At 30.2% G+C, this 57,671-nt stretch carries 52 protein-coding genes and 1 tRNA gene; 39 read left to right on the top strand and 14 right to left on the bottom strand.

Features of this window, described 5'->3' with window-relative positions; translation table 11 throughout:
• Positions 1-141 precede the first annotated feature (141 nt).
• The 20 genes from Q0714_RS13540 (at position 142) to Q0714_RS13445 (ending at position 14,981) form a co-directional block, all read left to right on the top strand.
• A complete protein-coding gene (locus tag Q0714_RS13540) occupies positions 142-885 on the top strand; it encodes an HIRAN domain-containing protein (RefSeq protein WP_298265961.1) in 744 nt (247 codons plus the stop codon).
• A gap of 133 nt (positions 886-1,018) precedes the next feature.
• The gene (locus Q0714_RS13535) at positions 1,019-1,384 is read left to right on the top strand and encodes a hypothetical protein (RefSeq protein WP_298265959.1); all 366 of its coding nucleotides are present in this window, start codon (positions 1,019-1,021) and stop codon (positions 1,382-1,384) included.
• Between the two features lie 12 nt (positions 1,385-1,396).
• A complete protein-coding gene (locus Q0714_RS13530; protein WP_298265957.1) occupies positions 1,397-1,801 on the top strand; it encodes a hypothetical protein in 405 nt (134 codons plus the stop codon).
• Positions 1,802-1,972: 171 nt separating this feature from the next.
• Positions 1,973-2,398 carry a hypothetical protein gene (locus Q0714_RS13525; RefSeq protein WP_298265955.1) on the top strand — a complete coding sequence of 142 codons (426 nt, stop codon included), beginning with the start codon at positions 1,973-1,975 and terminating at the stop codon, positions 2,396-2,398.
• Positions 2,399-2,659: 261 nt separating this feature from the next.
• Positions 2,660-3,622: a hypothetical protein gene (locus Q0714_RS13520; protein WP_298265953.1), complete on the top strand. Its 963-nt coding sequence runs from the start codon at positions 2,660-2,662 to the stop codon at positions 3,620-3,622.
• Between the two features lie 192 nt (positions 3,623-3,814).
• Positions 3,815-4,474 (top strand): hypothetical protein, encoded by a 660-nt coding sequence (locus Q0714_RS13515; RefSeq protein ID WP_298265951.1) that lies wholly within the window; start codon positions 3,815-3,817, stop codon positions 4,472-4,474.
• A 5-nt stretch (positions 4,475-4,479) separates the two neighbouring features.
• A complete protein-coding gene (locus tag Q0714_RS13510; RefSeq protein ID WP_298265949.1) occupies positions 4,480-5,169 on the top strand; it encodes a tetratricopeptide repeat protein in 690 nt (229 codons plus the stop codon).
• A 175-nt stretch (positions 5,170-5,344) separates the two neighbouring features.
• The gene (locus Q0714_RS13505; RefSeq protein WP_298265947.1) at positions 5,345-5,713 is read left to right on the top strand and encodes a hypothetical protein; all 369 of its coding nucleotides are present in this window, start codon (positions 5,345-5,347) and stop codon (positions 5,711-5,713) included.
• 11 nt (positions 5,714-5,724) lie between these two features.
• Positions 5,725-6,741 carry a S1C family serine protease gene (locus Q0714_RS13500; protein ID WP_298265945.1) on the top strand — a complete coding sequence of 339 codons (1,017 nt, stop codon included), beginning with the start codon at positions 5,725-5,727 and terminating at the stop codon, positions 6,739-6,741.
• A gap of 204 nt (positions 6,742-6,945) precedes the next feature.
• Positions 6,946-7,167, top strand: a complete 222-nt coding sequence (locus tag Q0714_RS13495; protein ID WP_298265943.1) for a PLD nuclease N-terminal domain-containing protein — start codon at positions 6,946-6,948, stop codon at positions 7,165-7,167.
• Complete coding sequence (locus Q0714_RS13490) at positions 7,160-7,357, top strand: hypothetical protein (protein ID WP_298265941.1); 198 nt, start codon at positions 7,160-7,162, stop codon at positions 7,355-7,357. Before Q0714_RS13495 ends, Q0714_RS13490 begins: the two co-directional genes overlap by 8 nt.
• Positions 7,358-7,531: 174 nt before the next feature.
• Positions 7,532-9,343: a retropepsin-like aspartic protease gene (locus Q0714_RS13485; RefSeq protein WP_298265939.1), complete on the top strand. Its 1,812-nt coding sequence runs from the start codon at positions 7,532-7,534 to the stop codon at positions 9,341-9,343.
• Between the two features lie 186 nt (positions 9,344-9,529).
• Complete coding sequence (locus Q0714_RS13480) at positions 9,530-9,952, top strand: hypothetical protein (RefSeq protein ID WP_298265937.1); 423 nt, start codon at positions 9,530-9,532, stop codon at positions 9,950-9,952.
• A 6-nt stretch (positions 9,953-9,958) separates the two neighbouring features.
• Positions 9,959-10,561, top strand: coding sequence for a hypothetical protein (locus tag Q0714_RS13475; protein ID WP_298265935.1), 603 nt, complete (start codon positions 9,959-9,961; stop codon positions 10,559-10,561).
• 169 nt (positions 10,562-10,730) lie between these two features.
• Positions 10,731-11,180 (top strand): hypothetical protein, encoded by a 450-nt coding sequence (locus tag Q0714_RS13470; RefSeq protein WP_298265933.1) that lies wholly within the window; start codon positions 10,731-10,733, stop codon positions 11,178-11,180.
• 675 nt (positions 11,181-11,855) lie between these two features.
• Positions 11,856-12,197 carry a hypothetical protein gene (locus Q0714_RS13465; RefSeq protein WP_298265931.1) on the top strand — a complete coding sequence of 114 codons (342 nt, stop codon included), beginning with the start codon at positions 11,856-11,858 and terminating at the stop codon, positions 12,195-12,197.
• 109 nt (positions 12,198-12,306) lie between these two features.
• On the top strand, positions 12,307-13,218 hold the full coding sequence (locus Q0714_RS13460) for an AAA family ATPase (protein ID WP_298265929.1): 912 nt from the start codon (positions 12,307-12,309) through the stop codon (positions 13,216-13,218).
• Positions 13,211-14,173, top strand: coding sequence for a DUF3871 family protein (locus tag Q0714_RS13455; protein ID WP_298265927.1), 963 nt, complete (start codon positions 13,211-13,213; stop codon positions 14,171-14,173). The genes Q0714_RS13460 and Q0714_RS13455 overlap by 8 nt, the downstream gene beginning before the upstream one ends.
• 30 nt (positions 14,174-14,203) lie before the next feature.
• Entirely contained in the window at positions 14,204-14,455 is a 252-nt protein-coding gene (locus Q0714_RS13450) for a hypothetical protein (RefSeq protein ID WP_298265925.1), read from the top strand.
• Positions 14,456-14,543: 88 nt separating this feature from the next.
• Entirely contained in the window at positions 14,544-14,981 is a 438-nt protein-coding gene (locus Q0714_RS13445) for a JAB domain-containing protein (RefSeq protein WP_298265924.1), read from the top strand.
• A 70-nt stretch (positions 14,982-15,051) separates the two neighbouring features.
• Here the strand turns inward: Q0714_RS13445 and Q0714_RS13440 are convergent, their stop codons facing one another.
• The 4 genes from Q0714_RS13440 to Q0714_RS13425 form a co-directional block, all read right to left on the bottom strand.
• A complete protein-coding gene (locus tag Q0714_RS13440) occupies positions 15,052-15,387 on the bottom strand; it encodes a hypothetical protein (protein ID WP_298265922.1) in 336 nt (111 codons plus the stop codon).
• A 2-nt stretch (positions 15,388-15,389) separates the two neighbouring features.
• Positions 15,390-17,285 carry a DNA methyltransferase gene (locus Q0714_RS13435; protein ID WP_298265920.1) on the bottom strand — a complete coding sequence of 632 codons (1,896 nt, stop codon included), beginning with the start codon at positions 17,283-17,285 and terminating at the stop codon, positions 15,390-15,392.
• A gap of 8 nt (positions 17,286-17,293) precedes the next feature.
• On the bottom strand, positions 17,294-20,152 hold the full coding sequence (locus tag Q0714_RS13430; RefSeq protein WP_298265918.1) for a DEAD/DEAH box helicase family protein: 2,859 nt from the start codon (positions 20,150-20,152) through the stop codon (positions 17,294-17,296).
• Between the two features lie 336 nt (positions 20,153-20,488).
• Positions 20,489-20,573: transfer RNA gene (locus tag Q0714_RS13425), tRNA-Ser, on the bottom strand.
• Between the two features lie 114 nt (positions 20,574-20,687).
• On the opposite strand from Q0714_RS13425, the gene Q0714_RS13420 reads away from it, so the two are divergent.
• Complete coding sequence (locus Q0714_RS13420) at positions 20,688-21,440, top strand: sulfite exporter TauE/SafE family protein (protein WP_298265916.1); 753 nt, start codon at positions 20,688-20,690, stop codon at positions 21,438-21,440.
• Between the two features lie 69 nt (positions 21,441-21,509).
• Positions 21,510-22,559: a chorismate synthase gene (gene aroC / locus Q0714_RS13415; RefSeq protein WP_298265914.1), complete on the top strand. Its 1,050-nt coding sequence runs from the start codon at positions 21,510-21,512 to the stop codon at positions 22,557-22,559.
• A 41-nt stretch (positions 22,560-22,600) separates the two neighbouring features.
• Here aroC and Q0714_RS13410 read toward each other — a convergent pair whose 3' ends face one another.
• The 5 genes from Q0714_RS13410 to Q0714_RS13390 form a co-directional block, all read right to left on the bottom strand.
• On the bottom strand, positions 22,601-23,158 hold the full coding sequence (locus tag Q0714_RS13410; RefSeq protein ID WP_298265912.1) for a PepSY-associated TM helix domain-containing protein: 558 nt from the start codon (positions 23,156-23,158) through the stop codon (positions 22,601-22,603).
• Positions 23,159-23,172: 14 nt separating this feature from the next.
• Entirely contained in the window at positions 23,173-23,700 is a 528-nt protein-coding gene (locus Q0714_RS13405; RefSeq protein WP_298265910.1) for a hypothetical protein, read from the bottom strand.
• Positions 23,701-24,012: 312 nt separating this feature from the next.
• Complete coding sequence (locus Q0714_RS13400; RefSeq protein WP_298265908.1) at positions 24,013-25,473, bottom strand: glutamate synthase subunit beta; 1,461 nt, start codon at positions 25,471-25,473, stop codon at positions 24,013-24,015.
• 2 nt (positions 25,474-25,475) lie between these two features.
• On the bottom strand, positions 25,476-29,981 hold the full coding sequence (gene gltB, locus Q0714_RS13395; RefSeq protein WP_298265906.1) for a glutamate synthase large subunit: 4,506 nt from the start codon (positions 29,979-29,981) through the stop codon (positions 25,476-25,478).
• Between the two features lie 171 nt (positions 29,982-30,152).
• The gene (locus Q0714_RS13390; RefSeq protein WP_298265904.1) at positions 30,153-30,938 is read right to left on the bottom strand and encodes a sulfite exporter TauE/SafE family protein; all 786 of its coding nucleotides are present in this window, start codon (positions 30,936-30,938) and stop codon (positions 30,153-30,155) included.
• Between the two features lie 168 nt (positions 30,939-31,106).
• Between Q0714_RS13390 and Q0714_RS13385 the strand changes: the two genes are divergently transcribed.
• The 13 genes from Q0714_RS13385 (at position 31,107) to dsrP (ending at position 48,571) form a co-directional block, all read left to right on the top strand.
• On the top strand, positions 31,107-31,526 hold the full coding sequence (locus Q0714_RS13385) for a helix-turn-helix domain-containing protein (RefSeq protein ID WP_298265902.1): 420 nt from the start codon (positions 31,107-31,109) through the stop codon (positions 31,524-31,526).
• Positions 31,527-31,644: 118 nt separating this feature from the next.
• Entirely contained in the window at positions 31,645-32,823 is a 1,179-nt protein-coding gene (locus Q0714_RS13380) for a hypothetical protein (RefSeq protein WP_298265900.1), read from the top strand.
• Between the two features lie 11 nt (positions 32,824-32,834).
• Positions 32,835-33,089: a DUF4212 domain-containing protein gene (locus Q0714_RS13375; RefSeq protein WP_298265898.1), complete on the top strand. Its 255-nt coding sequence runs from the start codon at positions 32,835-32,837 to the stop codon at positions 33,087-33,089.
• 23 nt (positions 33,090-33,112) lie between these two features.
• Positions 33,113-34,819 (top strand): sodium:solute symporter family protein, encoded by a 1,707-nt coding sequence (locus Q0714_RS13370; protein ID WP_298265896.1) that lies wholly within the window; start codon positions 33,113-33,115, stop codon positions 34,817-34,819.
• A gap of 264 nt (positions 34,820-35,083) precedes the next feature.
• Complete coding sequence (locus Q0714_RS13360) at positions 35,084-37,714, top strand: sensor histidine kinase (RefSeq protein WP_298265893.1); 2,631 nt, start codon at positions 35,084-35,086, stop codon at positions 37,712-37,714.
• A gap of 1 nt (position 37,715) precedes the next feature.
• Complete coding sequence (locus tag Q0714_RS13355) at positions 37,716-38,084, top strand: response regulator (protein WP_298265891.1); 369 nt, start codon at positions 37,716-37,718, stop codon at positions 38,082-38,084.
• Positions 38,085-38,091: 7 nt separating this feature from the next.
• Entirely contained in the window at positions 38,092-41,964 is a 3,873-nt protein-coding gene (gene acs / locus Q0714_RS13350; protein ID WP_298265889.1) for an acetate--CoA ligase, read from the top strand.
• 257 nt (positions 41,965-42,221) lie between these two features.
• Entirely contained in the window at positions 42,222-42,452 is a 231-nt protein-coding gene (locus Q0714_RS13345) for a chaperone NapD (RefSeq protein ID WP_298265886.1), read from the top strand.
• 7 nt (positions 42,453-42,459) lie between these two features.
• A complete protein-coding gene (locus tag Q0714_RS13340) occupies positions 42,460-44,787 on the top strand; it encodes a molybdopterin-dependent oxidoreductase (RefSeq protein ID WP_298265884.1) in 2,328 nt (775 codons plus the stop codon).
• 2 nt (positions 44,788-44,789) lie between these two features.
• Positions 44,790-45,461, top strand: coding sequence for a cytochrome C (locus Q0714_RS13335; protein ID WP_298265882.1), 672 nt, complete (start codon positions 44,790-44,792; stop codon positions 45,459-45,461).
• 12 nt (positions 45,462-45,473) lie between these two features.
• On the top strand, positions 45,474-46,103 hold the full coding sequence (locus tag Q0714_RS13330; RefSeq protein WP_298265880.1) for a cytochrome c3 family protein: 630 nt from the start codon (positions 45,474-45,476) through the stop codon (positions 46,101-46,103).
• 32 nt (positions 46,104-46,135) lie between these two features.
• Positions 46,136-47,188 (top strand): 4Fe-4S dicluster domain-containing protein, encoded by a 1,053-nt coding sequence (locus tag Q0714_RS13325; RefSeq protein WP_298265878.1) that lies wholly within the window; start codon positions 46,136-46,138, stop codon positions 47,186-47,188.
• A 159-nt stretch (positions 47,189-47,347) separates the two neighbouring features.
• Entirely contained in the window at positions 47,348-48,571 is a 1,224-nt protein-coding gene (dsrP, locus tag Q0714_RS13320; protein WP_298265876.1) for a sulfate reduction electron transfer complex DsrMKJOP subunit DsrP, read from the top strand.
• Positions 48,572-48,625: 54 nt separating this feature from the next.
• Here the strand turns inward: dsrP and Q0714_RS13315 are convergent, their stop codons facing one another.
• The gene (locus Q0714_RS13315; RefSeq protein WP_298265874.1) at positions 48,626-49,288 is read right to left on the bottom strand and encodes a PolC-type DNA polymerase III; all 663 of its coding nucleotides are present in this window, start codon (positions 49,286-49,288) and stop codon (positions 48,626-48,628) included.
• Between the two features lie 26 nt (positions 49,289-49,314).
• Positions 49,315-50,571: an oligosaccharide flippase family protein gene (locus Q0714_RS13310; RefSeq protein WP_298265872.1), complete on the bottom strand. Its 1,257-nt coding sequence runs from the start codon at positions 50,569-50,571 to the stop codon at positions 49,315-49,317.
• A 65-nt stretch (positions 50,572-50,636) separates the two neighbouring features.
• On the opposite strand from Q0714_RS13310, the gene Q0714_RS13305 reads away from it, so the two are divergent.
• The 3 genes from Q0714_RS13305 to Q0714_RS13295 all read left to right on the top strand — a co-directional run bounded on the left by Q0714_RS13305 (position 50,637) and on the right by Q0714_RS13295 (position 52,518).
• Positions 50,637-51,641, top strand: coding sequence for a WYL domain-containing protein (locus Q0714_RS13305; RefSeq protein WP_298265870.1), 1,005 nt, complete (start codon positions 50,637-50,639; stop codon positions 51,639-51,641).
• A gap of 89 nt (positions 51,642-51,730) precedes the next feature.
• The gene (locus tag Q0714_RS13300; protein WP_298265868.1) at positions 51,731-51,940 is read left to right on the top strand and encodes a DUF6140 family protein; all 210 of its coding nucleotides are present in this window, start codon (positions 51,731-51,733) and stop codon (positions 51,938-51,940) included.
• Between the two features lie 47 nt (positions 51,941-51,987).
• On the top strand, positions 51,988-52,518 hold the full coding sequence (locus Q0714_RS13295) for a hypothetical protein (RefSeq protein WP_298265866.1): 531 nt from the start codon (positions 51,988-51,990) through the stop codon (positions 52,516-52,518).
• A gap of 204 nt (positions 52,519-52,722) precedes the next feature.
• On the opposite strand, the gene Q0714_RS13290 is transcribed toward Q0714_RS13295, so the two are convergent.
• From Q0714_RS13290 to Q0714_RS13280, 3 genes are all read right to left on the bottom strand, one after another.
• A complete protein-coding gene (locus tag Q0714_RS13290) occupies positions 52,723-54,642 on the bottom strand; it encodes a DUF294 nucleotidyltransferase-like domain-containing protein (protein ID WP_298265864.1) in 1,920 nt (639 codons plus the stop codon).
• Between the two features lie 119 nt (positions 54,643-54,761).
• On the bottom strand, positions 54,762-55,511 hold the full coding sequence (locus Q0714_RS13285; protein ID WP_298265862.1) for a 1-acyl-sn-glycerol-3-phosphate acyltransferase: 750 nt from the start codon (positions 55,509-55,511) through the stop codon (positions 54,762-54,764).
• Positions 55,512-56,597, bottom strand: coding sequence for a M42 family metallopeptidase (locus tag Q0714_RS13280; RefSeq protein WP_298265860.1), 1,086 nt, complete (start codon positions 56,595-56,597; stop codon positions 55,512-55,514). It lies immediately after the preceding gene.
• A 156-nt stretch (positions 56,598-56,753) separates the two neighbouring features.
• Between Q0714_RS13280 and Q0714_RS13275 the strand changes: the two genes are divergently transcribed.
• Positions 56,754-57,464, top strand: a complete 711-nt coding sequence (locus tag Q0714_RS13275) for a DUF4294 domain-containing protein (RefSeq protein ID WP_298265858.1) — start codon at positions 56,754-56,756, stop codon at positions 57,462-57,464.
• Positions 57,465-57,671 lie beyond the last annotated feature (207 nt).

Below are 57,671 nucleotides of genomic sequence, written 5' to 3'. Positions count from 1 at the left end.
CACCTCATATAATTTATGCTTAAATTTGAACTAACACAAACGACAAACATTCAACTAACGATTTGCTACGTCCGAAAAATCTCCGATTTTCCAGTCGCACAAATCATATAAAAACTCGTTGGGCGTCATTATGAAAAAGCTATGAGTATACAAGTAGAAATAAGTATTCCGAAACAAATTTTCAAAACTAAAGTTGCTGGAGTAACTTTTGAAAATTTAGATGGTTCAAAAAGACAAGAAATAATAAAACATTCGAGAATAAATGAAAAAATTTATCTTGAAAGAGATTATGAAAATGAATTTGACGTATTTGCTATAAAAGTTTTGAATAAAAACAGAAAACAATTAGGGTTTGTCCCTTCAGATTCAAGATTAAGCAGATATATTGATTCTGGAGGAAAAACAAAGTCTTTCATTTTTAGAAAATTTGGTGGAAAAACATTTTTTGACAAACTATTTTCAAAAAAAGGAAAACCATTTGGATGTATTATTGAAATCTGTAAAGAAGGAATTGATGAAGATAAATCCAAGAAATATGATGAGTTTTCCAAATTTGACAATGATTTAAAACAAAGATTGGAAGAGCTTTATCTAGCTGAAAAAGATGATTTGACAAAATCAATCGAACAATACAAAGATATTATTGAGATTATAAAAGAATCTGATAGAAAAGGGAACTTTGAAAAAGCTAATAGATATGTCAAAATTCCGATAAATCGATTGACTTTATTGTTAGAAAAAACTAAAGATTTTGAAATAGCAATTGAATATATCGAATGGTATAAGAATTATAAAGATACTAGAGAAATTACAAAATCAGATTTAGAATCAATTGAAAAAAGGTATAATAGACTGATTAAAAAACGAACGCCCAACAATGCATAACCAAAATTGTTTCATTTAGTAAAATAGAATGTTTCTTAATACTAATTTTATTAGTTTTATGAAACGAAAAATTGCAAAACCAAAACACAACTTTGGTTATTCTAAACCGTTGGCTTTCATACATAAGAACACTATGAAACAGGAAGAAACAATAATTTGGAGAGCAATATTTTTAGAGAAAATTGAGGATTTGTGTATAAAGCATTTTGGATGTCATTGGAGTAAAAATGAGAACTATGCATATAGTACCAACTTCTTTAATAATGATATTTCAGAAGCAAAAAGAAAAGGAGACAAAATGTTCCTCTTTAAAACAATAGTTGCTCAAGAACAAATTAATTTAGATGCAACAAAAAGAAGTAATATAGAATATCCAGATGAAGAAGAATGCGTTTTAAAACCAAATATATTCTTAAAAAAAGTAACCCTTGTAAACCGAGAAAATGAACCAACAGAATTCTCAGTTAATACAGGAAATCGCTATGACAGTTGGATATAAAATAATTTATTTATGAAAAAAATAATATTTCTAATAGCAATCTTAAGCTTCACTATAAGCTTAAATGCTCAATCAAAAAATCTTTCCGTTAGTAAACTCAATGAAATTGTTAAACTAATAGAGGACACTTACAAAGAACTTTACCCAGGAAATGAAAGAGTTAAAATGTCCTTATATTCAGAAACTTTAAATGTTAAAGTTTCTATTTATGATTTATCAAGTAGTTCTGGTATACCACTTTCAAAAGCTAAACAAATAATTAAAAACAATCCTCTTGGAATGGGTGAAAAACTTGCATCTATTGGACTTTTCCAAACAATTTATCGTAAGAATATTGGAATACGAAAGGTTAGAATTGACTTCGTTGCTTACGATGAGTCCTATTACGGAGGAACATATGACTTAGGTAAATTCTAAATAAAAAGTACGAAAAGCCAACAATGTATAAAAAAAATTGCTAGTTTTAGCTAACCCAAAGTTTGTTGCTCGTTTGCTAGCTTCTGATTTTCCTCCGGAAAATCCTCGCACACAAATACGCAACTTTCCTTATACAAACACGTTGGCAAATATTACGATTGAAAAAATTGAATGAAAAGACTTATTATTACAATATTGATTATTTTTAGTTTGTTTTCTTGTAAAAAGAAACCTACGTTTTGTGAGGATCCATATTCGATTAAGGAGATAAAACTTACTCCAGATAGATATAATGATTGCGGAAGAGAGATTGTTATTAAAAATGATAGTTTGATTAATTTTATAGCGGAACAATTATGCCTAATAGATGATGTTTCTTGGTCAACAGATACGAGAATGGACAGCAGAACTATAGAAATACAATTGACTCCGAAAAATTCAGACAAAAAATACTATATAACGAGACATACTGGATTTGAAAAAAACGTTTATAGAATAAGAGAAGGAACAACATATTTTAAAAATGATATATTATGTGAGTTGATTGTACAATTAACAGGAGTTGATTGCGAGAATCATATTAAACGTTTGAATTGAACAATATTTAATAAATATGATTAAAAAAACATTTGCCAACACCTCATAAAATTTATGCTTACATTTAAACTAAATATTAACGACAAACATTCTAACAAACCGATTTGCTACGTCCGAAAAATCTCCGATTTCTCAGTCGCACAAATCTTATAAAATACCGTTAGTGGCAATAAAATGAAAAAGATAGTAATCCTAACAATATTTTTATTTACGAGTATACTATATTCTCAACGCAATACAATAAATAGTTACGTCGTAAAATTGAGAAATGCAGAACATATTGATTGTGTCAATTCAATTTACATTAAAGAATACAACTATTCAAAGAGAAAAGAAAAAATTGATACTTCAAAATTTGTTAGTAAAGTTTTTTATGATAAAAATGATGAGATTATAAAACGTTTTGATTATTTCAGAGGGCTTGAAAAACCCTCTCAAATAATAACTTATGATAGTTTAAGTAGAATCTTAAATATAGAAAGAAATGATGGAAATCAAATAACAGAAGTTATAAGTCAATATTTTAGTAATAATTCTAAATATCCGGATTCTTTAAATATTTATTCAAATGGTTTAACTAAAAGGAAACAAATAATCAATCATTTTTCAGATACATTAGTTATAAAACAAGAATTATTTACAAATGATACTTTGAGAAATTATACCTTTTTTGAGTATGATAACAAAAAAAGATTAATAAAAGAACTTAATATAAATACTAAATATGGTTTTGGAATTATACTTGACAAAAGCTTCACAGGAACTGAAACTAAAAAAGATTTAAATCCAAATGATTCTACTTTTTATAAGTATGAGAATAAATTGGATACACTTATTATTTCTGAATATCAAGAAAATAAACTTGAAAGAGTCAAGAAAATATTAAAAAATGAGAATGTTGAAATAGATATTAAACAAGATTATTGGAAAGGTAAATTATCAAATACAGTTTCAACATTTAAGTGGAAGGATTCTTCAAAAACTGAATATCGAAGTTACAATGACAAACTTGAATTACGAAGTTATGGAAATACATTTTTCTATAGCGATAAAATTGTTTCGAAATGGAAACATAGTATGACAAATGATAGACCTGAAAATATTGTGATTACTAGAATAAAGATAATATATGATAGATATGGAAATTGGATAAATAAATCTTTTATTCTAAATGAGTTTAAAGAAAGAGAAATTAAGCGAAAAATAGAATATAACTGCCACTAACAATGTACATAAAAAATAGCTTCATTTAATAAAATAGAATGTTTCTAAATCTAAAAAATGTTAATTTTAAACATTGGAAAATAACGTTTTCAAAAACGCTACTTTTCATGTACTAAACCGTTGGCGGTCATTTAAAACAATGCGATAACCGAGAAACTATTTGACACAACTTGACTTTAAATTATAAAAATTATGGGAATCTTTGATAATCTATTTAACAAGAAAAATAACCACGAAAATGGTGTGTTTTATAGAGCAAATCTATTTCAAAAAAATGTTGCTTCACAAATTGAATCTGACTCTTTAGAAATAGCTATTAGCTTTCATCATTCACTCGTTAGTATCGATGAAAAAACATTTAAAGTCAAAACTCTAAACAGTAAAGATTTCAATTTTCCCATTAGATTTTCAGAAAAAGACTCTTTCACCACCACCAATATTGGAAAATTTGAAAATGGGAATGAATTCCGTCTTATTCAACCTATTGGCTTGTCTTTAGATATGGCAAAATCCAAAAATAACGCATTGGGAGGATTTACACTTGGTAGTCTTAACCCAAATGGTTGGGCAGTACATTTCTTTTTAACACACAAAGATGATATAAGACAAACTAATGTTTTGTCAAAAGGTAGTGATGAACAAATACAAAAATTAATACAAGGTTCAATGATGGGAATTAAGTTTGGTTTACCAAACAAATTTATTGAATTTTCAAAGCGACTTTTACCTATGATTGCAAACAATCCTTCACAATTATATGACTTTGATGAAAGCGAAGAATTTATTCATATAATGAAAAGCAACCTTGAAGTTTATGATTTGAATGAAAGAAATATTATTAATAAAATATAACAATTATGAATTTAAATTTTGTCTTCAATTCTGCTGACCATCTTCGTTATGAAAACGGTAGACACGTATCTGGTCCTCACGGTGGTGCACCACGTGCAGTCAAAGTTGAACCTAACATTACTGGAAATGTTGGATATACAGTGACGATGTTTAATACTGATGGACAATATGTTGTTCAAATGGCACCAAAACAAATGAAAATTATCCAACAAACAACTGACAAAATTATTTTAAGGGGTTACGGATATGATAATTTTGGTAGTTCGTTCGCAGATTATGGTCTATCAATTTATTATAAAAATGGGATTGTAGAAAAGTGCATTTTACATATGCACGACAGAAACATTGATATTGAATATTTGAAATCAGATTCCCAAACAATTGAAAAAGAATCTTCAAAAATAAGTGGAATTGAAGAAATTAAAATATTTCTAAACAAGTTTATACCACAACCAAGACACATTAAATTGGATTTAGCAGGCGAAACTGATAATTTAAATAATATTGGTGTTGATTATTATGAATCTGGAGATATTAATAGTGCAATATTATATTATAATAAGGCACTTGAAATTTATCCAATAAATGATGATGCTTTAAAAAATTTAATCGTTTGCTATAGAGAGACAGGTAATTTAGAAAAGATGTATGAAGCTCAAGAAAAGTTAGAATATCTTAAAAAGATAGGACTTTAAAGTCTAATAAAAAAACGAACCGCCAACAACGTACAAAATTAATTGCTTGGTTAGAGCCTACTTACGAAAATCCTATCGGATTTTTTTGGCTTGGTAATTATTTGCTAAATTTAAAGCTTAAAACACGCAACTAATCTTGTACAAACCCGTTGTGTAGCATTAAAACCAAAATCGTATGAAAAAAATATTATTAGCTATAACAGGAATAATTCTTCTGACTTCATTTACTGCCAAAACAGAATTAAGTGATGAATGTGACGTAGCTCAATTTTACAGAGCAGTTGAACCTGATAGTGACGTAAAAGTTTTAACAACTTCTGGAGATTTAGAAGAAGCTGAATTAATTTTAGTGCCAACTAAAATGGAAGAAGGCACTTTCAAAATTGAAGTTACTAGAAAAGGAAGCAACATCTATAAAGTTGAAGGAACTGATTATTATATAGAAACAAGATATTGCTATGAATACGCAACTTATGATGAAGCAATATTAAAAGTGGAAAGTAATTACGGCTACGATAAAGGAACAATAATATTTAACCCATAAATTAAAAATAGATGACAAAAAAATATCTGCTTCTAATCTTAACAATAATACCATTATTGACTTTCAGTCAATCTGCAAAAGAGATAGCAAAAAACTGTTTACCTTCAACTGTTTCCCTTGTAATGGAAGACAAAACAAAACAACCTATTTCTTTGGGTTCTGGTTTTGTATTAGAAAATGGAAAAGTCGTTACTAATTTACACGTCATCGAAGGAGCTAAATATGGTTATGTTCTTGAAAATGGAAGTTCTAAAAAGCATTCAATAAAAGGCTACTTTCAGATTGACAAAACAAATGATTTAGCAATACTTTCCGTTCCAACATTAACAGCTCAACCGTTGGCAATTTCAACTTTAGAAAAACCAGAAATCGGAGAAAAAGTATATGCAATTGGAAATCCTAAAGGCCTTTCTGGAACTATTTCGGAGGGAATTGTTAGTGGTATTAGGTCAATGGAAAATAAATCTTTAATACAAATCACTGCACCTATTTCACCAGGCAGTAGTGGTGGTCCTGTAATTAACAATAAAGGAGAAGTCATTGGTGTTGCTGTTGGCACATTAACTTCTGGGCAAAATTTAAACTTTGCAATACCTGTCAATTTATTAAAAGATTTAGCGAATAAAGATACTTCAACTATTTCGACATTAAATATATCAGAAGGAACAACTTCGCCAAAAACAAGCAAGGATGAAATAAACGTAAAAGATGGTGTTATTATTAGAAAAGTTGAATGTCATAACTTTTTTGGGGCTCAAGTTTCCTTTTCTATTAAAAATAATCTGCCTCATACAATTAGCGATGTTAGAATACTTTTTTTACTATATGATAATACAGGAACTGTAATAGATTATGTAGAACAAGTTTATTTGAAAACAATGAGATGGGAAAAAGATGGTATAAAACCTTTTTTAGCTAAATCATTTGGATATCAAAGTGGTTCAACAGGAACAGAATTCCAAGCTGAATACAAATCAGGCTATAGAATTAAACCTAGAATTTTGGATTTCAAAATACAAGATGAATAATAACGCTACACAACAACGTATATAAAAAATAGCGGTTTAGTCGCTTAAACAAAAGAAAATGAATAAAATAGAGGTCAGTTATAAACCGAAAAGATAGTGCTATAAAATCCGCTACTTTTCATATACAAGACCGTTGCAAGTAATTGTGGACGACACTCAAAACGAAAGATAAAAAAGATTGTAAATTAATAAAAACTGAAAAAGATGATAACAGCTGGAATGATTGGACCTTGGCAAATAATTTTAATTCTTTGCGGATTTTTGATTCCTATAATTGCACTGATAGATGTAATTAGAAACGATTTTACGAAAAACAATAAGATAGTTTGGATTTTAGTAATTCTATTTGCGAGTATACTCGGCGTATTACTATATTTAATTTTTGGAACTTCACAGAAAATTAAAAACTCAAACGAAAATGAATGATTTTCTAAAAAATGAGCATTGGAGTTTGAAAATTTTATATGCAATAGGATTGGTTTGTTTTCTGATACATTTAAATTATTTTTTCAAAGGAGAAGAAAATTCTTTCCTAAAAATAGTTACATACGGAATAATGACTACGTTCGGATTTAGAGCATATTTAAACTCTAAACGAAATGAACATAAAAAATGATGAAAAACAACGTACTTGCAACAATGGCTATATTACATTACGGCGGATTTTCTTTCCGAAAATCCTTTGTATATTTACAAAGGCAAGTTGCTAGCACGAAAAAATCTTACCGATTTTTCCGTAACGACAACATAGCCTAAACCGTTGTGCAACATATCCCGAAAACCGAACATTATGAAAAAAATCATCCTTTGTTTATTTATCTTTTTCACTACAAACAAAGTTCTCGCTCAAACAACTATAAGTTTAGATAAGACAAATGGAGTTTACACAGTTCCTTGTAAAGTCAATGGAATACCAATGGATTTTATTTTCGACACAGGTGCATCAAATGTTACTATATCTCTGACAGAAGCAACTTTTTTGATTAAACAAGGTCTTTTAGGAAAAAATGATATCAAAGAATCTGTTAAATATCAAATCGCAAACGGAGATATTAATGAAGGAACTAACATCATATTAAGGGAGATTGAAGTAGCTGGATTAAAAATCAAAAATGTAAAAGCAACAATTGTTCACGAACAAAATGCACCTTTATTACTTGGAATGTCTGCTTTAAGTCAATTAGGGAAAATAGAAATAGAGAATAATACACTAATAATAAATGACTTTTCATATAAAAGCAAAAAAGATAATGTTGATTTTGACAAAGAAATAAAAGGAACCATTGAATGGATAAACAGTGTTTTTGTAAAATATCAATATGAGGACACTGATTTAATACAAAAACAAAATATTCATAGTGTCGTAGAAATTGAAAATCAGTTTTATCTTTTTGGTGTTAGAACACAAGAAACAAGTAAACCTTGGGCATATAGCAAAGGATTTTTAATTCCGTTGTCAAAAATTAACAACATTGATTATTCTGAAAAAAAGTTTAATTATTGGCTTGAAGTGAAAATGAAGAACAATGAAGAAGCCATTGTAATGATTGATGGAAATGACAAAAAAGATTATATAGACAAGTTGGAATTTATGTTAGATAAGTCAATTGATAATGAGAGTTTAAGACCTAAATTAAAAAATGCACTTGAATACATCATTGAATTATATAAAGATAAATCATCAAACAAAAATTCTTCTTCAGTTTCACAAGGGAATAAAGAAATAAGAATTAATTATAAAAACGGTGTTGAAATATTTAATATCTATCTTGGAAGTGAACAACCTAATTACAAAGAAGATAAAGAATACTATTGGTACACAGAGTTTTCCAAAATAAAGTCTACAAAAGGTGGAAGTGGCGGAAACTTACTTAATGGGAATTATAAATTCTTCGACGAGAATGGAAATTTATTGATTAATGAGAACTATTCTATGGGTTTAAAAAATGGTGACAGCAAAAGATGGGATGAAAAAGGAGAGCTATCCGAAATTAATAAATATGAAGATGGAGTATCAATTTATTGGAAATATCATCCAGATGGTGATGATGGTTGGGTTGAACAAATTGGACAAATGTTAAAAGCAGGTTGGACTAAAAACTCTTACGATAAATATAATAATCTTATAGCAAGTCAAAAGACATTTATTGACGAAAAAAGTACAATCAAAAAAGAGAAGACAAAAACATCAATTTATTTTAGAAATTCTGACCAAAAGAAAGAGGAATACACGACATTAATGATGTTCAACAATTCTTATATCGGCGAATACGTACAATATTTTGAGAATGGAAATAAAAAAGTCTATGGAAAACTATTTGACCCATACGAGAATGGAATTGATAAATATATAGGTAATATAAGAGATGGTGAATGGAAATGGTATAAAGAAAATGGCGAATTAGACTCAACCGAAAAATACAAAGCTGTGGTTGAATACTGGGATAATGGAAACCTTAAATATATTTATGGTCAATATTTTGACGAAGTAGAAAATAAATGGCTAAAACACGGTCGCTTTTATAGTTATAATGAGGACGGAAAGGGTATTGGCGAAATTACTGAATATGAATGGGGAGAAGTAAAGGAAAAAAAAGATTAGAATAATAAAAAATACGTTGCACAACAATGGCTATAAACAATTGCTATTACAGGCTTATCCTGAAAATTCCTGCGGAATTTTCAGCTTGTCGTGTACTTGCAAAAGTCCGTGCTAACCCACGCAACTGTTCATAGCCGAGACCGTTGTGCTTAATGTTGACAAAAATATAATTTAAAGATTAATATAATGAGAACCATTTTATTCTTAGCAATTTCATTAATTGCAAATGTTTTGACTGCCCAAGTCAATATGTATGATAAGCCTATTCCAGCTAATCCACAATCAACTTTTGTTCCCTTAACAATGGAGCAAATGAAATTAATTGCAATAGGAAGAGCAATTGAAGAAGCTAATAGAAAAGAAAGATTTCATCAATATGTGAATAAATCAAATGAATATATAAAATCTAAAAAATGGGAATATGCTTTAGAATATATAAAGCGAGCAGAACAAACAAATTTTGTAAGTAACCTAATGTACTACAATAAAGGAATTGCCTATTTTAATTTAAAAAAGAAAGGAAAACTTAAAAAAGTAATAAAAAAAGCTAAAAAACACTATTATTTTGAAGTTGTTGATTTATTGACTGTTAAACTAAATAGCTTATAGAGCCATATGTTTAAACGCCAAAATGAGATTACCTCAAAACACAAATATAAATTCAACTCATATTTAGGTTATAACCGAGATTGGTGGAACTATTATGGTCAATACAAAAATGCAATTGACGAATTAGTCAACGGAATAGAGAATGGCATTCCGATAGACACAGTTTCTTTGCCTCTTTTATTTATGATTAGACATTCTATAGAAATTGGTTTAAAGGCAAATATTTTAAAACTTCAAAAAGTTCATTCAACAATTGAAAAAATAAAATTAGGTGGTACTAAATCGCATTCTATTGAAATTTTATATAATAAATTTGAAGAACATTTGACTTCAATAAATGAAAATTTTGAAGTGCGAAAATCTATCCAAGAAGAAATAAAAAAATATTTAGATTATTTTAAGCCACTTAAAAATAAATTACACAAACTAGACCAAGGCTCTTTTAATTTTAGATACCCTGTTGATATAAAAGGAAATTACAACTTTAATTGGGATAAAGAAGAAAACATTGCTGATATTATTAATTTATATTACAGAATACAACCTTTTCTTATTTTCACAGATAGGATTCTATATGAAGAAGGAGTTTTTGGGTTTAATGAAATTTAATTAAAAAAACACTAAGCACAACAACTCATATAATTTATGCTTAAATTTGAGTTAATAGATAAGACAAACATTCAACAAACGATTTGTTACGGCGGAAAATCTTGCAGATTTTCAGTCGCACAAATCATATAAAAGCCCGTTGTGCTTAATTTTGCAAAGAATATAGGATATGAACTTAAATCAAATTAAACAACTAAAGCAATTTGAACAAGTATTTGATTCTGAGTTGGAAATTCTTTATGAAGGTGTACTTGAAGGCTTTGCTTATTATTTTTCTCGATTAGATATTGAAGGAATGGATAAATTATTAAGTGAATATAATAATTATGATGGCGTTTCAAAAGACCATTATCTTAACCTAATTACAAACACAATTAATGATTTAAAATCTAAAGGAATAAATTCATTAATGGCTGTCCCAGGAATATGTAATGGTTGTATTAAAGGTTGTAATGGTTTTTCTTTTATTGATAACAAAACAGGTGTTTATGTTGATATAATTGTTGAAGTTAAGCATAAAGAGATCACTAATTTTATGGAATGCTATGAATTAAATAATGATAAACCGATAGAAAATAAAAAAGAAAGAATTGTTATTAAACAGACTAAAATTCCCTAAGGTGATATTGAAAAATCAATAAAATGAAATTTAATACTGATAATTATGTTTAAACTTATAGGTCGCATCATTGTGCTATTCATTGCAACTTGTGTTTTACTTGGGTTACCTTTAGCTATAGTATGGAGTTTACTTGAATGGGATTATACAAGCTTGTTTTGGATATGTTTGATAGTGGCTGTTATTATTTCATTATATGGTAAAGAAATGAATCTTTGAAGCATTCTAAAAGGAATAAATAGTAAGTAAAACTTACACACTATATTCTATTTGTACTGACTTAAATTTATATTGTCTCAGTCTCTCTATTTTCTGCAGTATATTAAACACGTACCACTGCCTCTAACACCAACCCCACCCTATATTCGTCAGGTGGGGTTGTTTTTAAAATTAAAAAGGCACCTTAACTTTGTATGTGATAAATAAGATGTCGACAATTAACACCATTTCTGTTCTTTTTCTGCAGTAAAATTATCTTGACCTCTATTAACATTTTATAGCATTCACTGTAGCACATAGCTCTGTTTAGGGCATCATTATAAAAATTTTTTTATTTTTTTTACACTTTATATGTTAAAAACGTGAACCTACTTCTACCTCCAACCCCACCTAATTTTCAGCAGGTGGGGGTGTTCCCCCTTTAATAAAACTGCCTTAATTTAAATCATTTTTATTATGGTAACAGTAAAAGAAATTAAAAAGGCTAAAAATTCAAATGGAGAAGATTTTTTTGGATTAATTGTCCAATCAGGAGCAATGACAGTTAAAAGTAAACAAACAGGTAGAGTTTATTTCACTGCAAAGACTGCATTTGTAGCAACCACCTTTGATGAAGAAACTGCAGCATCTTTAATTGGTGTTGAGTTTGAGGGGCACATCCGAAAAGTACCAGCAGAACCTTATGAATACACCATTGAGGAGACCGGAGAAATTATAACCCTTAGTCATAGATGGGAGTATGTTGATCCTGCTTTAGAAATGGAAGAACAAATAGTGGAGGAAATTGCTGTGATTTAGGTGTGTTTGCGTATTCACGCCTAAATAAAAGAGCTTACTGCTAGATAGTAAGCTCTTTTTTTATTCCTAAAAACAAAAAAATATATGTGTAAAACTAAAAACAAACATTATGCAATTACAACAAACACAAAGGCACAACGTAAAATTACGTTTAGGAATTTCTGGAGCTAGTGGTTTTGGAAAAACCTATTCTGCCTTACAATTAGCCTATGGAATGACACAAGATTGGTCTAAAATAGCTGTGATTGATACAGAGAACGCATCAGCTAGTCTGTATTCAGATTTAGGCAATTACAATGTCCTAAATTTATTTCCGCCATATACACCAGAGCGGTATATAGAAGCCATAGAAATCTGTGAAAAGGAGCAGATGGAAGTTATTATCATTGATTCTATTACTCACGAATGGCAGGGTGAAGGAGGCTGTTTACAAATTCACGAGCAGTTGGGTGGAAGGTTTCAGGATTGGGCTAGTGTAAAACCCAGACATCAAAAGTTTATTGATAAAATTCTCCAATCCAAATGCCACATTATCACAACCACCAGGAGAAAAACAGATTATACTTTAGATGTTGGTTCTACCGGCAAATCAAAAGTGGTTAAACACGGCACCAAAGAAATAACATCAGAAGGTTTTGAGTATGAATTATCGGTGAATTTTGAGCTTATTAACGAAAATCACTTATGTAAGGTCAGTAAAGACCGTACAAATTTATTCCAAGGAAAACCTGAGTTTATTATAAATGCAGAAGTAGGCAAACAATTGCAAGCTTGGTGCAATCAAGGTATCTCTTTAGATGATATAAAGCGGGAAATTAAGACCACAACTACATTAGAAGGACTCAGACATTTATATCAAAAATATAACAGCTTTAAACAGCAAATTTTACCTGTTATTATCACCAGAAAAGCTGAAATAGAGAACGCCATTCAAATTGTAGACAACAAACAAATTATTAACAAAAATACTATTCAAAATAATGGAATTGACAGCAGTAACAACACAACAAGTGGTGAGTAACCAAGAGATAGAATCTTCTATTTCTAATAACAACAGATTTATTGAAGCAAATACACAAGAGGTCAGCCTTTTACATCTTAAAAAAGACTGCATTATACCAGTATTTGCAAAAGATAATGAAAGTACGATACCACATTTTGAATTTATAGATGCTGTTAGAGATACAGCAAAGCAGCTATTTCCAGAAGGAACAATTATGATGCCTTCTATTAGAACCAGTCATATTATAAAAGGTCGTATTCCTTCTGCTATTGGTAAACCAGCAAAAGAGCTGTTAGAGCACGAGAAAACCATTTATTATGAACGGATGGCTTTTATAGTGGAGATACCACATATCAACACTAACATTAATAACCAAAAGCTTAATTTAACAGTTGGTGGAGTGCGTTCTTATTCAGAGCAAAACTTGTTTTCTAAAAAAAGCATCGAAAAGTTTAAAATTTTTATCGGTTTTAAAAATATGATTTGTTGTAACCTTTGTATAGCTACAGATGGATTGAAAGATGATTTAAGAGTAAGTAGTATAGAAGAACTTAAATCGAAAACCAGCGAATTGTTTTTAAATTATAAACAAAAGGAGCATATTCATAATATGAGGCAGTTACAAGATTTCACCATCAATCAAGAGCAGTTTGCTCATATGGTGGGTAAGATGAAATTGTATCAACATTTGGATAAACAGCAAAAGCAACAATTATTCGATCTAAAAACTACAGATTCTCAAATCAATGCTATTATTAAAAATTATGTGGATGATGCCCATTTTAGAGCAGATGATAAAGGATACATTAATCTATGGAATTTATACAATCTATTTACAGATAGCTCCAAGAGTAATTATATAGATAACTTTCTAAGCAGGAATTGCAACACCTATGAGTTTGTGAATCATCTTCGTAATTCAATTAAAAATCACGAACACAATTATTTTTTGCACAAATATAATGTTGCCTAAGAGCGTCTATATCTAATTATTTATTAAAATATGAGCAATGAAGAACTGATTGAGCTTTTGAAATATTGCTCACCACACATAATTTATGTGGTTAATGGTCAAAATAGAATTATTAAACTACACACTCCTTTCAAATTGAAGGTGTTACAGGATATAGGTGTTTTACGTAAAAACCAAATTGTATCTTGTACAGAATTAAAAATCACCTATCAAGGAAGAGTTGTATTTTATATAAATGGTAAAAATTACCACACCTATCATTTTGATATTTTAACGGATTAGTGATTTTTTAACTGCTTAAATTATAATTAAATAAATTAAAACAGAAGGCTTTATTCATTTGAATAGAGCCTTTTTAACTTTTAAAATTATGAAAAACATTATATCAGAAATAAAGTTAAAATACCAACCAACGAAGTTGGAAAAAAAGAAAATAAGAAAAAGCGATGATGCATATAATATAGCTTTAAAGCACTGGGATTTGGATACAATTGAACTTCAAGAAGAATTTAAAGTATTGCTTTTAAATAATTCAAATGAAGTGATTGGAATTTATGAAATGACCAAAGGTGGTATCAATTCAACATTAGTAGATTTAAAATTGATGTTTGCTGTTGTGTTAAAATCGTGTGCCTCTGGAATTATAACGGTGCATAATCACCCTTCAGGAAAATTAAAACCCAGCACCTGTGATATTTCAATTTATAACCGAATCAAAAAAGCTTGTAAGTTTTTGGAAATACATTATTTAGATAATTTAATTATCTCCAGAGAAGGAAAATATAGTTTTGCTGATGAGAATGTTTAAAAAGAGGTCAATTTTAGAACATAAATTACATCTTTTTTATAAATTTATAATACTAAAAATTGGTGTTTAGCTAATTAAATAAATGAAATATTAAAAAAGTATAGTTAAAAAAACTATACGTGCAAAGACATCTTTTTTTTGTGCTAAATGATGGTTGAAAATAAACGTTATGTGTATCTGTTAATACTTTTTGAGTTTCTTTAGGACTACCATACTCTGGTAAGTCTACACCATTTGGGAATAATTGTTTTGCATAGGCTTCTACCTTATAGCCCTCATTAATTAATTTCTCTGCAAATAATGAAAACTCACCTTTTGGATATACTTGTGGTTTATTTTTTAATAACCAAATAGATTCTGGACAATCTAAATAATACTTAAAGTCTGTTTTGGTGAGTTGATACATTACTATATACTTACTACCGATTCATCACCGCTAATGTTTCTTACTTTAATTCTTAATGGTTTTTCTTTTGATGTGATTTTTCCATTCCAAAAATCTTTTGATTTCTCACCATCATAAATCACATAACCTAATTTGTCTATTTTAATTTCTGTTGTGCTAAACCATTCTCCTTCTGAATTTTTACAGTCTAATGAGATTAATTCAATTAGTTCTAATCCTTCTTCGCTAATATTAATTGGGTCGAATTTCTTACCTTTATTTATGGCTTGCAAGTTTCCTTTTTCATTGAACTCATTTATTTTCTGCTGTAACCTGTCACTCGTAAATTTATCGATTGATACAGTATATTCTCCCTTACCTTCAGTAATTGAAAATTCTAATTCATCATTCACAACTGTTTCGTGTAATAGATTTTTTAAATCTCTTAACTCAACATCTGTTGTAGTTGCATTATTTTCTTTGATGAATTTTTTCAATTCTTTTTCATCATCAATATCAATGTAGTACACAATTACTTTTTTAGTAGTAATAGAGAGATTTTGTATTTCTTGATTGATAATGCGGTTAATGGTTGGTATATCTAATAACTTTTGTTGACTATCTATTAAGTCTGGAACATAAACAGGAACCGTACCTAATTTACTATCGTTTATAGCACCTAACCAGAAATTAGAAACACCTTCTACTTTTGTTTGCAAACCTGTAATAAGGGTTGCTAACTTATCCATTGTTTGTTGGGGATTTCTAAACAGGTTTACACCATCTTTAACTTCTTTTATAGTAAAGTTTGCTTTTTCTGATACCAAACGGTCCCTTACAGTTTGTATACTATTAATGCCGACATCACAATGAATAAACTTTCTACCTAACTCATTAGCTACTTTTGCAGTTACACCGCTGCCACCAAAGAAATCTGCTACTACCATTCCTTCATTGCTGCTTGTTTTAATTATTCTTTTTAAAAGAGCTTCTGGTTTTTGAGTAGCGTAGTCAACCCTTTCATTTGATACAGGATTTATAAAAGGTATCCGCCATACATCGCTTATTGGTTTGCCTTCCATTTTAGCATATACGACTTTATATTTTCCAGATTTAATCAACTCCTTTACTTTTGGTAAGGTTTCATCATAAACTACTAAACCATCACTGCCATAACCGCCGCCAAGAGAGTATCCATTTTTATATTTTTTTTCTAAATTTTTAGTTATTTCTTTTACTTCATTAAATAAGTATTCTTCATTCTTTGAATAGAAATATATGACATCGTGATTCTTTTGCAATGTGTTACTTTTCGCTGACCATTTGTCATAACTCCAAATAATTTCGTTTAAGAACTTATCCTGTCCGAAAACTTCATCAAGTAGGATTTTAACATAATGCCCAATATTCCAGTCAAGGTGAACATAGATACAAGCTGTATCACTCATTATACTTTTTATAGCTTGTAAGTTCTCATACATCCAATTAAGATAATCTTCTTTTTGCCAGATGTCGCCATACATTTTTTCTTCAAAAGTGCGTAGTTCCTCCATTTCCATTGTTTTTTCAGCTTCCTTTATTTTTGCTGCTAACTTTGGATTTCTACGGATATACACTTTTTTAGCATAATCTGCACCACTGGCAAAAGGTGGGTCTATATACACTAAATCAACTTTTATTCCTTGCTCTTTTAAATAGGCACAGTTAGAAATACACTCACCACGCATAATTAAATTATCAGAAGGTTCACCAACTTGTTCCACTGTTTCTACTTCGTAGTAGGGCATACCACGTTCTAAACGGTTATACACTTCATTGTTTTCACGATAACGTAATACACGTTTTGTGCGTGTAATATTGTCTAATACGGCTTGACCTTCTATGGTATTTGGTGTGTATGGTATATATTTAATTGGCATAATTGTAATTAGTTTTTGAAAAATTGATTGATACGTTGATTTACTTCTGCAATATTGTCTAATAGTTTATTGCTATCTTCTAAATAGAGAAAGTCGAATTTTTTGTACCCAAATTTGTCTTCGTTATGTTTTAAGAAGTCCGTTTCTATAAAGTTCTTTTTCTTAATAAAATCTTTATCATTAGCGTAGCCTTCTCCTTTGGTTTCAATAATTAATGCTTTGTGTATAGCATCTTTAGTATTGCGTTTAATGATTAAAAAGTCGGTTGTGTATTTACCTACTTTATTCCATCGTTTTCCTTTTTTAGCAAAACAGTTAATTACAAACTCTGTAATACCACGTTCTCCATTAAAATAGATTTCTAAATTATTTTCTTTAAAGTCTTTTAACTTAAGAATTTCATTTAAAAATTGACTTTCAAAACCACTATCGAAATTGTAAGGCAACAGATGAAATGATTTGTCTTTTTGTTCAATTAATGGATTTATGGTTTCTGCTGCAACTTTTGCAATTTCATCAAACTTACCCTGTTCTGTTAATTTTAAAATACGCTCTTGCTTTTGTTTATTAAAATCTTCTGTTGAAAGTGGGTTACTGTCAAATTGCAAAATTTGTTTTGTTACCTCTTCATTAGGATATAAGTTTTTATGCTTTGCAATAGATTTTAATTTGTCGACAATAAGTAAGTTGGCTTCTTTAGGAATTATTTCTTCTTCGGTTGTTAATTCTCTTTTAATGCTGAATGCTACTCTAATTTTAGATTCAATTTTATAAGTATCAAATTGTTCATTAAAAAATAGATTTCCTTCGTTGTTTATAGTAATTGCTTTAAAAATAGGTTTTAATTGTTCATCAAATTGATGCAATTCTTTTGTAGAGATTGTACTGAAACTATCTTTTGAAATATTAGCAATCCAATGATTGTAGTTAGCCAACTTGATACCAGAACTGTTTAAAAAAGATAATTCACCTTCGTCTAAAAAGTCTAATCCTTTAGTAGTTATTGCATAGTTAGCTTTGTAATCTTTTATGTTTTTTAGTAGCTCTTCTAATTTAATTTTGGTGTTTGGCTTATCTTCTTCCTCAATAGATTGATATTTTACTTTTAGCTGGTAATAGTCAATTTTTGGAAGTTTAAGAAATTCCATTCTTGAATGACGTTCAATTAAATCAGCACCTTTATTTTTGTCTAAATTGTTGAGTTCTTCAATAGACGTGTTTTGTTCTTTTTCTAATGCTTTATTAAGTATTGTTGCATTTTCTCTATTTAACCAAATTAAAGCTGATTCATCATTACCTTTTGTAACTTGTCTTAAACATCTACACGTTGTTTGAATGATAGCATTTTTGGAAGCGCTCTTACTTTTTTGTGGTAGTATTACAGAAGTTAAACTCTTACAATCCCAACCTTCTTTACCAATTGCTACTAACAGAATGTATTTCTTTTTTGAAATTGCTGTGTCTAATGATTTAAATTGTAATTCATTTTCCTTTGGCAAACTGTACGTTTTATTACCACCGTGAAATCTTAATATTTCGTCAGGATGGATTTTTAAATCACTTTGAAGAAATGGATAAACTTCTTCTTCTAACATTTCAATATTACTGCAATAAATAGCAACTTTTGGAATAGTACCATTAGCGTAAGTTAAATCTCCATACGTTTCATTAAAGTCGTTAATACCTTCTTTTATTATTTGTAAATGAGTAAGATTATCGGCTATTTTAACTGTTGGATTTTTTAAAAAATCTTCTATTGCATTTGTAAGCGGATAATAATAGACTGTATTTGTGATTTCTGAAATTCTTAAAGTATCATCTTCTGTAAGCTGAATTTTTTCTGCTGTTGATAAATAAGGCGTACCTGAAAAACCGAGTACAGTGGTTATACTACCTCTATCATTCCATCTATTAACTACTTGTCTTAATTTAATGTCTGATTTTGCTGCGTGATGCACTTCATCAATCAAAATAGATAAGTTTGGTATTTTACCTATTAGCGCTCTTAATTCGTTAGCCTTTTTGTCCTCATCATCTTCAAATAAGTTTGTTTGACCTGTTGTATCAACTCTGTTTAAGATTACCTTTTCTGCATTTACAATGAAAACTTGCCCAAAAGGATCTGGAAGTATTTCGTTTACTTTTTGAGCATTTGGATTTCGAGCTTTATTGCTTTTTTTAGCAGACTTGGCTTCATCTAATACATCAAACTTTAGTTGTTTTTTTAGATTAGTTGCTGCTGGTTCTGGAATAACCCAAGATGGGTCAAAATCTTCAATAGTTCTTAAACTTGGTCCAATTGATGTTTTTAAGCCAGAAGGAATTAAAACCAAAAAGTTATGAGCAAAATTTTTATTTTCAGGTTCATTTGAAGCAAAATATAAATCTAAATAGATAAATGCAGCCATTAAGTAAGTTTTACCAGAACCCATTGGTAAACTCATTAGATAGTCAGAATAGTTTACATTGTAAAATAACTTTTTAATTATTTCTTGATAATCTAACTCTTCTGGTGATTTTATGATTTCCTGTTCAAGGTTAGGTAGTTGCTTTTTGCCTTTTACTTTTTGTCTTGCAAAATCAAATAAAGAAAACGCCTCTTTGTTGTTTTCAAGAAATTCTCTTGCATTTTGGTTAATATCTAATTTTGACAAATCAGTACCATTTGTAAAAAAACCTTCTGCAAATAGCTGCCAAAGAGGTTTGTTTTGACCTTGAATTTTCAAAAACAAAAAAGTTTCTATTGCCTCAATTTGAGTATCTCTTAACTGACCTTTGTTTTTAATATATGTAATAAGTTCATTTACACTACAATCAGGTGATTGTAACCATTGAACTGTTTTATTTCGTATTATCTTATTTAGCATAAATTTAAAAACATAAAAATATAAATCTTTTTTGTGGTAGTTGGGAATATTTCCAAGTAATTTTATAAATTCAATAGCCCATTGGGTTTGGTGGGTTATAGTTAATGTTTTTCATATCTTTAATGAATATTATTATGATCTAAATAGTTATGAATTGCGTCATTAAATATAAACCATAAAAAATGGTCTGTAGAATTTGATTTTATTCACCAAATTCTTCTAAAGGTTTTTGAGTATAAAAATGTGTTAAATTTTTATTTTGGACTAAATATGGACTAAATTTAAAAGTAAAAAACCCTAACAAATTGATAAGCAATTGTTAAGGTTTTCCTTTTGCGGAGAAAGAGGGATTCGAACCCCCGGAGGTGTGACCCTCAACAGTTTTCAAGACTGCCGCATTCGACCACTCTGCCATTTCTCCCTTAGCGAGGGCAAATATAAAACCCTTTTTTGTTTTGCTCAAACTTTTTTTACTTTTTTTTATGAATTTTTCTAATAAATTTTCTTGTACTTTTGTTTCTTTTAAAATTAATGGATGAGCTCATTTGTTGAAGTTGCTGGTTTAGTGTTTGTTGGATTTGTAGCAGGAGCTATAAATACTTTAGCAGGTGGTGGGTCACTTTTAACATTACCGATACTAATTTTTTTGGGTTTGCCTCCAAATATTGCTAATGCAACCAATAGAATAGCCATTTTATTTCAAAACATTTTTACAACAGCTGGTTTCAAAAGTAAAGGAATTGTTACGTTTCCTTTTAGTATTTATTTAGGTGTTTCTGCGCTTTTGGGTTCAATTTTAGGAGCACAAATTGCTGTAGATATCAAAGGAGATATCTTTAATAAAATATTGGCAATTATTATGGTGTTAGTTGTGGGGTTAATGGTTTTTAAGCCAAACTCAAAGCAGTTTAATTTAATTGAAAGAACATCAGGAAAACATTTATGGATAAGTACCATCCTTTTCTTTTTTGTTGGAGTTTATGGAGGGTTTATCCAGGCAGGAGTAGGTTTTATAATGTTACTCATTTTATCTTCACTAAATAATATTTCATTGGTAAAAAGTAATGCTATTAAAGTAACTGTTGTGTTAATTTATACAATATCAGCGGTTATAGTTTTTGCTTATAATGATGTAATTAACTGGAAAATTGGTTTAATTTTGGCTCTAGGAAATGCATCAGGAGGTTGGTTAGCTAGTAGATGGTCTGTTAATAAAGGCGATGGTTTAATAAAGAAATTTTTAATAGTAATGGTTGTGTTAATGGCAATAAAACTATGGTTTTTTTAAATTTATTTCAATCGATAATTAAACCTACAATTAAATACTTTTTTTACATTTGTCTCTTAAATTATTACTATGTCTAATTCATTCGGAAATATATTTACAATAACTACTTTTGGAGAATCTCACGGAGAAGCAATTGGAGGGGTCATTGATGGTTGTCCTTCTGGAATTGAAATCGATATTGAAGCTGTTCAAAATGAGTTAAATAGAAGAAAACCAGGTCAATCTAAAATTGTAACACAACGAAAAGAACCAGACGAAGTCCAGTTTTTATCAGGTATTTTTGAAGGAAAAACTACGGGCGCTTCTATTGGTTTTATAATTAAAAATGTTCATCAAAGATCTAACGATTATTTTCATATAAAAGATTCGTTTAGACCTTCTCATGCCGATTATACGTATACCAAAAAATATGGACATAGAGATTATAGAGGAGGTGGAAGAACTTCAGCAAGAGAAACTGCCAATTGGGTTGTTGGTGGAGCAGTAGCAAAACAAGTAATTCCTTCAATTAAAATACATGCGTATACATCTTCTGTTGGAGATTTATTTTTAGAAAAACCCTATCAAGACTTAGATTTTAGCAAAATTGAAGATAATATTGTTCGTTGTCCAGATGATGCTATTGCTGAACAAATGATTTTAAAAATAGATAAAATTAGAAAACAAGGTGATACCATTGGAGGTACAGTTACCTGTGTTATTCAAAATGTTCCTGTAGGTTTAGGAGAGCCAATTTTTGATAAGTTACATGCGCAGTTAGGAAAAGCCATGCTTTCAATAAATGCAGTGAAAGGATTTGAATATGGAAGTGGATTTTGCGGAGCAAAAATGCGAGGTAGTGAGCATAATGATATGTTTAATGCAGATGGTTCTACCAAATCTAATCTTTCAGGAGGAATTCAAGGAGGAATTAGTAATGGAATGGATATTTATTTTAGAGTAGCATTTAAACCCGTAGCAACTATTATGCAAGCTCAACAAACCATTGATAAAGATGGAAATATGGTTGAAATGCATGGTAAAGGACGCCACGATCCTTGTGTGGTTCCAAGAGCTGTTCCAATAGTTGAAGCTATGGCTGCTTTGGTGTTAGCAGATTTTACATTGTTAAATAAATAAAATAAACAAAAGGCTGAAAATTTATTTTCAGCCTTTTGTTTTTAGAGGTAAAAAATCAAAAATAAAATAGGTAGTAATATGCCCAAAGCAGTGTAAATACCACCTCTTCCTGTTATTCCTTTTTTACCTTTTACCATAAATAATGAGGTTATGGCAAATAAAATTAATGCTGCAGCAAAAATGTCTGAAAACCAAGTCCAAATTCTATTTGGATTGTAGTGTAAAAAATTTGCTTCATAAAATAAAGGTCTTCTCTTTAAATATTCTGCATACCCTTTTCCGCTATTAACATTAACTATAATTGAAGAGCCTCCTTTTATAAATATCTTAAGTTTATTTTTATCAGGATAATAATGCTTTTTGTAGTTATCACGGTTGTCAATATTATCTAAAAGCGTTAAAATAGTTGTTTTTACTGATGGAGAATTTTCTAGATTTAAAGTTGTAGTGAAGTTTTTTATTTCTACTGAATAATTTGGATTCCAGTCACTAAGATGATTTAAAGCTATTCCCGAAATTCCATAAAGTATCGTAGTTCCTATAAAAAAGTACCCAATATCTCTATGAAGAATTCTACTCCATTTTCGTAACTTTTTCATATATGAAATTAAAATTAATCAACTATAGTGTGTGATACGTATTGTAACGAAAACTCTGAAATATAATCGATACCTTCAGTTTTCATTTTATCTCTATATTGTTGAATATGTTTCTTTTTATTTTCAAATTGTTCTTCATTAGAAGCTCCTTCAGAATGACTTTTAATATTGTCTTCTTCCATTTTTAAACAATATGCTTCATCAATTTTATTTTCTAAAACCACTCCAACTAAAGAAATTTCATTTCCTTTAAGTGTATCTTCAAATCTTACATCTGAAGTTACATGTACATCACCTTCATCAGTGACAACCAATAATTTTTTCCCACTATGTTTGCAAACATGGTCAACTATTCCTTGAATTTTAACCTCTTTACCAACAAAATCACCAGCTTTTATATCAAATTCACCTAAAGCTATGGATGGAGTTTCTATTACTTTTTCTTGACTAGCTTCTGGAGCGTTTTCAGTTTTTTTTGTTTCTGTTTTACAAGAAATTAAACTAGTAATAACTGTAAAAATAAATACCATTTTTTTCATCATTTTTGTTTTTAATTTTTGAATCACATTAAGTATTAATGGAACCACTAATTTATAATTGATGGTTGTTAAAAAGGATGATTATTGTCAGCTAAGAAGCTTTTTTGATGTGACTTAAGTAGCAATTTATAATGATTTTAAATAAGAAGCTTTTTCGAGTTTAACTAAATTATTACGTTAAATTTAATCGAAAAGAAATAGTTAATGATTTTGAAGTAAAATTAAGGAGTTAATTATATAATAAAACCCACCTTATATGTAACAAAGATGGGTTTTGAATAAATATAAAAATACCCTTTTTTATTTCCACATTTATTATACTCCTGGTAAATCACCTTTACCTTTGGTTGGCAAGTTGCTATACCCCATTAAATATTCATCTACGTTTCTTGCAGCTTCCCTCCCTTCAGAAATAGCCCAAACAATAAGCGATTGTCCTCTTCTCATATCTCCGGCGGTAAAAATGTGTGGAACATTAGTTTGATATGTTTTTGTAGAAGCTTTATAATTTGTTCTAAAGTCTGTTTCAATACCAAGCTGTTCGCTTAAAGTTTTTTCTGGACCAGTAAAACCTAGAGCTAATAAAACTAAATCGCAAGGCCAAATTTTTTCAGTATTGGGTAGTTCTTTTAATATTGGTTTTTCCCCAGATTTGTGTATCCATTCAACCTGTACAGTTTTTAAAGCAGTTAAGTTACCGTTTTTATCAGTGACAAATTCTTTAGTTGAAATTAACCAATTTCTATCACAGCCTTCTTGATGAGAAGTTGAAGTTTTAAGTTTTAACGGCCAATATGGCCAAGGTGTAGTTTCGCTTCTGTCAGCAGGTGGTTTTGGCATAATTTCAAAGTTTGTAACAGATTTTGCGCCTTGCCTATTAGAAGTTCCTATACAATCTGAACCTGTATCTCCACCACCAATTACAATAACATTTTTGTCGGTTGCAACAATTTGATCTTTAGTTTCTTCACCAAAAAGTACTTTAGTTTGTTGGGTTAAAAAATCCATTGCTTGTACAACCCCTTTAGCATCGCTTCCTTTAATTTGGAGTGACCTGCGTTGAGTTGCACCACCACATAAAACTATAGCATCAAAATTATTCAGCTCTTTTACAGAGTAGTTTACGCCAACATTTATATTAGTTTTAAAAGTGATACCTTCTTTTTTTAGAATAGTAATTCTTCGATCGATAATTTCTTTTTCTAATTTAAAGTTAGGAATGCCATAACGGAGTAGGCCACCTATTGCCTGATCTCTTTCAAATACAGTTACGTTATGACCTGCTCTGTTGAGTTGTTGTGCTGCGGCTAATCCAGCTGGACCAGATCCAACTATGGCAATTCTTTTTCCAGTACTTGCAGTTGGTTTTTTAGCGGTGATCCAACCTTCAGAAAAACCTTTTTCAACAATACTTTTTTCTAAATTTTCAATAGTAATTGAAGGTTTTATAATTCCTAGTACACAAGCTTGTTCGCAAGGCGCTGGACAAAGTCTCCCTGTAAATTCTGGGAAATTATTTGTTGCATGTAATATTTCCAATGCTTTTTTCCATTCCCCTTTATGAACCATATCATTAAAATCAGGAATTAAATTTCCTAAAGGACAAGCACTATGGCAAAAAGGAATACCACAGTCCATACAGCGTGATCCTTGTTTTTCAATGTCATTAGTTTTTAAAGGTATGGTAAATTCCTTATAATTTTGAATTCTTTCTTTAACAGCAACTAACGATTCATTTTTTCTTTCAAATTCTTTAAATCCAGTAACTTTTCCCATAATTAAATTGTTGTTTCTGCATTAATATTTTTTTCATTTTCTAATCTAATTAGAGCCTTTTTATAATCTGTAGGCATTACTTTTACAAAATGCTTTAGATGTTCATCCCAATCATTTAAAATTCTATAAGCCAATTCACTTTGAGTATATTTAAAGTGATTTTTAATGAATTGATGTAATTCTTTTTCATCTTCGTTTAAGATTGACTCTAATTCAACCATTTCCATATTACATAATTCGTTTTTAAACTTATGGTCTTTATCATATACATAAGCAATTCCTCCGCTCATACCAGCGGCAAAATTTCTACCTGTAGCACCTAAAACCACCACTTTTCCACCTGTCATATATTCACACCCGTGATCTCCAACGCCTTCAACTACAGCAGTTGCACCAGAATTTCTAACACAAAAGCGTTCACCGGCAATACCATTAATATAAGCTTCTCCATTAATAGCTCCATACAAGGATACATTTCCAACAATAATGTTTTCTTCAGAAGCAAATGTAGCTTCTTCAGGAGTTTTTATAATTAATTTGGCTCCAGACAAGCCTTTACCTAAATAATCATTTGTATTTCCATTGACAGTTAAGGTGAGCCCTTTGGTTGCAAATGCTCCAAAACTTTGTCCTGCAGAACCTTTAAAGTTTAGTTTTAAAGTGTCTTCTGGAAGGCCATTTTCACCATAAATTTTGGATAATTCATTACTTAAAATTGCACCAACAGTTCTGTCAGTATTTTTAATAGAAAAATCTAATTGCATTTTTTCTTTTCTATATATAGCAGGATGTGCAGATCTAATAATATCAAAATCTAATACATTGTCTAAGCCATGATCTTGAGTTTCTGTATTATAAAGAGGTTTTGTTGTTGTTGGCTTGTGCAAAATAGAGCTTAAATCTAATCCTTTTGCTTTGTAGTGCTCTATGGCTTTGTTGATGTCAATTTTTTGAGATTGACCAATCATTTCATTTAAGGTTCTAAAGCCCAATTGCGCCATAATTTCTCTTAACTCTTTAGCAATAAAGTACATAAAGTTAATTACATGCTCTGGGGTTCCTTTGAAATTTTTTCGAAGTTCGGGATCTTGTGTGGCTATCCCAACAGGGCAAGTATTTAAATGACAAGCACGCATCATAATACAACCCGAAGCTACTAATGGAGCAGTCGCAAAACCAAATTCTTCAGCACCAAGTAATGCCGCAATAGCAACATCTCTACCTGTTTTTAATTGGCCGTCACATTCTAATATAACTCTATTCCTAAGTCCGTTTAAAACCAATGTCTGTTGAGCTTCGGAAATTCCTAACTCCCAAGGAAGTCCACAATGTTTTAAAGAGGTTAAAGGTGAAGCTCCTGTGCCTCCGTCGTAGCCTGAAACTAATATAACATCAGCTTTGGCTTTTGCTACTCCAGCGGCAATGGTGCCAACTCCAACTTTTGAAACAAGTTTTACATTGATTCTAGCATCTCTATTGGCATTTTTTAAATCATAAATAAGTTGTGCTAAATCCTCAATGGAATAAATGTCGTGGTGTGGAGGAGGTGAAATTAAACCAACATAAGGCGTAGAGTTTCTACATTCTGCAATCCAAGGTAATACTTTTTCTCCAGGTAGCTGACCTCCTTCTCCAGGTTTAGCTCCTTGAGCCATTTTAATTTGAATTTCTTGAGCATTGGTTAAATAGTTAGTAGATACTCCAAATCTTCCCGAAGCAACTTGTTTAATTGCACTATTTTTGCTGTCTCCATTTAGATCTTTCCTAAAACGATTTTTGTTTTCGCCACCTTCACCTGAATTACTTTTACCACCAATTCTATTCATAGCAATAGCTAAATTTTCATGAGCTTCTTGACTGATAGAACCGTATGACATGGCTCCGGTTTTAAACCGTTTGACAATTTCTGTCCAAGGTTCAACTTCCTCTAAAGGAATTGGGTCGTAGTTGTTAAATTCAAACATCCCACGAAGGGTCATTAATTCTTTACTTTGTTCATTTACGGCGGTGGAATATGCTTCGTAACTTTTGTAGTTATTGGTTCTAACGGCTTGTTGTAATTTAGCAACAGTTGTTGGATTGAACATATGGCGTTCTGCATTTCTTCTCCAGCGATAATCACCTCCTATGTTTAAGCTTTGACTTCCAGAAATAGCTGTTTTAGGGAAAGCATTTCTGTGATGTAAATAAATTTCTTTTTCAATTTCATATAGCCCAATTCCTTCAATACGAGAGGGTGTATTTGGAAAATATTCATTAGTAAATTGGCTGTTAAGGCCTAAAATTTCAAAAATTTGTGAAGCTCTGTATGAATGTAAAGTTGAAATACCAATTTTATTCATAATTTTTAAAACTCCTTTTGCTATAGCTTTGTTGTAGTTTTCAATGGCTTTTTCTTCACTTAAATTGGTGATAATATTTTCTTGAATTTGTTGACGAATAATCTCGTTAATCATATAAGGGTTTATGGCGCTAGCACCATAACCAAATAAGGTGGCAAAATGATGAGGTTCTCGTGGTTCAGCAGATTCAATAACAATACCAAAACTAGAGCGTTTACCCAATTTATTTAATTGATTGTTAACATAAGAACAAGCCAATAGCATAGGAATAGGAGCGTTATTTTTATCTACACCTCTGTCTGACAAGATAACTATATTACAACCATCTGTCACAGCTTGATATGTTTGCTTAACAATATTTTTAAGTGCTGCTTCAATACCGTTTAATCCTTTGGTAATATCATACAAAACAGGTATAGAAATTGCTTTAAAATCAGGATGATCTATATTTTTTAATTTATCTATATCTTCATTTGAAATGACAGGGTTTTCAATTTTTAATTTTTTACAGTGTTCATCGGTGACTTTAAAAATATTTTTATCACCACCAATAGCCAAACTAAAATCTGTAACAATTTCTTCTCTAATTCCGTCTAAAGGAGGGTTGGTAACTTGAGCGAATAATTGTTTAAAATAACTGTAAAGTAATTGTGGTTGATCCGATAAAACAGCTAAAGGAGTGTCGTTTCCCATAGATCCAATAGCTTCTTTTCCTTGAATGGCCATTGGAGTAATTATTTTGTTAATTTCTTCTATGGTGTACCCAAATATTTTTTGACGAGCTAGTAAATTTGTTTTCTCTTGAGGAGTTTTATTGCCTGTATATGGAACATTAGCCAGAGGTAATAAATTTTTATTTAGCCAATCTCTATAAGGTTTTTCTGAAACTATTTTTTGTTTAATTTCATCATCATTAATAATCCGACCTGCATTCATGTCAACTAAAAACATTTTTCCAGGTTCTAAACGGCCATGTTTAACCACATTTTCAGGTTTGATGTCTAACACGCCTGTTTCTGAAGACATAATTACATTTCCATCTTTGGTTACAGTGTATCTGGATGGTCTTAATCCGTTTCTATCTAAAAGGGCTCCAATGTAGTTTCCATCAGTAAAAGGAATGGAAGCTGGACCATCCCAAGGTTCCATAACACATGAGTTGTATTCGTAAAAAGCTTTCTTTTCATCACTCATTGTAGTATCTTTTTCCCAAGCTTCAGGCACCATCATCATCATTACCTCAGGCAAACTTCTATTAGTCATTAATAAAAGTTCAACAACCATATCCATGGAAGCAGAATCTGATTTTCCTTCTAAAATGATCGGAAATAATTTTTTAATATCTTCACCAAAAATGTCGCTTTTCATCAATTCTTCTCGAGCTTTCATTCTGTTTACATTTCCACGGAGGGTGTTTATTTCACCGTTATGACACATGAATTTAAACGGTTGAGCTAAATCCCATGAAGGAAATGTGTTGGTAGAAAAACGTTGATGAACTAAAGCTAGGCGTGTAACCAATTCTGGGTTTGAAAGGTCGGTATAATAATTTCTAATGTCTTCTGGTATTAACAAACCTTTGTAAATAATGGTTGTTGATGATAGACTTGGAAAATAGAATTTATTTCTATCGGATAGCTTAGAATTTTCTATAGTATGTTCAGTTATTTTTCTAGCTGCAAATAATTTAGCATTGAATTGTTTCTCTGTTAAATTTTGATCGTTTTTACCAATAAAAACTTGCTCAATATATGGCTCACTTTTTGAGGCCATATATCCTAAATGTGCTTTGTTTACAGGAACTTTTCTCCATCCTAAAATAGATAAGTTTTGCTTTTGTATTTCAGTTTGAAAAATTTGTTTACAATAATTAAGTTGATTTTCATTTGGAGGTAAAAAAGTCATGCCTACAGCATATTCTCTAGGTTTAGGCAGGTTAAATGAGGTGTTTTTTACAAAAAAATCATGCGGAATGTCTATTAAAATACCTGCTCCGTCACCAGTTTTTCCATCAGAACTTACAGCTCCTCTATGTTCTAGCTTTATTAAAATTTCAAGGGCATCGTGAATTATTTCGTTAGACTTTTCACCTTTAAGATTGCAAATGAATCCTGCGCCACAGTTATCTCTTTCAAATTCTGGTAAGTAAAGTCCTTGTTTTATCATGTTTAAGTAATTTTTGAATTATCACAAAAATAGATAAATTATTAAATATAATTTTTAAAAACTACGAAAACGTTGTAATTATCTCAAATAAATAATTAAAGTATTGAAAATAATCAAATATGAAAAAATATAGATTTTTTTTATGATTTATTTAATTAGTAAAGTGATAGTTTACAGCAAATGTTTCCATAAAATTCTTAAAGCTACAAATGCAATTAAAATTGCAGTGGCTTTTTTAAGGAGTGTTGGAGATATTAATTTTACACTCAATCTAGATCCAATTTGACCCCCTACAAACACTGTAAACATTAAAATAATAGTAATTATTGGTTCTATAGAGAAATTGGGATTTAAATATTGACCAAATAATCCAGCAATAGAATTCACTAAAATAAAAAAACTTGAAGTTGCTGCAATGCGTTTTGGAGTATCCCACTTTGTAAGATGTAATAAGGGAGCTAAAAAAATACCACCTCCTATACCTACCATTCCTGAAATAAAACCAATACCACTGCCATAAGATATATCTTTACTAATTGATTTTTTAAAATGAAGATGGTTTCCTTTTTTGGTAATGTATTTAGATGTCCACATAAAAATTGCAGCAACTAATAATGTAATACCTAAAAGAATGAAAAAAAAAGTTTGACTAATTTTTAAGTACCCTCCAATAAAAGCCATAGGTATACTTGCAAGTACTAAAGGGATAATTTTTTTCCAATTGAAAAGTTTATTTTGTATATAAATATAGGTACTCCCTGTAACCACCACTATATTACATAGCAAAGCAATTGCTCTTAATTGTGTAAATGCTAATGATGATAATGCTAGTACGGCTAAATAACTTGAACCACCTCCAAAACCAACAGAGGAGTATAAAATAGCTATCAAAAAGAAGAGTGTTATTATTTCCCAGTTAAAGCTAATGGTTTCTATTACGGTTTGAAGAGTTATCATAAAATGATTTTTAAGTTAACAAAAATAGACAAAATACCTTTTGATAAAGTAATTGTGATTACATGCAAATTTTTAAAATGTTAGAAAAAATAGAAGACTTTAATTGTATTACTTGTTTTATTTTGAATTTTTATGCTAAAAAGGTATATTTATGCAAAATTTATATATATGAAAGTAGATTTTTGCCCAAACTGTGGCTCAAATGAGTATGTTAAAAGCGGTGTTGTAAAAAAAAGACAACGGTATAAGTGTAAAAAATGCAACTATTATTTTACAGTAAATAAAATGGGAAAGCAAATAGATTCCTATTATGTAAATAAGGCATTGCAGTTATATTTAGAAGGGTTAAGTTATCGTGAAATTGAACGCATACTAGGGGTTTCACATGTGAGTATCATAAACTGGGTAAAAAAGTACAATATCAAACGACCTTATAGTTTTGAATATCATTCTACGTATAAAATTTTAAACGCTCAAGAACTAGCCAAGTATTTTTCTGAGAATAAAAATTTAATTGGTGCAGGTGTTATTGTTACTGAGCTAGGAGACAAGTTTATGTTAATTCGGTGGGAGCGATTTAAAGAATAACTATACTAATTTACAAAAATCTATATTAAATTTAGCTTCAAGCATTATTATTTTCATATTGTAATGGTTAAAAATGAACATTTTAACAAAATATTTATTAACTAACCAACTTTATTTTATGAAAAACAAATTTTCAATTTTGTTAATTGCATTTATGGGATTAGCATCACTCAGCTATAGTCAATCTGGAAATGCTGATAAAAAAATCGGAATAAATTGGAGTGGCTTTGTAAAGGCAGATTTTATGTATGACACACGTCAGGTTGTAAATGCCCGAGAAGGTCACTTTAATATTTTACCTACTTCGGTAAATATGGTTAATGGAGAAGATATTAATAATCAAGCAAATTTTAATATTTTGGCGATTCAGTCCAGGTTAAAAGGAGCTATCACAGGTCCTGATTTCTTTGGGATGAAAACCTCAGGAGTTATAGAAGCAGCTTTTTTTGGAAACTCAGACGGATCAACGGGAGAATTTAGACTGAGACATGCATTTGTTAAACTATCAAATGAGAATCTTGAAATTTTAATGGGGCAATATTGGCATCCTATGTTTGTAACTGCAGTTTTTCCTGGGGTATATTCATTCAATACAGGAGTTCCTTTTCAACCTTTTTCTAGAAACCCACAATTAAGAATTACAACTAAAGGAACCGTTAAATTTATTGGAGTTTTATTTACTGAAAGAGATTTTAAAACTAGAGGAGCAAGTGTTAGTCAATCTGGAATTCCTCAAGTACACGCTCAATTACAATTTGGAAAAGCAACTGAAACTTTAGGAGGTGTCGGATTTAATTTGAAAAATTCAAGACCACAATTGGGGGAAGATAATTTAACAAGTACTGCTTTTATAGGGTATTTTAGAACAAAATTGGGAGATGCTACTTGGAAAGCCGAAGTTATTTATGGTCAAAATATGACAGATGTTTTACAAGTAGGAGGATTTGGTTTGGCAAATGGAGATTATGTAAATAATAACACATTATCCATATGGACAGAATTTCAAGGTGATTTTTCTGAAACCATGGAGTGGGGATTGTTTGGAGGTTATACTAAAAATGATGGATTTGGAGAAGCTATTAATTACGTTAATGGATTTTTAGGCAGTGGAGTTGAAAGTGCATTTAGAATTTCACCTAGAATTGGATGGAAGTCAGGCAATTTAAAAATAGGTGTTGAAGGAGAATTTACAAATGCTCAATACGGATCAATTGACGGAAACGGCGATATAAACACCACAGGTGTTGATGCCGTAAATAATTTTAGATTACTAACTACAGCAATATATAAATTTTAAAACTTACCACTATGTCAAAAAAAGATATGAAAGCATATTGGAAAGAAAACCTTGGTTATTTAGCAATTTTGTTAAGTATATGGTTTTTAGTTTCCTATGTGTTTGGAATTTTATTAGTAGATCAGTTAAATACCATTAAACTGGGAGGATTTAAACTTGGTTTTTGGTTTGCGCAACAAGGTTCAATGTACGTGTTTGTTATCTTAATATTCGTCTATGTAAAATTGATGAATAAACTAGATAAAAAATATGGAGTTGATGAATAATTAATCGTATAAAAAATTAAATCATGGGAATATTAACTTGGACTTGGATACTTGTTGGAATCACTTTTGCAATTTATATTGGAATTGCAATTTGGGCAAGAGCAGGGTCTTCAAAAGAATTTTATGTAGCAGGCGGAGGAGTTCCACCAATAATGAATGGTATGGCTACAGCTGCAGACTGGATGTCAGCAGCATCATTTATATCGCTAGCAGGAATCGTTTCATTTACAGGATATGACGGATCAGTTTATCTTATGGGATGGACAGGAGGTTATGTGTTATTAGCACTTTTATTAGCACCTTATTTAAGAAAATTTGGAAAATTTACGGTACCAGATTTTATAGGTGACAGATATTACTCAAATACAGCACGTATTGTAGCTGTTATAGCAGCTTTAATAGTTTCGTTTACATACGTAGCAGGACAAATGAGAGGTGTAGGTATTGTTTTTTCTCGTTATTTAGAAGTAGATATCAACACAGGAGTTTATATAGGTATGGCAATTGTACTTTTTTATGCAGTTTTGGGTGGAATGAAAGGAATTACTTATACCCAAGTTGCTCAATATTGTGTACTAATATTTGCATTTATGGTACCCGCAATTTTTATTTCTTTTCAAATGACAGGAAATCCAATTCCACAATTAGGGTTTGGAGGTTCAGGTGAAGATGGAATTTATTTACTAGATAAGTTAGATGGTTTACAGCGAGAGTTAGGCTTTAATGAATATACTTCTGGAAGCAAAAGTATGATAGATGTTTTTGCAATTACAGTAGCTTTAATGGTAGGTACAGCAGGATTACCACACGTAATTGTGCGTTTTTTTACGGTACCTAAGGTAAAAGATGCAAGAGTTTCAGCTGGTTGGGCATTATTATTTATTGCGATACTTTATACAACAGTACCTGCAGTAGCAGTTTTTGCAAGAACCAATTTAATTGAAACAGTAAGTAATACTAAATATGAAGAATTACCAGAATGGTTTGGAAATTGGGAAAAGACAGGCTTACTTAAGTTTGATGATAAAAATGGAGATGGAGTGGTTCAATATGTCGCAGACAATGAAGTAAATGAATTGGTGATTGATAGAGATATTATGGTGTTGGCAAATCCAGAAATAGCAAAATTACCTAACTGGGTAGTAGCATTAGTTGGAGCAGGAGGATTGGCTGCTGCATTATCAACAGCCGCGGGTTTATTATTGGTAATTGCTTCGTCAATCTCTCATGATTTATTTAAGAAAATTATCAAGCCAGACATCTCTGAAAAAGGAGAGTTAGTAGCAGCTCGTTTTAGTGCCTTTATAGCAGTTTGTATAGCAGGTTATTTTGGTATTAATCCACCTGGTTTTGTGGCCGCCGTTGTAGCTTTGGCATTTGGTTTAGCTGCAGCATCATTTTTTCCAGCAATTTTGTTAGGTATTTTTGATAAACGTATGAATAAAGAAGGAGCAATAACAGGGATGATTGTTGGGTTAGCGCTAATGTTATTTTATATGCTAAAGTTTAAATTTGGAATTTTTGATGGAGGAAAAGAAGCGGTTGCTGGGTTGAAAGAAAGCTGGTGGTTTGGAATTTCACCAGAAGGTTTTGGAACAGTGGCAATGATTGTAAACTTCATTGTATCTATTGTCGTTTCAAGAATTACAGTAGCTCCACCACAAAATGTACAAGACATTGTTGAGGATATTAGAATTCCATCTGGAGCAGGAGAAGCTAGTTCTCACTAATAAATAGTTAGTTAAAACAGCATTATTATTTTTAATAGTGCTGTTTTTGTTATATTTAAAGCTAATTTTTTAATCAATTGAAAAAAAGACACCAACAAAAATTAATTGTTTTAACGGTATTGTTAGTATGTTTATTTAACATACCTATACTTTTAATATTTAATAGTGGAGCTACCATATTAGGGTTTCCACTAATTTACTTTTACATTTTTATGGTATGGATTATAAGTATTATAATTTCCTATAGTATTTTAAAAAAGTATTATGAGTAGTCTTTTAGTTATTTTAATTATTGTTGTTTATTTAGCTGTCATATTTTATGTAGCATTTTGGGCTGAAAAAAACTCAAAAAGCAAATGGGTAAACAATCCTTATATTTACACGCTTTCTTTAGCTGTTTATTGTACAGCCTGGACCTACTTTGGAAGTGTAGGATTGGCTGCAACTTCGGGATTAACTTTTTTAACAATTTACTTAGGACCTGTTATTATTATTCCTGTTTGGATTATTTTAATGAGAAAGGTTATTAGGATTTCAAAAATCAATAAAATATCTTCAATAGCTGATTTTGTTTCTTTGCGTTATGGAAATAATCGCTTTTTAGGAGCGTTAATCACTTTTGTGTGCGTTTTAGCTATCGTACCTTATATTTCTTTACAATTAAAGGCTATTTCTGAAACATTTAATGTAATAACTAAGCACCATATTATAGGAAACTCTATTATTAATGATACCACTTTCTATATAGCCATTTTGTTGGCCATTTTTGCAGCATTTTTTGGTACACAACATACCGATGCAACGGAACGACATAAAGGAATTATTACTGCTGTAGCTTTAGAATCTATTATAAAATTGGTGTTCTTTTTAATAATAGGTTTGTATGTTACTTTTTATTTATTTAATGGTCCAACAGATATTTATAGTAAGGTTTCAAAATTGCCAAATTTTGAAATTCAGCAAACAATAAATGGTGTTGAAGGTGGGTTTAATTGGTTTTTGTTAAGCATTTTATCAATGATAGCCATTATGTTATTACCAAGACAATTTCAGGTTACAGTAGTTGAAAATGAACGCGAAAAATATTTAAAAAAAGTAACTTGGCTGTTTCCCTTGTACTTATTATTATTTAATGTTTTTGTAGTATTTATTGCTTGGGGAGGAAAAGTAGTTTTTGAGAACCAACAAGTAGATGCAGATTTATTTAGTTTATTACTGCCCTTAAATAATAATCACGAATTTTTAGCCTTATTAGTTTTTTTAGGAGGTTTTTCTGCGGCAATATCAATGGTAGTAGTTTCAACATTGGCACTTTCAACTATGTTAAGTAATAACTTGATAATTCCTTATGGTTTTTTAAGAAAATATAGTGAAGGTGAATCGGAAGAGAATACGGAATCTATTAAAACAATTAGACGTTTAGCTATTTTTTCATTAATTATTGTTGCGTACTTTTTTTATAAATTTTTTACGTTAGATAGGTCTCTGGTTTCTATTGGCTTAATCTCATTTGTGTTAATAGCACAGTTGGCACCCTCATTTTTTGGAGGTTTATTTTGGCGAAGAGGTTCTTCAAAAGGAGCCATTTATGGAATTATTGCAGGTGTTATAATTACTATTTACACTTTAGTAATTCCATTTACAATAGACTCTCAATTAATTTCAACATCATTAATTAATGAAGGTTTATTTGGTAGTAACATATTAAAACCGTATCAGCTTTTTGGATTGCAAATTTTTGATCCTGTACCTCATGCTTTTTTTTGGAGTCTATTTTTTAACTTTTTAATTTATGCAGCTATTTCAGTTGCAATAAAAGGAAGTTATAGAGAACGAAATTTTGCTGAAATGTTTGTTGATAGTAATAAATATGCTTCAATGCATGAAGATGCGTATGTATGGAAAGGAGAAGCGTATGTTAAAGATATTAAGAAGGTGTTAACTCGTTTTTTAGGTGATAAAAGAACCGAAAGAGCATTAAATTTATTTTATATGAAGCATAATTTGAATAAAAATATTCAATATGCAGATGCTAGGTTGGTAAATTTTTCTGAAAAATTATTGACAGGAAGTATTGGAAGTGCTTCTTCAAGAATTTTAATTTCATCAGTAGTAAAAGAAGAAGAAATTAGTTTGCCAGAAGTTTTAAATATTTTAGATGAAACTCAAAAAGCGAAAGCATCTAATAAAGAACTTAAAGAAAGAGACAAACAAAAAGACGAATTTTTAGATACAGTAGCACACGAATTAAAAACTCCAATAACTTCAATTAGAGCACTTTCTGAAATTTTGTTAGACGATGAAGAAATTGATACTACTACTAAAAATAAATTTTTAACAAGTATAGTAAGTGAAAGTGATCGTGTAAGTAGGTTGATTAATAATATTTTAGATTTAGAAAAGTTGGCAACTGGAAAACAAAAATTAAACTTAAATAAAAATTCAATTGAAACAACCATCCAAAAATCAATTGATGCTGTTCAACAATTAGCATTTAAAAAAGGAGTAAAAATTAATGAAGAAGGGGTAAAAAATACAACATTATTATATGATGAAGATCGAATACAACAAGTTATATTAAACCTCTTATCCAATGCTATCAAGTTCTCAAATGAAGAAAATGGAGCCGTAGCAATTTTTACATACATAAATGAAAATAAAATTGAAATTTCTGTTGAAGATAATGGAAAGGGAATACCTCAAGATGAGTTGGATTTGATATTTAATAAATTTTACCAATCAAAAAATCAAACTGTGGTTAAACCTGAGGGTACGGGATTGGGGTTGGCTATTAGTAAACAAATTATTGAAAGTCATAATGGTAAAATTTGGGCAGAAAATATCAAGCCTAACGGAGCAAGATTAACATTTACATTACCCTTAAATTCTAATTAACATGAGAAAAATATTAATAGTAGATGACGAACCCAACATAGTAATGTCATTAGAGTACATTTTTAAAAAAGAAAATTTTGAAGTTTTTATTGCACGTGATGGTGAAGAGGCAATTGAAATAGCTGAAACTACTATACCAGATATTATTTTGTTAGATATTATGATGCCTAATGTAGATGGTTATCAGGTACTAAATTATTTAAAATCCAATGAAAAACTAAAAGAAATAAAAGTAATTTTTCTTTCAGCCAAAAATAAAATATCAGATGTTGAATTAGGATTACAATTAGGGGCAGATAAATACCTGTCTAAACCTTTTTCAACAAAAAAACTAGTAAAAGAAGTAAAAACATTATTAACTAAAAAATAAATGCTTATTGCAATTAGAAAACAAGCAACTAAGTACACAATCAAAAATTAATAGTATGAGTTATCAAAAACATTACAACAGCAGTATTGAAAATCCTGAAAAATTCTGGAAAAAACAGGCAAGCAACTTAAAATGGTATAAAGACCCAACGACTATTTTATCAAAAGATGAAAATGGTTTTGATCGCTGGTTTGCCGATGGAAAATTGAATATGTGCTATTTAGCAGTTGACAAACATGTTGAAGATGGTTTTGGAGAACAACAAGCCATTATTTATGAATCTCCAGTTACTCAACAAAAAGTAACCTACACTTATAATGAAGTTAAAAGCAAAGTGGAGCGTTTGGCAGGCGGACTTCGCGATTTAGGTGTAGAAAAAGGAGATACCGTTATTATATATATGCCAATGATTCCTCATGCAGCATTTAGTATGTTAGCTTGTGCACGTATTGGTGCCATACATTCTGTTGTTTTTGGTGGTTTTGCTCCTCATGAATTGGCTATTAGAATAGACGATTGTAAACCAAAAGCAATTATAACAGCAACTTCTGGAATGGAAGTTGATCGGTTAATTGCGTATAAACCTATGGTGGATGAAGCTATTAAATTAGCTCAACACAAGCCAGAAAAAGTAATTGTATATCAACGTAATTTAGGAGCAGTAAACCCAAAAACAGAACGTTATATTAGTTATAAAAAACTTGTAAAAAAATCAAAACCTGTAGAATGTGTTGCAATGAATGCAACCGATCCATTATACATTTTATATACTTCAGGTACAACAGGAAAACCAAAAGGAATTTTACGAGATACAGGAGGTTATGCTACGGCATTAAAATACTCAATGAAAAATATTTATGGAGTAGATGAAGGAGATACTTTTTGGGCTGCTTCGGATGTAGGTTGGGTAGTTGGACATAGTTATATTGTTTATGGACCACTTTTAAACAGAAATACAACCATAGTTTTTGAAGGGAAACCTATAAAAACACCTGATGCAAGTACTTTTTGGAGAATTATTAGTGAAAATAAGGTGAAGGCTATGTTTACAGCTCCAACAGCAATTAGAGCAATTAAAAAGGAAGATCCTGATGGTGAATTGTTAAAAATGTATGATTTAAGTTGTTTAAAATATCAATTTTTAGCGGGTGAACGTTGTGATGCTGCTACCCTTAATTGGCTAGAAAATCAATTAAATATTCCTGTTATAGACCATTGGTGGCAAACGGAATCTGGATGGCCCATGCTATCCAATATGATGGGGGTTGAAGCCTTACCTGTTAAATCTGGTTCTGCTGGAAAAGCAGTTGGAGGTTATGATATCCAAATTTTAAACTCTGAAGGCAAACAATTAGAACCAAATCAAGAAGGTTTTGTTGCGGTAAAATTACCACTACCTCCTGGAACACTTTTAAACATTTGGGGAAATACTGAACGTTTTGTTGATGGCTATTTAAAAAGATTTGATGGGTATTATTTCTCTGGTGATGGAGGTTATAAAGACGAGGATGGTTATGTATATATTACTGGAAGAGTTGATGATGTAATAAATGTGGCCGGACATCGATTATCTACAGCTGAAATGGAAGAGGTGGTTTCATCAAATCCTTCTGTGGCTGAATGCGCTGTTTTTGGAATTCAGAATGAACTGAAAGGGCAAGTACCTTTGGCTTTAGTTGTTTTAAAATCTGGTGATTATGTTTCGAGTTTCGAGTTAGAATATAATATTGTACAAGAAGTAAGAAAACAAATAGGGCCGGTAGCTTCCTTAAAAAAAGTATTAATTGTTAAGCGTTTGCCTAAAACACGTTCAGGAAAAATTCTTCGAAAATTACTTAGAAATATAGCAGATGGTGTTGAATATACAATTCCTTCAACAATTGATGATCCAGAAATTGTTTCAGAAATAACTCATGAATTAAAATTACATAAAATTGGTATTTATGAACATGCTACTGAGGAAGAAAAACAAACGCTGGATGATTTACAGGTAGATTCTTTCATCAAATATTATAAATCTTACCAACATAGTGTAAATGATCCAGAAGGATTTTGGGCACAAATTGCTGAAACTTTTACCTGGCGTAAAAAATGGGATAAAATTGTTGAATATGATTGGGAAACACCTAAATTTGAATGGTTTAAAGGAGCAAAGTTAAACATTACAGAAAACTGCTTAGATAGACATTTGGATAAAAGAGGTGATGATTTGGCTATTATTTGGGAACCTAACGATCCTAATGAAGCCAATAGAACTTTCACGTATAGAGAATTGCATGCTGAAGTAAGTAAATTTTCTAACGTTTTAAAAAATAACGGAGTAGAAAAAGGGGATAGAGTTTGTGTGTATATGCCTATGGTCCCTGAGTTAGCAATTGCTGTATTAGCGTGTGCTAGAATTGGAGCAGTGCACTCTGTGGTATTTGCAGGATTCTCTTCAGTAGCATTATCAACAAGAATCAATGATGCGGAGTGTAAAGTAATTTTAACAACTGATGGAGTGTATAGAGGAAGTAAAGCAGTTGATTTAAAAGGGATTGTTGATGAAGCTTTAGAATCAACACCATCTATTGAAACCTCTATTGTGTTAAATAGAATTAATGCAAATATTACCATGAAAGCAGGACGAGATATTTGGTGGCATGAAGAGTTAGCAAAAGTATCAGATATTTGTCCAGCAGAAGAAATGGATGCCGAAGATATGTTGTTTATTTTATATACTTCAGGTTCTACAGGTAAACCAAAAGGAATGGTTCATACTTGTGCGGGTTATATGATCCATACAGCATATAGTTTTAAAAACGTTTTTCAATACAAACATGGAGATGTTTATTTCTGTACAGCTGATATTGGTTGGATTACCGGCCATTCTTACATCGTTTATGGACCTTTAGCTGCCGGAGCAACTACTTTAATGTTTGAAGGAATTCCATCTTATCCAGATTATGGACGTTTTTGGGAAATTGTCGAAAAACACCAAGTAAATCAATTTTATACTGCACCTACAGCTATTAGAGCATTAGCTGCGCAACCTAATGAGTTAATTGATAAACATGATATTAGTTCAATTAAAGTTTTAGGAACTGTTGGAGAACCTATTAATGAAGAAGCTTGGCACTGGTATGATGAAAAAATTGGGAAACAAAAATCTCCAATAGTAGATACTTGGTGGCAAACGGAAACAGGTGGAATTATGATTTCTCCTTTAGCTGGGGTTACACCAGCAAAACCAACATTTGCAACAAGACCTTTACCAGGTATTCAACCTTGTTTGGTTAATGAAAATGGAGAAGAATTAAATACGAATCCTGCAGAAGGAAGGCTGTGTGTTAAATACCCTTGGCCTTCTATGGCAAGAACTATTTATGGAGATCATAATCGTTATAAAGAAACCTACTTTACAGCTTTTTCTGGTAAATATTTTACCGGAGATGGATCGTTTAGAGATTTAGAAGGAAATTATAGAATTACAGGTAGAGTAGATGATGTAGTTATCGTTTCTGGTCATAATTTAGGTACAGCTCCAATTGAAAATGTAATAAATGAGCATAGTAATGTGGTGGAATCTGCTATTGTTGGGTATCCGCATGATATTAAAGGAAATGCTTTGTATGCTTATGTAATTGTTTATGAAACACCTGAGAATGATGACTTTTTACGTCATGAAATTAACGATTTAATTGCACGTACTATTGGACCAATAGCTAAATTAGATAAAATTCAATTTGTGCCTGGATTACCTAAAACACGTTCAGGAAAAATTATGCGACGTATTTTACGTAAAATTGCTGAAAACGAAACTTCTAATTTAGGAGATATTTCAACCTTACTAAACCCAGATGTAGTACAAGCAATTATGGATGGTTCATTGGTGAAATAAATTACAAACTTAAAGGTAATCTAAAGCGTTTTCATAATTTTTGAAAACGCTTTTTTTGTAAAATAAATTTCAATATTTTTTGGTAAATGAGAAAGTCTAAACTTTTAATCTGTAAATAATACTACTTTTAGTCGATTATTTTAAAACCTTATTTAGAGTAATTTCAAATTAGAAGATCTTAAACTCTTAAATGATAAATGTCATATTTTAAAATATTTAAATACATATTTTTGTAACTTAAGTTACAATAAAATACGATGCCAATAAAAAGTTATATTCTTCATTGTGAGGAGAATAGTAAAAAAGAATTACTAAAAGAACTTCATAAACTATCCGAATGTGAGATAATTCCTGCTCAAAATCATGAAATAATTATTGTTGTAACAGATACAGAATCAGAAGAATCAGATACAAAAATATATAATCAACTATTAGAAATGAAAGGCTTGAAACATTTGTCATTGGTTTCAGGATTTGATGCTAAATAAAATTAATATGGTACAAACAAACGTAGATCGTAGATCTTTTATTAAAAAAATGGCTGCTGCTGCAGCAATGACTGCTGCCGCAACAATGTTCCCAGGAATAATTTTTGCTTCTGAACAACTTGAAAATTTACCTAAAGGAGGAAATTTAGATTGGAAAAAAGGACCTTGTCGTTTTTGTGGTGTTGGTTGTGGTATTTTAGTTGGAGTTGAAAATGGGAAAGCAGTTGCGGTAAAAGGAGATCCAAATAGTTCTGTAAATAAAGGACTTCTTTGTGTAAAAGGATACCACCAAACAATGTGTATTCAGGCGAAAGATCGTTTAACATATGCGTTGGTTAAAAAAAATGGAACCTATGTAAAAACTCCGATTAATGAAGCTTTAGATATTGTTGCTAATAAAATGAAGCAAACAATTAAAGATCACGGAAAAGATTCGGTTGCAATGTATACATCTGGACAATCTACAATTCCAGAAGGTTATGTAGCTTCAAAACTAATGAAAGGAGCTATTGGAACTAATAATTTAGATTGTAATGCACGCTTATGTATGGCAAGTGCAGTTGCTGGATTTTTAACAACTTTTGGTGCTGATGAACCAATGGGGTGTTATGAAGATATTGATCATGCCGATTACTTTATAACTTGGGGTAATAATATGGCAGAAATGCATCCAGTTTTATTTTCAAGAATGTTAGAGCAAAAAAATAGTAGAGGAGCAAAAATTATTGATTTTGCTACCAGAACAACACGTTCTAGTATGGCTGCTAATAAATCTATTTTATTCGAGCCCCAAACAGACTTGGCTGTTGCAAATGCTATTTGTTATGAAATTATTAATAATGGTTGGGTAAATAAATCATTTGTAGAAAAACATTGTAACTTTAATAAGGGATTAACAAATATGGGATATGGGCTTGAAGATAATTTCAAATTTAATGATAAGCCTGAAGAAATTAATTTTGAAGAATACAAAAAATTTTTAGAAGATTATACGCCTGAAAAAGTTGCAAAATATTCAAAAGTATCTGTAAAAGATATTAAGTATTTAGCGAATATTTATGGTAACCCAAATAACAAAGTAGTGTCATACTGGTGTATGGGTATGAACCAACACACTAGAGGAACTTGGATAAACAATTTAGTTTATAATATTCATTTACTAACAGGTAAAATTTCACAACCTGGAAATGGGCCATTTTCTTTAACTGGACAGCCATCAGCTTGTGGAACCGCTCGTGAAGTAGGTACATTTACTCATAAATTACCACATGGAGTGGTGATAAATAAAAAAGATCGTGAAATGGCTGCTAGAATTTGGAAAGTACCAGTTGAAAGAATTCCATCAAAACCAACGTACCATGCAACCGAAATGTTTAGAGCTGTAGATCGTGGAGATATTAAATTTATTTGGACTCAAGTTACAAATCCATTAGTATCCTTGCCAAAAACAGGTCGTTATAGACCAGCAATGCAGAAAAATTCTTGTTTTGTAGTCGTTTCAGATGTTTTTCCAACACCAACTTCAGATGTTGCAGATGTAATTTTACCAGCAGCTTGGCACATTGAAAAATCTGGAATGTATGGAAACTCTGAAAGAAGAACACAGCAATGGGATAAAATGGTTGAAGGTCCAGGTGAAACTATGCCAGATGCTTGGATGACTATTGAAGTAGCTAAGAGAATGGGATACGGAGATTTATTTCCATACAGTGAAGAAAATCATGCAGAAGAAATTTATAATGAATATCGTCAATTCCACGAAGGAGCAAAACATGGAATGGCTCCATTAGAAGTATTAAAAAAGCAATCTGGTGTAATTTGGCCTTATGTAAATGGAAAATCTACACAATGGAGGTTTAATGCAAAATATGATCCAGCTTGTACAAACGGGGAAGATTTTCATTTTTATGGAAAAAAAGATGGAAAAGCAATTATTTGGCAACGTCCATATGAAAATGCACCTGAAATGCCAGATCAAGAATATCCATTCTGGTTAAATACAGGACGAGTTATTGAACATTGGCATACAGGTTCTATGACTAGAAGAATTCCAATTTTGCATAGAGCAATGCCCAATGCTTATGTAGAATTACATCCAGAAGATGCAATGAAACTTGGAATTAGAAATGGAGAGCAAGTGAAAGTAACTTCACGAAGAGGCTCATGCACATTGCCTGCATCAATCAATGAAAGAGGTTTACCAACAAAAGGACAAGTTTTTGTTCCTTTTTTTGATGAAAGTTTGCTAATTAATGATGTAACTCTTGATGCTTTTTGTCCTATTTCTAAAGAACCCGATTATAAGAAGTGTGCAGTAAAAATTGAAAAAGTATAATTATGAAACGATTATATTTTATAGGAATATTTGCTTTACTAACAATGACCACTATTTTTATTTGGTCAAAAAGTTATTATACTGAACAAGAAGAAGCTTATGTTATACTTCCTGTTGAAAAGGGTACTGCTTTAATTCCTTCTGAAAAAGGAGTTTTTGAACGCTCTGAATTTGCCAATGATTATGCTACAATGCGTGATGATTATAAAGGAGGAAGAAGTTTAGATACCTATTATGATAATAGAGCATATCACGGAGCACCCCCAAGCATTCCTCACCCAATTATAAATGAGCTAACTATGGGAGGTAAAAGCTGTTTAAAATGTCATGAAAACGGTGGTTATGTAGCAAAGTTCAAAGCATTTACACCTGTTGTTCCTCATCCTGAAAAAGTGAATTGTAGACAATGTCACGTTCCTCAAAAAACAACAGGATTGTTTAAAGCAATTCATTCAAGAGAATTTCCAACTCCAAGTATTAATAACGAAGCTTTTATAGGAGCTCCACCTGTAATTCCTCATCAAATTCAATTACACGAAAATTGTTTGGCTTGCCACGCAGGACCAGCAGCTCCAGTTGAAATAAGAGTATTGCATCCAGAACGTTCAAATTGTAGACAATGTCACGTATTAAACAATAAAGAAACAACGGATATTGGAGATTTTATTAGATAAAAGATGAAGGAAATGATACAAAAAATAGTAGTAAAAACATTAATAATAGTTATAGGTTTATTTGTAATCTCTTGTAAACATAGTCATGAAAATAACTATCATACAGTTACAGATAAAATTGAAGCAAAAACTGTTTCACCAGAAAATTTAACTATTACTTCTAAAACCTTTAATGAAAATATAAAGACAGTAAAGTTTGCAGAAGATGGTTATGAATTTTTAATTCCTGAAAGAAAAAGTCAAATCACATCATACAATTGTACAGAATGCCATACACAACCAATTGAAAAATTAAAACAAAATCAAGTTGGTGAAAAAGCAGCACATTGGAATATCAAACTAGCTCACGCTGGAGTTGAAATTATGAATTGTGCAACGTGTCATTCAAACGGTAATATGGATAATTTACATAGCTTAACCAATAGCGAAATAGATTTTAATTACAGTTATAAATTATGTAGCCAATGCCACCAAAAAGAGTTTAAAGACTGGAAAGGTGGCGCACACGGAAAACAACTAGGAGGTTGGGCACCACCTAGATTATCTAATACTTGTGTAAATTGTCATAACCCACATAAACCTGCATTTGAAAAACGTTGGCCAGTTAGGTTCAATACGCAGAAAGTTAAAGAGCGTCAATAATAGAACAATTGTTTTAATAAATAAACTAAACAATGAATAACGATAATAAAAAATGGTATTCTTTAAATTTAAAAAAATCTCCAAAAGTAGATTCTTGTGGATGCGGAAATGATTCAGGCTCTTGTTCAGGTGAAAAAACAAAAGATGGATACGATCAAGTTATGAATGTATCTATGGGTAGAAGAGCAGCATTTAAAAAAATAACTGCAGGTTTTTTAATTGGAGCTGGAGCGGTTAGTTCTTCTTGTAGTGTTGTGAGTGGTGATGAAAACAAAGAGAAATCAGGTATAGAATGGGAGGAGTACTTTAAAGGAAATTATAAGTTAATGACCGATAAAGAAAAAGAGGAAACTGTGAATCGCTTAACAAGATCCTATGAATTGCGTACTGGAGAAAAAATAAATATGACCTCTAAAGATGCTGAAAAAGATGTATTATTTGGTTATGCATTCAATATTTCTAAATGCCAAGGCTATATGGATTGCGTAAATGCTTGTGTTGAAGAAAATAACCAAGACAGAGCTACTGAAATGCAATACATTAGAATCCATGAGATGGAAGATGGAAAAGGATTTAATTTTGAGGAATCTGATGATAATTATTACCATGAGGTTCCAGCCGAAGGACATTTTTATATGGGAACACAGTGTTTTCACTGTGATAACCCACCCTGTGTTGAGGTTTGTCCAGTACAAGCAACTTGGAAAGAAAAAGATGGCATTGTTGTAATTGATTACGATTGGTGTGTTGGCTGTAGATATTGTATGGCAGCTTGTCCTTACGACGGAAGAAGATTTAACTGGAAAACACCTGAAGTTCCTGAACAAGAAGTAAACAAAAAACAACATTATTTAGGAAACAGACTTCGTAAAAAAGGTGTTATGGAAAAATGCACTTTCTGTATACAGCGCTCACGTGAGGGTCAAAATCCAGCTTGTGTTGAAGCTTGTCCAACTGGAGCAAGAACATTTGGAAACTTATTAGATCCTAAAAGTAATATTCGTTGGATTTTAGAAAACAAGAAAGTGTTTAGATTAAAAGAAGATTTAGGTACCGAACCAAAGTTTTGGTACTATATGGATTAATAAAATTAGAGTTGCTCTTATTTAAGATTGATCTAGTTACATTATTGCGTAAGGGATAGAGCGGTTTGTTTGAGCTCTTTTTATTAGAAAATAAAAAAGCGAGAAGCGAAAGCCCAACCTTTTAGAATTAAAAGGATACGCCCAAATAAAAAATAAAAAATGAAGACATTAAAAGTTTTTGGAAATTTAATTAAAGATGGTTTTTTAGAAGTTACTCACGGAAGTAAAGCTTATCATGTTTGGATGGCAGTTTTATCTTTTATAATGCTGGTTGGGATGTATAGTTATAGCATTCAGTTGGAAGAGGGTTTAAGTGCAACAGGTATGACAGATCGTGTGAGTTGGGGATTGTACATTTCTAATTTTACTTTTTTGGTAGGAGTGGCAGCAGCAGCAGTAATGTTAGTATTACCAGCTTATGTACTTAAAAACATAGATTTTAAACAAGCAGTATTAATAGGGGAAGGGTTGGCAGTTGCAGCTTTATGTATGTGTTTGGTATTTGTAATTGCAGATATGGGTGGTCCTGCTAGATTATGGCATATGATACCCGTTATTGGGGTGTTTAATTTTCCAAATTCAATGCTTACTTGGGATGTATTGGTGTTAAATGGATATTTATTTATCAATATTACCATTCCAATGTATATTTTAATTATGCGTTATCAAGGAAAAACTCCTAATCCTAAAATTTATATACCAGGAGTGTTTTTATCTGTTTTTTGGGCGGTTGGTATTCATATGGTTACAGCATTTTTATACCAAGGATTACAAGCTAGACCATTTTGGAATAATGCTTTATTAGGACCAAGATTCTTAGCATCTGCATTTGCAGCTGGACCTGCTTTAATTATAATTGTATTAGCCATAATTAGAAAATTTACAGCTTTTAAAATACCAGATACTACCATTAAAAAAATTAGTATGATAGTTACTGTAGCTGCTCAAATTAATTTAATTATGTTAGTTTCTGAATTATTTAAAGAGTTTTATGCTCCTACACACCATAGTATAAGTGCAGTATATTTGTTTTTTGGTTTAGAGGGAAAAACAGCTTTATTACCTTGGATTTGGACTTCTATTAGTTTAAATGTTGTAGCAACAATTGTTTTAACGTTTCATAAATTAAGAAGTAACTTAAATATTTTATATGTTGTTTGTGGAATGTTATTTATTGCAATATGGATAGAAAAAGGATTTGGATTAATTGTTCCTGGATTTATTCCTGGACCTTGGGGTAAAATTGCTGAATACACTCCAACTTTAGTTGAAATTTCAGTAACACTAGGTATTTGGGCAATGGGAGCATTTATATTTACAATTTTAGCAAAAACAGGTATCGCAGTTGAACTAGGTCAACTAGTTTATAAAAAGAAAAATTAACGACCAAATCAATCAACATCATAAAAAAGTCTATTCAAATTTGAATAGACTTTTTTATAATAGTCCTTTTTTCTGATTTCTTCTAAATAAATCAGAATAATGAATATTTCTTTCTTGTTTTAATTTAGCTATTATTTTTAAAAATAAAAGAGCGGTAATATAAGCATCTCCAGATGCGGTATGTCTATCGTGTTTAGGAATTTTAAACTCAGCGCATAAAGCATCTAAATTAAAATGATTGTCTTTTTTACCAGCTAATTTTTTATATAAAATTCCAGTATCAATGCTTTTATTTTTAAGTTTAGGTAAGTTAAATCGTTTTAAAGCGGTATTGATTATTTCAATATCAAAAGCTGCGTGATGCGCAACTAAAACGGAATTTCCAATATAATTTATAAAATGCTGAATCGCTTGTTTTTCTGAAGTTTTGGAAATGTTTCCTTCTTTTAAAATTCCGTGAATTTGGACAGTTTCAACTTTAAATTTATCTTGTTTTAAATACAATTCAAAATTGTTAGATACATCTATTATATTGTTTGTAATACTGACAGCTCCAATAGATAAAATTCTATCATTTTTAATATCTAAACCAGTAGTTTCTGTGTCGAAAACTACAAAGGTTGTAGTTTCAATTTTTTGAGACTGTTTTTGTTTGATTTTTTTTAAGTAATTTTTCCAAAAATCAGGATACGTTTTATGTTTTAAAAATGAGAGCATTGTTTAACATTAAAGATATGAAACATTTACTTAATAAAAAGAAATTTTAATTGTTTTCGACTTTTAGTATCAATAAAAATATATCCAATATTTGTGATAAAATGACTAATTAAAACGGCAATAATTGCTCCGGTAATTTCAAGTTTTGGAATTAAAATTAATGAAAGTACTATATTTGAAATACAACCAATAATAAAGCGGTAAACATTTTTTTCGATGTTGTTAGTAGTTATTAAGTGCTTTTCATAAATCATTCCTGTAAAAATAATCAAAGGTGCCCAGCTAAATAATTTTAAATCACTATGAATGTTAAGAAAATCGTTCCCAAAGAAATTATATAAAATAGAATAGCTAAATAGCTGGTAAATCACGACAATAATAAAACCTAAAACAAGCATATAGATTAAAAGTCTGCTTATTTTTTTGTAATAAATTCTAAGGTTTGAAGTGTATGATTCTGTTAATGAAGGAAACAACGCATTGATGATTGAGAAGCCAATATTCCAAGTGAGCGTGATAATTAAATAATAAATAGTGGCGTAAAGCCCATAAGTTTCATCTCCGTGATAATATTTTAAAAGAAAATCATCAATTACGATATAAAATAAAACTAAAAAGTTTGATAGCATTAAAGGGAATGAATTCTTTAATAAATAGAAAGCCATTGTTTTTGAAAAAACTAATGATTTTAAATCAAAGATATTTTTGAGTTTTACGATAAATAAGTAAAAAATGCTTTGTAATAAAAAATCTAAAATTAGTAAAGCAGCAAAATAATTTATTCCGAATTCGTTCTTTACTCCATAATATTGAAGAAATACTATGAAAAATAAACTAATAGACTTGCTTATAAAAACATATTTAGTTTGTTTTAAGGAGTGAAAATAATATTCGAACACATCAAAAATTCTGACTAAATAGCTTAAGCAAATAAAAAAGTATATGATAAAGAGTTCATTTTCTAAAAATAGAAATGAATAAACACCTATAATACTAGCGGTAAATATCCAGCTGAAAAGCCTTAAATAAAATGCTGTACCAATAATGAATTTTATTCGTTTTGGATAAAAAACAATTTCACGAATACAAATTTCTGATAACCCTAAAAATAATAGAGGTGTGAAAAAGCTAATAAAGGTTTCTGCAAACTTTAATTTACCAATATTTACAGTTCCTAAAGAATTAAAATTTTTTGGAATAATTATGATTGCAACCAATAAACTGGTAACTTTTTCTGCAATAAACCATTTTGTATTTAAAAAATCTTGTTTACTAAAAAGCACTAGGGTTTCTTTTTAAACTATAAAGATTAAACTTTTTTTGTAATCTTGTACCTTAAAGTAAAAAAATGTCACCAGAGTTTTTAAGACGCTATTATATTTTAAAAATTGTTTCAAATCCAGTTTCATTTGGAATTGACAATGATACGTATGTAAAACTTAAAGAACTTCAAAATAAGCTAGAAGATAAACAGCTAGAATTCAAGGACAATACCTTTTTGAAAAAACTAAGTTCTCATAACAAAAAGACGATAAAAAGAGATTTAAAAATAATTTATGACGAATTTGGTGTAGAAATTAAATTAAAAAGAAATTATGGTTACTATGTGAATCAAGGAGAGGTTTCGGAGGATGTAAAAAGTATTTTTTCGCGAGTCGAACTATTACTTATTAGTAGAAAATCTGCTGAAATTAACTCTTGTATTTCTTCTGAAGATTCATCATTAAATACAAATATTGATACGCTTGGATTAATAAATGCAATTGAAAAAAAGTATGTAATTCACGTTAGTTATAGCGGATGGTACGATGATAATGAATTTGAAGAAATTGAGAAAAAACCATTTCAACCGCTATACTTAAAAGAAAAGGATAAAGCATGGTACCTCTTAGCAAATAGTACAGAAACAAATGAAATTAAAACATTTTGTTCAGACGATAGAATAAAGGAGATTAAGATATTTAAAAAAGAAGTCGAAAATCCTATTTCATTTGATGGAGAAGCGTATTTTAAAAATAGTATCGGAATTTTAAATGAAGGTAAAGCTGTTGAAAAAATTAAAATTAAGGTGGTAAATCATCATTTGAAATATTTGTTGGTAAAGCCACTACATAAAAGCCAGAAGTTGATTGCTTTAGCAAAAGATATGGATTTGTTTGAATTTAAAGAACAAGGTGGACTTAGTTATGAAAACCCTGATGTTTGGGGAGAAATTGAAGTAACCTTAAAGCTAAATTATGAACTTATTATGGAGTTGCTTAAATACAATCAGTGGATTAAAATTGTATCTCCGCCTTCAGTTGTTAAAGACTTTAAAGAGCACCTTGATTTGATTGTCAATTATTATCAATAATTACTTTATTTAAAATAATTCTAATTATTTAAATGGACTTTGTTTGTCTATTTGAGGTAAGTAGGTTTGTATCAAACAAACCAAACCCTATGCCAACCTTTGAAGTAAAAACAAACCAAACTATTAATTTAGGTGGAGAATATATTGATAAAGGTTTATCCGTACAAATTAGCACGATGTTTTCAAATCCTTTTGATGACATTGAAAAAATTCACAAAGCATTTATAAGAGTTCACGGAATTGACTTTAAAAAAGAAGGTTATTTAAGTCTTGGGTATTTTGGGTATGAGAAGGTTTAGAACTAAGAATATTAAAAAGAGTTTTATAAATTAAAATTTTTGATGTAATGACAATTACGATAACAATAATAAGTTCAATTATTTCCTTGATAATAGGTTTGCTGATTTCAAGGTCATATTTTATACATAAGAATTATAAAAAAGGTAAAGAAGATGGAGCATATGAAAAAGAAAAGGAACTTTTTTTGAATTCAAATAATGAAAGCTATAAATCAAAGTTAGATGAGAAGGAAAGAGAGTTACAGTTTAATAAAGGGTTAGAGAAAGGGAGAGAAGAAGAGAGGAGTAAATTAAATGTACAGATTGTTCCTATTGTAGAGATAGATGATGGTTTTTTTCGCAAAACCTTATTTACGGGGTATAATATGCAAGTAGTATATGATGGTATGTATATTGGAGAACCAAAATACATTAGAGAAAGAAGAATTGAAAATTTTAAAGATGAAAATTTTAAGATGGTAATTAATACGTTAAAAGATTCAATAGAATTAGCAACAAAAGTTTATACCGAAAGAAATTTGAAAATAGATATATCAAAAATGCCTAAAAAACCAACCCAAAAAAGTGTTGAAAAATAATTTAAGATATGAAAGATGAAAGTTTGAAAGTAGACCCAGAAATTTGTATTGACTGTGGAGAGAATATTAGTGAATGTGAATGTTGGCATGGAGGAATAAGAGAATAGATTATACTAAAATAAGCAACAGTGAAAAAGAAAGAGTAAATTTAATCTTTGGGCTTGATTAAATTTAATTAAAAGCGTTGCATTTGTAACGCTTTTTTTACATTCCAATTTGAGCAAGTTGAAATCGTGTTTTAATCAATTCCTGAATATCTTTAATAGGTTTAAAGCACCCTTTGAGTTTTAATTTTTCAGATTTATTCAAAAGATTTAAGTCAACAAACCTACCAGAATCATTATGTTTTATACCCTGTTCAGTTTTATAACGGAGTAATATTTTAAAAGCATCAATACAAGATAAATACAACTCTTTATTTTGAGGTTCAATTTTTGCTAATTTTCTATATCTGTCAATAGTATTGTTTTTGTTCTTTATATTGTGTGAAAGTATAAGTAAGCGAGCGGCATCAATCAAAGGCATTAAAGCCCTGCTTTTTAAATCGAACTGATCTTTATGTTCTCCGTCATTCTCAACTAAAAATTGTCTAAAAAAGCCAAGTGGTGGAGGATTTACTAAAGCATTTCTCCCTAAAAAATTTAAAAAAATCTCATAAGATTTAATGGATTTAAAAATGCTTTTAGACATTTTTTTTACCAACTCTTTCTCTCCGTATACTAAATTATAGTCAAAAAATATGGTAGAAAGCATAATAGATTTTTCTGAAGGCTTTGTAATCCATGTATTAAATTGATGTTTCCATTCACTTAAAGATAAACACCATTTAGAATTACTTGCCATCATTTCTGCAGGGCAATATTCATATCCGATTATATGTAGCTTTTCAGTAATTTTTTTTGAAAGATTCATAAAATACTCTTGGGTAGATTTGTAAATCTCATCAGTTACATCTTCAAATACTAAAGCATTATCTTGATCGGTAATTAAAAGTTGCTCTTTTCTACCTTGACTGCCTAAAGCCAACCAGCTAAACTTTGCTGGGGGGCTAGTTTTCATTTCTTTTAATGATAGTTCTATAGATTTGATAGTTATGGCATCTGTTATTTCTGAAATAATTTTTGAAATAAATACAATTGGTATACGCTGTTCAATATAACCTTTTAATAAGCTTGACGCTTTTTCTCTAATATATTTTAAAGAATTGACATTTTTTGCACGTTTTATTTCTTTAATTAAAACAGAGGGATTGTTTCCATGAAGCACTACAATATCGTGTTCAGATAATATACCGATTAAAGCAGAATTTGAAGTCCCGTCTTCTGTAATGCATAAATGGGTTATTTGATGCTTTATCATAGCAATTTGAGCCTCTGCAATAGTAATTTTTTTAGGAAAAGTAATAACCGGAGAAGACATAATTACAGTTACTTTTTCTTCAATAGAAATTAAACCAGTTGCAATTTTAAGTCGAAGATCTTTGTCGGTAATTATTCCTATTGGTTTGTTGTCTTCAACAATTAAAATAGAGCCAACTCTTTTGGAACTCATGATTAAAGCAGCATCTTTAATAGTTGAAGTTTTTAAACAAGTAATGGGATTTTTACTAAATTGAGCAGTTTGAACTTCGGTAAATGCATTGTTTTTTTCTAACGAATCTACATTTGCAAACAAATGGCTGTTAGCTTTATTGGCATATGGAGTTTTAATATTAGAAACAAAGCTTGCGGTTATAAATTTAGTTGCTTTGTCATTGGTTTTAATAATCTCTTTTAAAATTTCTACTGAAATGGCATATAATAAAGATTCTTCATTTGCTTTGGCACTCATTAAATAATGATCGTTTTGAATAAGTGGACGCAATCCAAAAATATCGCCTTCATCACAAATATCTACTAAAATTTGATCTTCTCCCATGGTTCTGTATAATCCAATAGCGCCATCTTTTACAATGTAGAAATTTTCATGAGGGTTTTCTTCTTGTTTAAATATAAAGTTTCCTTTTTCTAAATAGGTAACCTTAACATTTGAAGCTATTTTATAAAGTTGATCTTTTTCTAACACATCAAAAGGAGGGAAGTTTTTTAAAAAATCAAAAATCCTTTCAGCAATGGTATTTTTCATAATAAATTGATGTGATGATAAACATTAAAAATACAAAATTAGTTGTAACCATTCTATCTAATTAAAAGAAAAGCCTATTCAAAATTTTGAATAGGCTTTTTGGTTTACAATTATTTATTTTAATTCCATTCTTTTCTAAACCTTAAAAGCTCATCATCAATTAGTTTTTTAGAGGTAAGAATTAATTCTTCAGGATTTTCAGATTTAACAGGTTTTAAATAACTTACCTTAATTTCAGTTCTCCATTTTCCAAAACATCTGATAAAGTGGGGTAAAAACGTATCATCTCCAATCCAAGCATCACCTAAATTTTTATAATCTACTGCAATTGGAAGTACAGGCACACCCAATTGAGCTGCTAAAATAAAAGCTCCAGGTTTAAAGTGAATAGTTGTAGGTTTTACATGGGTAGTTCCTTCAGGAGTATTTAAAATTGAAAAACCATTTTTTAAGGTTTTTAAAACTTTGTTTCTAGTTTTTGCTCTGTCTGTTTTATTTTCTCTATCAACAAAAATAACACCAGTTGTTTTACAAACATTTCCAATTAAAGGCCAAGATGCTACTTCTTTTTTAGCTATTGGATATCCTAAAATATTTTTTAAGATAACTATAGAATCAAAATAAGTTCTATGATTTGAAATTATTAAACCACTTTCTTTAGGTTCTTCTCCATAAACTTTAATTTTTGAACCTACAATATAATGTAGTAAACGTATGATGGAACGTCTATAAATAATACCTCGTTCCACTTTTTTAGTTTTACTTTTATAAAAAATATTGGTAATTAACAATAAACCATAAATAGTTATGGTAGTTAATGCAAATAAAATAAGTCTAATTATTGCTAAAAGGGTTCTTAACAGTATCATTTATTTGAAATAACTAAAATTTTCTCCTTCTTTTATGTTTAAAAGTGTTTCATAAATTAATTTAATTACATTCTCAACATCGTCTTTGTGAACCATCTCCACAGTTGTATGCATATAACGAAGTGCTAAAGAGATTAAAGCGGATGGTACTCCTCCATTGCTATAGGCAAAAGCATCGGTATCGGTTCCTGTTGATCTTGAAGATGCCATTCTTTGAAAAGGAATTTTTTTAGCAGTTGCAGTGTCAACAATTAAATCTCTTAAATTATTTTGAACCGCAGGAGCATAGCTAATTACAGGTCCATCTCCAGAAATGGTTTCTCCCTCTTTCTTTTTGTCAATCATTGGGGTGGTAGTATCATGACAAACATCAGTTACAATGGCAATATTTGGTTTAATAGTTTGTGTAATCATTTCTGCACCACGTAATCCAATTTCTTCTTGAACCGAGTTTGTAATATACAATCCAAACGGAAGTTTAATATTATTTTCTTTTAACAAGCGAGCCACTTCAGCAATCATAAAACCACCCATTCGGTTATCAAGTGCTCTACAAACAAAATTATTTTTATTTAAAATAAAAAATTCATCAGGATAAGTAATTACACACCCTACATGAATACCTAATTTTTCGACTTCTTCTTTCTTTTTACAGCCAACATCAATAAATATATTATCTAATTTAGGAGTTTCTTCTTTCCCACTAACTCTGGTATGTATAGCTGGCCAACCAAACACTCCTTTTACAATTCCTTTTTTGGTATGAATGTTAACTATTTTTGAAGGAGCTATTTGGTGATCGCTTCCTCCATTTCTAATTACATAAATCAATCCTTCGGGAGTTATATAGTTTACATACCATGAAATTTCGTCAGCGTGTCCTTCAATCACAACTTTAAATTTGGCATCTGGATTTATAACCCCAACAGCAGTTCCATAACTATCGGTAATAAAATTGTCAACATAAGGTTTCAAATACTCCATCCATATTTTTTGCCCTTCACTTTCATAACCTGTAGGAGATGCATTATTTAAATACTTTTCTAAAAATGCAATCGACTTTTTATTCAATATTTTTTTGCTCATTTGTATACATATATATTATTAAAGAAAACGAAGATAACAAAATGTTATATATGCTTACAATTTATTATGAGTATTTAAGTTTAAACTTTTGAAAATTTGTTCAAAACAGACTTTGTATTTTTGTATTTTTGGAATCTTTTTTGATGTAACTATGAAATGATGAAAATTAACTGGAAAAAACACACCTATATATTAATAGTACTTTTAAGTACTTCAATTTTTTCACAAGAAGAAAAAACTAAAGATTCAATACCATTATCTGAAAGGTATATAGTTTTTGAAGGAGATACTCTATTAATAGAATTAGATGAAGTTTTATTACTTAAAAAATTAAAGTTTGAAACTAATTATGACAGAAGATACTATTATTGGTATCGAAAAAAAACTTTAAAGGCATACCCATACGCAAAATTGGCAGCGGATAGAATTCAAGTTTTAAATGAAAGATTGGAGAATATTAAATCAAAAAGAAGAAAAAAAATCTATACCAAAAGAATTCAAAAGTACTTAGAAGGAGAATTTACAGACCAATTAAAGAAGTTAACTCGTACTGAAGGAGAAATTTTAATTAAGTTAATTCATAGACAAACAGGTCAAACAGCATTTGATTTAGTGAAAGATTATAGAAGTGGGTGGAAAGCTTTTTGGTACAACACTACCGCTAACTTGTTTAAATTGTCATTAAAAGATGAATACAATCCCGCAGAAAACAAATTTGACTATTTAATTGAAGACATTTTACAAAGAGCATTTGTGGATGGTGTACTCGAAGAACAACCTTCAAAATTAAATTTTAACTATATCGAACTCGGTTCAAGAGTAATTGACGTTCCAAAACCTAACTTAAAAGCATCAAAGAAAAGTTAAATTACTATTGCAAGTTTGCTTAATTTGAATTATATTAGCTGTCCTTTTAAAAGGAACGCACTCCAAAGTATTTTTTTAAATAATATAAATAGCTATTTATCAGTTGATTGTTTTTTTAAATAAAAAAACTTCAAAAAAAGGTTAAAAAAAGTTTGTATAGGAATAAAAAAGAGTGGTATATTTGCAGCCGCTAACAAGGGAATGGGT

Source organism: uncultured Lutibacter sp. (genome assembly GCF_947493565.1).
Taxonomy (GTDB): Bacteria; Bacteroidota; Bacteroidia; order Flavobacteriales; family Flavobacteriaceae; genus Lutibacter; species Lutibacter aestuarii.
This window is presented reverse-complemented; position numbering and strand designations above follow the sequence as displayed.

Coding starts and splice junctions, on each gene's coding strand:
- Q0714_RS13490 (WP_298265941.1), top strand. CDS start 7,160: ATGAATGATTTTCTAAAAAATGAGCATTGGAGTTTGAAAATTTTATAT.
- Q0714_RS13480 (WP_298265937.1), top strand. CDS start 9,530: ATGAGAACCATTTTATTCTTAGCAATTTCATTAATTGCAAATGTTTTG.
- Q0714_RS13525 (WP_298265955.1), top strand. CDS start 1,973: ATGAAAAGACTTATTATTACAATATTGATTATTTTTAGTTTGTTTTCT.
- Q0714_RS13445 (WP_298265924.1), top strand. CDS start 14,544: ATGAAAAACATTATATCAGAAATAAAGTTAAAATACCAACCAACGAAG.
- Q0714_RS13300 (WP_298265868.1), top strand. CDS start 51,731: ATGCCAACCTTTGAAGTAAAAACAAACCAAACTATTAATTTAGGTGGA.
- gltB (WP_298265906.1), bottom strand. CDS start 29,981: ATGATAAAACAAGGACTTTACTTACCAGAATTTGAAAGAGATAACTGT.
- Q0714_RS13435 (WP_298265920.1), bottom strand. CDS start 17,285: ATGCCAATTAAATATATACCATACACACCAAATACCATAGAAGGTCAA.
- Q0714_RS13360 (WP_298265893.1), top strand. CDS start 35,084: ATGAGTAGTCTTTTAGTTATTTTAATTATTGTTGTTTATTTAGCTGTC.
- Q0714_RS13440 (WP_298265922.1), bottom strand. CDS start 15,387: ATGTATCAACTCACCAAAACAGACTTTAAGTATTATTTAGATTGTCCA.
- Q0714_RS13475 (WP_298265935.1), top strand. CDS start 9,959: ATGTTTAAACGCCAAAATGAGATTACCTCAAAACACAAATATAAATTC.
- Q0714_RS13495 (WP_298265943.1), top strand. CDS start 6,946: ATGATAACAGCTGGAATGATTGGACCTTGGCAAATAATTTTAATTCTT.
- Q0714_RS13275 (WP_298265858.1), top strand. CDS start 56,754: ATGATGAAAATTAACTGGAAAAAACACACCTATATATTAATAGTACTT.
- Q0714_RS13485 (WP_298265939.1), top strand. CDS start 7,532: ATGAAAAAAATCATCCTTTGTTTATTTATCTTTTTCACTACAAACAAA.
- Q0714_RS13530 (WP_298265957.1), top strand. CDS start 1,397: ATGAAAAAAATAATATTTCTAATAGCAATCTTAAGCTTCACTATAAGC.
- Q0714_RS13280 (WP_298265860.1), bottom strand. CDS start 56,597: ATGAGCAAAAAAATATTGAATAAAAAGTCGATTGCATTTTTAGAAAAG.
- aroC (WP_298265914.1), top strand. CDS start 21,510: ATGTCTAATTCATTCGGAAATATATTTACAATAACTACTTTTGGAGAA.
- Q0714_RS13285 (WP_298265862.1), bottom strand. CDS start 55,511: ATGATACTGTTAAGAACCCTTTTAGCAATAATTAGACTTATTTTATTT.
- Q0714_RS13340 (WP_298265884.1), top strand. CDS start 42,460: ATGGTACAAACAAACGTAGATCGTAGATCTTTTATTAAAAAAATGGCT.
- Q0714_RS13465 (WP_298265931.1), top strand. CDS start 11,856: ATGGTAACAGTAAAAGAAATTAAAAAGGCTAAAAATTCAAATGGAGAA.
- Q0714_RS13510 (WP_298265949.1), top strand. CDS start 4,480: ATGAATTTAAATTTTGTCTTCAATTCTGCTGACCATCTTCGTTATGAA.
- Q0714_RS13470 (WP_298265933.1), top strand. CDS start 10,731: ATGAACTTAAATCAAATTAAACAACTAAAGCAATTTGAACAAGTATTT.
- Q0714_RS13330 (WP_298265880.1), top strand. CDS start 45,474: ATGATACAAAAAATAGTAGTAAAAACATTAATAATAGTTATAGGTTTA.
- Q0714_RS13390 (WP_298265904.1), bottom strand. CDS start 30,938: ATGATAACTCTTCAAACCGTAATAGAAACCATTAGCTTTAACTGGGAA.
- Q0714_RS13380 (WP_298265900.1), top strand. CDS start 31,645: ATGAAAAACAAATTTTCAATTTTGTTAATTGCATTTATGGGATTAGCA.
- Q0714_RS13420 (WP_298265916.1), top strand. CDS start 20,688: ATGAGCTCATTTGTTGAAGTTGCTGGTTTAGTGTTTGTTGGATTTGTA.
- Q0714_RS13500 (WP_298265945.1), top strand. CDS start 5,725: ATGACAAAAAAATATCTGCTTCTAATCTTAACAATAATACCATTATTG.
- Q0714_RS13290 (WP_298265864.1), bottom strand. CDS start 54,642: ATGAAAAATACCATTGCTGAAAGGATTTTTGATTTTTTAAAAAACTTC.
- Q0714_RS13345 (WP_298265886.1), top strand. CDS start 42,222: ATGCCAATAAAAAGTTATATTCTTCATTGTGAGGAGAATAGTAAAAAA.
- Q0714_RS13370 (WP_298265896.1), top strand. CDS start 33,113: ATGGGAATATTAACTTGGACTTGGATACTTGTTGGAATCACTTTTGCA.
- Q0714_RS13385 (WP_298265902.1), top strand. CDS start 31,107: ATGAAAGTAGATTTTTGCCCAAACTGTGGCTCAAATGAGTATGTTAAA.
- dsrP (WP_298265876.1), top strand. CDS start 47,348: ATGAAGACATTAAAAGTTTTTGGAAATTTAATTAAAGATGGTTTTTTA.
- Q0714_RS13535 (WP_298265959.1), top strand. CDS start 1,019: ATGAAACAGGAAGAAACAATAATTTGGAGAGCAATATTTTTAGAGAAA.
- Q0714_RS13405 (WP_298265910.1), bottom strand. CDS start 23,700: ATGATGAAAAAAATGGTATTTATTTTTACAGTTATTACTAGTTTAATT.
- Q0714_RS13355 (WP_298265891.1), top strand. CDS start 37,716: ATGAGAAAAATATTAATAGTAGATGACGAACCCAACATAGTAATGTCA.
- Q0714_RS13540 (WP_298265961.1), top strand. CDS start 142: ATGAGTATACAAGTAGAAATAAGTATTCCGAAACAAATTTTCAAAACT.
- Q0714_RS13430 (WP_298265918.1), bottom strand. CDS start 20,152: ATGCTAAATAAGATAATACGAAATAAAACAGTTCAATGGTTACAATCA.
- Q0714_RS13335 (WP_298265882.1), top strand. CDS start 44,790: ATGAAACGATTATATTTTATAGGAATATTTGCTTTACTAACAATGACC.
- Q0714_RS13315 (WP_298265874.1), bottom strand. CDS start 49,288: ATGCTCTCATTTTTAAAACATAAAACGTATCCTGATTTTTGGAAAAAT.
- Q0714_RS13515 (WP_298265951.1), top strand. CDS start 3,815: ATGGGAATCTTTGATAATCTATTTAACAAGAAAAATAACCACGAAAAT.
- Q0714_RS13505 (WP_298265947.1), top strand. CDS start 5,345: ATGAAAAAAATATTATTAGCTATAACAGGAATAATTCTTCTGACTTCA.
- Q0714_RS13410 (WP_298265912.1), bottom strand. CDS start 23,158: ATGAAAAAGTTACGAAAATGGAGTAGAATTCTTCATAGAGATATTGGG.
- Q0714_RS13305 (WP_298265870.1), top strand. CDS start 50,637: ATGTCACCAGAGTTTTTAAGACGCTATTATATTTTAAAAATTGTTTCA.
- Q0714_RS13295 (WP_298265866.1), top strand. CDS start 51,988: ATGACAATTACGATAACAATAATAAGTTCAATTATTTCCTTGATAATA.
- Q0714_RS13450 (WP_298265925.1), top strand. CDS start 14,204: ATGAGCAATGAAGAACTGATTGAGCTTTTGAAATATTGCTCACCACAC.
- Q0714_RS13460 (WP_298265929.1), top strand. CDS start 12,307: ATGCAATTACAACAAACACAAAGGCACAACGTAAAATTACGTTTAGGA.
- Q0714_RS13375 (WP_298265898.1), top strand. CDS start 32,835: ATGTCAAAAAAAGATATGAAAGCATATTGGAAAGAAAACCTTGGTTAT.
- Q0714_RS13325 (WP_298265878.1), top strand. CDS start 46,136: ATGAATAACGATAATAAAAAATGGTATTCTTTAAATTTAAAAAAATCT.
- Q0714_RS13400 (WP_298265908.1), bottom strand. CDS start 25,473: ATGGGAAAAGTTACTGGATTTAAAGAATTTGAAAGAAAAAATGAATCG.